The 47,977-nt window shown below is 68.7% G+C and carries 53 protein-coding genes and 1 pseudogene; 24 read left to right on the top strand and 30 right to left on the bottom strand.

Annotation, left to right across the window (positions count from 1 at the left end; genetic code table 11):
* The coding region (locus C492_RS19310) for a bacterio-opsin activator domain-containing protein (protein ID WP_008426732.1) at positions 1–364 on the bottom strand (364 nt) is incomplete at its 3' end.
* A 153-nt stretch (positions 365–517) separates the two neighbouring features.
* Between C492_RS19310 and C492_RS19305 the strand changes: the two genes are divergently transcribed.
* From C492_RS19305 to C492_RS19295, 3 genes are read left to right on the top strand one after another with little or no spacing between them, the layout of a single operon-like run.
* Positions 518–1,531, top strand: coding sequence for a thiamine pyrophosphate-dependent dehydrogenase E1 component subunit alpha (locus C492_RS19305; RefSeq protein ID WP_008426730.1), 1,014 nt, complete (start codon positions 518–520; stop codon positions 1,529–1,531).
* On the top strand, positions 1,531–2,562 hold the full coding sequence (locus C492_RS19300; RefSeq protein WP_008426728.1) for an alpha-ketoacid dehydrogenase subunit beta: 1,032 nt from the start codon (positions 1,531–1,533) through the stop codon (positions 2,560–2,562). Before C492_RS19305 ends, C492_RS19300 begins: the two co-directional genes overlap by 1 nt.
* Positions 2,559–2,822, top strand: a complete 264-nt coding sequence (locus tag C492_RS19295) for a lipoyl domain-containing protein (RefSeq protein WP_008426726.1) — start codon at positions 2,559–2,561, stop codon at positions 2,820–2,822. The genes C492_RS19300 and C492_RS19295 overlap by 4 nt, the downstream gene beginning before the upstream one ends.
* 21 nt (positions 2,823–2,843) lie before the next feature.
* Here C492_RS19295 and C492_RS19290 read toward each other — a convergent pair whose 3' ends face one another.
* Entirely contained in the window at positions 2,844–3,845 is a 1,002-nt protein-coding gene (locus C492_RS19290) for a zinc-binding dehydrogenase (protein ID WP_008426725.1), read from the bottom strand.
* Between the two features lie 120 nt (positions 3,846–3,965).
* On the opposite strand from C492_RS19290, the gene C492_RS19285 reads away from it, so the two are divergent.
* Positions 3,966–4,427, top strand: coding sequence for a hypothetical protein (locus tag C492_RS19285; RefSeq protein WP_008426723.1), 462 nt, complete (start codon positions 3,966–3,968; stop codon positions 4,425–4,427).
* A gap of 72 nt (positions 4,428–4,499) precedes the next feature.
* Here C492_RS19285 and C492_RS23985 read toward each other — a convergent pair whose 3' ends face one another.
* The 4 genes from C492_RS23985 to C492_RS19270 all read right to left on the bottom strand — a co-directional run bounded on the left by C492_RS23985 (position 4,500) and on the right by C492_RS19270 (position 7,818).
* Positions 4,500–4,763: a hypothetical protein gene (locus C492_RS23985; RefSeq protein WP_152424961.1), complete on the bottom strand. Its 264-nt coding sequence runs from the start codon at positions 4,761–4,763 to the stop codon at positions 4,500–4,502.
* 134 nt (positions 4,764–4,897) lie between these two features.
* Positions 4,898–6,121 (bottom strand): iron-containing alcohol dehydrogenase family protein, encoded by a 1,224-nt coding sequence (locus tag C492_RS19280; protein WP_008426721.1) that lies wholly within the window; start codon positions 6,119–6,121, stop codon positions 4,898–4,900.
* A 60-nt stretch (positions 6,122–6,181) separates the two neighbouring features.
* Positions 6,182–7,138, bottom strand: a complete 957-nt coding sequence (locus C492_RS19275) for a ring-cleaving dioxygenase (protein ID WP_008426719.1) — start codon at positions 7,136–7,138, stop codon at positions 6,182–6,184.
* Positions 7,139–7,254: 116 nt separating this feature from the next.
* The gene (locus C492_RS19270) at positions 7,255–7,818 is read right to left on the bottom strand and encodes an OsmC family protein (protein WP_008426717.1); all 564 of its coding nucleotides are present in this window, start codon (positions 7,816–7,818) and stop codon (positions 7,255–7,257) included.
* A 213-nt stretch (positions 7,819–8,031) separates the two neighbouring features.
* On the opposite strand from C492_RS19270, the gene C492_RS23980 reads away from it, so the two are divergent.
* Positions 8,032–8,247 carry a hypothetical protein gene (locus C492_RS23980; protein WP_152424960.1) on the top strand — a complete coding sequence of 72 codons (216 nt, stop codon included), beginning with the start codon at positions 8,032–8,034 and terminating at the stop codon, positions 8,245–8,247.
* Between the two features lies 1 nt (position 8,248).
* On the opposite strand, the gene C492_RS19265 is transcribed toward C492_RS23980, so the two are convergent.
* From C492_RS19265 to C492_RS19230, 8 genes are all read right to left on the bottom strand, one after another.
* A complete protein-coding gene (locus tag C492_RS19265) occupies positions 8,249–9,148 on the bottom strand; it encodes a DMT family transporter (protein ID WP_008426712.1) in 900 nt (299 codons plus the stop codon).
* Between the two features lie 63 nt (positions 9,149–9,211).
* The gene (locus tag C492_RS19260; protein WP_049893198.1) at positions 9,212–9,829 is read right to left on the bottom strand and encodes a nitrous oxide reductase accessory protein NosL; all 618 of its coding nucleotides are present in this window, start codon (positions 9,827–9,829) and stop codon (positions 9,212–9,214) included.
* 58 nt (positions 9,830–9,887) lie between these two features.
* Positions 9,888–10,367 carry an SRPBCC family protein gene (locus C492_RS19255; RefSeq protein ID WP_008426709.1) on the bottom strand — a complete coding sequence of 160 codons (480 nt, stop codon included), beginning with the start codon at positions 10,365–10,367 and terminating at the stop codon, positions 9,888–9,890.
* A gap of 51 nt (positions 10,368–10,418) precedes the next feature.
* A complete protein-coding gene (locus tag C492_RS19250) occupies positions 10,419–11,078 on the bottom strand; it encodes an HAD family hydrolase (RefSeq protein ID WP_008426707.1) in 660 nt (219 codons plus the stop codon).
* A gap of 110 nt (positions 11,079–11,188) precedes the next feature.
* Positions 11,189–11,617 (bottom strand): HTH-type transcriptional regulator LrpA1, encoded by a 429-nt coding sequence (gene lrpA1 / locus C492_RS19245; RefSeq protein WP_008426705.1) that lies wholly within the window; start codon positions 11,615–11,617, stop codon positions 11,189–11,191.
* A gap of 475 nt (positions 11,618–12,092) precedes the next feature.
* Positions 12,093–12,356, bottom strand: coding sequence for a hypothetical protein (locus tag C492_RS19240; RefSeq protein ID WP_008426703.1), 264 nt, complete (start codon positions 12,354–12,356; stop codon positions 12,093–12,095).
* A 78-nt stretch (positions 12,357–12,434) separates the two neighbouring features.
* The gene (locus tag C492_RS19235) at positions 12,435–13,370 is read right to left on the bottom strand and encodes a thiamine pyrophosphate-dependent enzyme (protein ID WP_008426701.1); all 936 of its coding nucleotides are present in this window, start codon (positions 13,368–13,370) and stop codon (positions 12,435–12,437) included.
* A gap of 3 nt (positions 13,371–13,373) precedes the next feature.
* Positions 13,374–15,278: a 2-oxoacid:acceptor oxidoreductase subunit alpha gene (locus C492_RS19230; RefSeq protein WP_008426699.1), complete on the bottom strand. Its 1,905-nt coding sequence runs from the start codon at positions 15,276–15,278 to the stop codon at positions 13,374–13,376.
* Between the two features lie 263 nt (positions 15,279–15,541).
* On the opposite strand from C492_RS19230, the gene C492_RS19225 reads away from it, so the two are divergent.
* Complete coding sequence (locus C492_RS19225; RefSeq protein ID WP_008426698.1) at positions 15,542–17,395, top strand: 2-oxo acid dehydrogenase subunit E2; 1,854 nt, start codon at positions 15,542–15,544, stop codon at positions 17,393–17,395.
* Between the two features lie 24 nt (positions 17,396–17,419).
* Here the strand turns inward: C492_RS19225 and C492_RS19220 are convergent.
* The 5 genes and pseudogenes from C492_RS19220 to aroC form a co-directional block, all read right to left on the bottom strand.
* Positions 17,420–17,929, bottom strand: a pseudogene (locus C492_RS19220) (VOC family protein).
* 60 nt (positions 17,930–17,989) lie between these two features.
* Positions 17,990–19,021, bottom strand: coding sequence for an NAD(+)/NADH kinase (locus C492_RS19215; RefSeq protein WP_008426694.1), 1,032 nt, complete (start codon positions 19,019–19,021; stop codon positions 17,990–17,992).
* Entirely contained in the window at positions 19,021–20,031 is a 1,011-nt protein-coding gene (locus tag C492_RS19210; RefSeq protein ID WP_008426692.1) for an alpha-ketoacid dehydrogenase subunit beta, read from the bottom strand. Before C492_RS19210 ends, C492_RS19215 begins: the two co-directional genes overlap by 1 nt.
* Complete coding sequence (locus C492_RS19205; protein ID WP_049893197.1) at positions 20,028–21,131, bottom strand: thiamine pyrophosphate-dependent dehydrogenase E1 component subunit alpha; 1,104 nt, start codon at positions 21,129–21,131, stop codon at positions 20,028–20,030. The genes C492_RS19210 and C492_RS19205 overlap by 4 nt, the downstream gene beginning before the upstream one ends.
* 190 nt (positions 21,132–21,321) lie before the next feature.
* Positions 21,322–22,473 carry a chorismate synthase gene (gene aroC, locus C492_RS19200; RefSeq protein WP_008426688.1) on the bottom strand — a complete coding sequence of 384 codons (1,152 nt, stop codon included), beginning with the start codon at positions 22,471–22,473 and terminating at the stop codon, positions 21,322–21,324.
* Positions 22,474–22,646: 173 nt separating this feature from the next.
* On the opposite strand from aroC, the gene C492_RS19195 reads away from it, so the two are divergent.
* Both C492_RS19195 and C492_RS19190 read left to right on the top strand, forming a co-directional pair.
* Positions 22,647–23,381 carry a hypothetical protein gene (locus C492_RS19195; protein ID WP_008426686.1) on the top strand — a complete coding sequence of 245 codons (735 nt, stop codon included), beginning with the start codon at positions 22,647–22,649 and terminating at the stop codon, positions 23,379–23,381.
* A 300-nt stretch (positions 23,382–23,681) separates the two neighbouring features.
* Complete coding sequence (locus C492_RS19190; RefSeq protein WP_008426684.1) at positions 23,682–24,230, top strand: FxLYD domain-containing protein; 549 nt, start codon at positions 23,682–23,684, stop codon at positions 24,228–24,230.
* A 56-nt stretch (positions 24,231–24,286) separates the two neighbouring features.
* Here the strand turns inward: C492_RS19190 and C492_RS19185 are convergent, their stop codons facing one another.
* Positions 24,287–25,561, bottom strand: a complete 1,275-nt coding sequence (locus C492_RS19185; protein WP_008426683.1) for an alkaline phosphatase family protein — start codon at positions 25,559–25,561, stop codon at positions 24,287–24,289.
* Positions 25,562–25,666: 105 nt separating this feature from the next.
* Here C492_RS19185 and C492_RS19180 point away from each other — a divergent pair, with 105 nt between their 5' ends.
* Complete coding sequence (locus C492_RS19180) at positions 25,667–26,398, top strand: GNAT family N-acetyltransferase (protein WP_008426681.1); 732 nt, start codon at positions 25,667–25,669, stop codon at positions 26,396–26,398.
* Positions 26,399–26,436: 38 nt separating this feature from the next.
* Here C492_RS19180 and aroA read toward each other — a convergent pair whose 3' ends face one another.
* Together aroA and C492_RS19170 are read right to left on the bottom strand one after the other, a co-directional pair.
* Positions 26,437–27,732, bottom strand: a complete 1,296-nt coding sequence (aroA, locus tag C492_RS19175; RefSeq protein ID WP_008426679.1) for a 3-phosphoshikimate 1-carboxyvinyltransferase — start codon at positions 27,730–27,732, stop codon at positions 26,437–26,439.
* 221 nt (positions 27,733–27,953) lie between these two features.
* A complete protein-coding gene (locus C492_RS19170; RefSeq protein WP_008426677.1) occupies positions 27,954–29,729 on the bottom strand; it encodes a carbamoyltransferase family protein in 1,776 nt (591 codons plus the stop codon).
* Positions 29,730–29,839: 110 nt separating this feature from the next.
* On the opposite strand from C492_RS19170, the gene C492_RS19165 reads away from it, so the two are divergent.
* The 3 genes from C492_RS19165 to C492_RS19155 are packed head-to-tail and all read left to right on the top strand — an operon-like array spanning position 29,840 to position 31,730.
* The gene (locus tag C492_RS19165; protein ID WP_008426675.1) at positions 29,840–30,199 is read left to right on the top strand and encodes a winged helix-turn-helix domain-containing protein; all 360 of its coding nucleotides are present in this window, start codon (positions 29,840–29,842) and stop codon (positions 30,197–30,199) included.
* On the top strand, positions 30,199–30,492 hold the full coding sequence (locus C492_RS19160; RefSeq protein WP_008426673.1) for a DUF7521 family protein: 294 nt from the start codon (positions 30,199–30,201) through the stop codon (positions 30,490–30,492). The genes C492_RS19165 and C492_RS19160 overlap by 1 nt, the downstream gene beginning before the upstream one ends.
* 53 nt (positions 30,493–30,545) lie before the next feature.
* Positions 30,546–31,730: a M24 family metallopeptidase gene (locus tag C492_RS19155; protein WP_008426671.1), complete on the top strand. Its 1,185-nt coding sequence runs from the start codon at positions 30,546–30,548 to the stop codon at positions 31,728–31,730.
* 187 nt (positions 31,731–31,917) lie between these two features.
* Here C492_RS19155 and C492_RS19150 read toward each other — a convergent pair whose 3' ends face one another.
* The 5 genes from C492_RS19150 to C492_RS19130 form a co-directional block, all read right to left on the bottom strand.
* Complete coding sequence (locus C492_RS19150) at positions 31,918–32,967, bottom strand: NAD(P)/FAD-dependent oxidoreductase (protein ID WP_008426670.1); 1,050 nt, start codon at positions 32,965–32,967, stop codon at positions 31,918–31,920.
* A gap of 70 nt (positions 32,968–33,037) precedes the next feature.
* Complete coding sequence (locus C492_RS19145; RefSeq protein ID WP_049893196.1) at positions 33,038–33,811, bottom strand: DUF5518 domain-containing protein; 774 nt, start codon at positions 33,809–33,811, stop codon at positions 33,038–33,040.
* Positions 33,812–33,893: 82 nt separating this feature from the next.
* Complete coding sequence (gene queC, locus C492_RS19140; protein ID WP_008426666.1) at positions 33,894–34,631, bottom strand: 7-cyano-7-deazaguanine synthase QueC; 738 nt, start codon at positions 34,629–34,631, stop codon at positions 33,894–33,896.
* Between the two features lie 21 nt (positions 34,632–34,652).
* Positions 34,653–35,432: a 7-carboxy-7-deazaguanine synthase QueE gene (locus C492_RS19135; protein ID WP_008426664.1), complete on the bottom strand. Its 780-nt coding sequence runs from the start codon at positions 35,430–35,432 to the stop codon at positions 34,653–34,655.
* Between the two features lies 1 nt (position 35,433).
* Positions 35,434–35,892: a 6-pyruvoyl trahydropterin synthase family protein gene (locus C492_RS19130; RefSeq protein WP_008426662.1), complete on the bottom strand. Its 459-nt coding sequence runs from the start codon at positions 35,890–35,892 to the stop codon at positions 35,434–35,436.
* A gap of 211 nt (positions 35,893–36,103) precedes the next feature.
* Here C492_RS19130 and C492_RS19125 point away from each other — a divergent pair, with 211 nt between their 5' ends.
* The 4 genes from C492_RS19125 to C492_RS19110 are packed head-to-tail and all read left to right on the top strand — an operon-like array spanning position 36,104 to position 39,340.
* A complete protein-coding gene (locus C492_RS19125) occupies positions 36,104–37,108 on the top strand; it encodes a substrate-binding domain-containing protein (RefSeq protein ID WP_008426660.1) in 1,005 nt (334 codons plus the stop codon).
* Positions 37,109–37,110: 2 nt separating this feature from the next.
* A complete protein-coding gene (locus C492_RS19120) occupies positions 37,111–37,824 on the top strand; it encodes an ABC transporter permease (protein WP_193364872.1) in 714 nt (237 codons plus the stop codon).
* A 2-nt stretch (positions 37,825–37,826) separates the two neighbouring features.
* Positions 37,827–38,591: an ABC transporter ATP-binding protein gene (locus C492_RS19115; RefSeq protein ID WP_049893195.1), complete on the top strand. Its 765-nt coding sequence runs from the start codon at positions 37,827–37,829 to the stop codon at positions 38,589–38,591.
* Between the two features lie 56 nt (positions 38,592–38,647).
* On the top strand, positions 38,648–39,340 hold the full coding sequence (locus C492_RS19110; protein WP_008426655.1) for a competence/damage-inducible protein A: 693 nt from the start codon (positions 38,648–38,650) through the stop codon (positions 39,338–39,340).
* Between the two features lie 19 nt (positions 39,341–39,359).
* Here C492_RS19110 and C492_RS25635 read toward each other — a convergent pair whose 3' ends face one another.
* On the bottom strand, positions 39,360–39,485 hold the full coding sequence (locus tag C492_RS25635) for a hypothetical protein (RefSeq protein WP_008426653.1): 126 nt from the start codon (positions 39,483–39,485) through the stop codon (positions 39,360–39,362).
* 96 nt (positions 39,486–39,581) lie between these two features.
* Between C492_RS25635 and C492_RS19105 the strand changes: the two genes are divergently transcribed.
* From C492_RS19105 to C492_RS19075, 7 genes are all read left to right on the top strand, one after another.
* The gene (locus C492_RS19105; RefSeq protein ID WP_008426652.1) at positions 39,582–40,688 is read left to right on the top strand and encodes an ATP-NAD kinase family protein; all 1,107 of its coding nucleotides are present in this window, start codon (positions 39,582–39,584) and stop codon (positions 40,686–40,688) included.
* A 102-nt stretch (positions 40,689–40,790) separates the two neighbouring features.
* Positions 40,791–41,822 carry a phosphate uptake regulator PhoU gene (locus C492_RS19100; RefSeq protein ID WP_008426649.1) on the top strand — a complete coding sequence of 344 codons (1,032 nt, stop codon included), beginning with the start codon at positions 40,791–40,793 and terminating at the stop codon, positions 41,820–41,822.
* A 70-nt stretch (positions 41,823–41,892) separates the two neighbouring features.
* Positions 41,893–42,840 carry a bile acid:sodium symporter gene (locus C492_RS19095; protein WP_239643460.1) on the top strand — a complete coding sequence of 316 codons (948 nt, stop codon included), beginning with the start codon at positions 41,893–41,895 and terminating at the stop codon, positions 42,838–42,840.
* 70 nt (positions 42,841–42,910) lie between these two features.
* Positions 42,911–43,096 carry a DUF7525 family protein gene (locus C492_RS19090; protein ID WP_008426645.1) on the top strand — a complete coding sequence of 62 codons (186 nt, stop codon included), beginning with the start codon at positions 42,911–42,913 and terminating at the stop codon, positions 43,094–43,096.
* A 92-nt stretch (positions 43,097–43,188) separates the two neighbouring features.
* Positions 43,189–43,413, top strand: coding sequence for a DUF7123 family protein (locus tag C492_RS19085; protein WP_008426643.1), 225 nt, complete (start codon positions 43,189–43,191; stop codon positions 43,411–43,413).
* A gap of 124 nt (positions 43,414–43,537) precedes the next feature.
* Positions 43,538–43,972, top strand: a complete 435-nt coding sequence (locus C492_RS19080) for a CoxG family protein (protein WP_008426640.1) — start codon at positions 43,538–43,540, stop codon at positions 43,970–43,972.
* Positions 43,969–44,787 carry a carbon-nitrogen family hydrolase gene (locus tag C492_RS19075; RefSeq protein ID WP_008426639.1) on the top strand — a complete coding sequence of 273 codons (819 nt, stop codon included), beginning with the start codon at positions 43,969–43,971 and terminating at the stop codon, positions 44,785–44,787. Before C492_RS19080 ends, C492_RS19075 begins: the two co-directional genes overlap by 4 nt.
* Before the next feature lie 225 nt (positions 44,788–45,012).
* On the opposite strand, the gene C492_RS19070 is transcribed toward C492_RS19075, so the two are convergent.
* Complete coding sequence (locus C492_RS19070; protein WP_008426637.1) at positions 45,013–45,714, bottom strand: class I SAM-dependent methyltransferase; 702 nt, start codon at positions 45,712–45,714, stop codon at positions 45,013–45,015.
* A 123-nt stretch (positions 45,715–45,837) separates the two neighbouring features.
* Between C492_RS19070 and C492_RS19065 the strand changes: the two genes are divergently transcribed.
* Positions 45,838–46,170 (top strand): 2Fe-2S iron-sulfur cluster-binding protein, encoded by a 333-nt coding sequence (locus C492_RS19065; protein ID WP_008426636.1) that lies wholly within the window; start codon positions 45,838–45,840, stop codon positions 46,168–46,170.
* A 66-nt stretch (positions 46,171–46,236) separates the two neighbouring features.
* Here the strand turns inward: C492_RS19065 and C492_RS19060 are convergent, their stop codons facing one another.
* Complete coding sequence (locus C492_RS19060; RefSeq protein ID WP_008426635.1) at positions 46,237–47,772, bottom strand: aldehyde dehydrogenase family protein; 1,536 nt, start codon at positions 47,770–47,772, stop codon at positions 46,237–46,239.
* Positions 47,773–47,977 lie beyond the last annotated feature (205 nt).

The raw sequence follows: 47,977 nt of genomic DNA, 5'->3' as shown, positions 1-47,977 counted from the left end.
GGTCGTTCCCGGGAAACCGAACCCTGAACTGCCACCCCTCGTCCGTCGTCATCGCCTCGAGGACGACGGCTTCCGTCTCGGCGAGTCCGCCCAGGAGGCCGTTCACGTCGCGAGTCCACACCGCGCGGTACAGCGCGGTGCCGTCGATCCGATCGATCTGGGTGATGCTCTCGATGCCCGGATCCGCCGCGACGTGGCGCTCGAACGCTTCGAACCCCGTCCCGGTCGCCCAGAAGTACGGGACGACCTGCCCACCGACGGGGACGATCGCCTCGAGTTCGATCGCCATGTGTTCGACCGTCTCGAGCGCCGAGCCGAACACGAACTCCTCCGTTTCGACACTGAACTCCACGATAACGCTCATAGATACTGTTCGCGCGGAGCGAGCTTTACTCTACGTTCGCTCTCGCTTCGATCGTCGACGGTTCGCCGCTCGTCGCGTCGGCAAGCATCTATATCACGGCCCGGACCGATACTGTCACTGCAATACATGGTACTAGTTAGCGAGCTGCGTGAAATGTACGAGGACATGGTGACGGCGCGGTACTACGAGGAACGACTCCAGGAGGAGTACCTCGAGGGGAAACAGCCGGCGTTCGACATCTCGGCCGGCCCGATCCCCGGCGAGTTACACCTCGCGGCGGGCCAGGAGGCCGCCGCGGCGGGCGTCTGTCGGCACCTGCGCGACGACGACACCGCGACGGCACCCCACCGACCCCACCACGTCGCGATCGCCAAGGGCGTCGATCTGAAGCGGATGACAGCCGAGATCTTCGGACGGGAGAACGGGCTGAGTAGCGGAAAGGGCGGACACATGCACCTGTTCGATCCCGACGCGGGCTTTGCCTGCAGCGGCATCATCGCCCAGGGCTGTCCGCCCGCGGTCGGCGCGGGACTCGCGGCCAAGAAGCGAAACGAAGACGGCGTGGCCGTCGCCTTTCTCGGCGAGGGGGCGATCAGTCAGGGGGCGTTCCTCGAGTCGCTGAACCTGGCCGCAGTACAGCGGTTACCCGTCGTCTTCGTCGTCGAGGACAACGACTGGGCGATCAGCATGCCCAAGGGGCGGGTCACCGACGTCGCCGACGGCTCCCAGCGCGCGGCCGGGTTCGATATGCCCGGCGTCCGGGTCGACTACGACGACGCGACGGCCGTCTACGACGCCGCGCGGGAGGCCGTCGGGCGGGCGCGGGCCGGCAACGGGCCGACGCTGCTCGAGGTGCAGGTCCACCGCCGGATGGGCCATTTCATGGGCGACCCCGAGAGCTACCGCCCCGAGGAGGACGTGGAGGCCGCCCAGGCGCGGGATTCGATCGAACGCCTCGCCGAGGACCTGCGCGGGGCGGGTCTCGAGGACGACGACCTCGAGGCGATCCGCGAGGACGCCCGCGAGCGCGTCGACGAGGCCATCGAGTGGGCCAAAGAGCAACCCGAACCCGAGCCCGACGCAGCGCACGAGGACGTCTTCGTCAACCCGCCGTCGGGCGTGACGACCGAGGAACCGACCCACGAACTCGCCGGGGGTGACGACTGATGGCGCAGGAAGAACGACGGCAGGTGATCGACCGGGAACTGACGATGAGCCGCGCGATGGTCGAGGCGATCGCCCACGAGATGCGCGCGGACGACGAAGTCTTCTACATGGGCGAGGACGTCGCCGACTACGGCGGCATCTTCGACAGCACCGAGGGACTGCTCGAGGAGTTCGGCCGCGACCGGGTGATGGACGTCCCGATCAGCGAGACGGCCTACCTCGGGGCGGCCGTCGGCGCCGCACAGGAGGGGATGCGTCCCGTCGCGGAGCTGATGTTCGTCGACTTCTTCGGCGTCGCGATGGACCAGATCTACAACCAGATGGCCAAAAACACGTACATGAGCGGCGGGGCGGTCAACGTCCCGATGGTGTTGACGGCCGCGGTCGGGGGCACGTACAACGACGCCGCCCAGCACTCCCAGACGCTGTACGGCACCTTCGCCCACCTTCCGGGGATGAAGGTCGTCGTCCCCTCGACGGCCTACGACGCGAAGGGACTGATGCACAACGCGATTCAGGATGACGACCCCGTCGTCTACCTGTTCCACAAACGCCTGATGGGGATCGGCTGGATGCCCGCCCCCGACGGCCCGAAGACGCCGGTTCCCGAGGAGGAGTATACGATTCCCTTCGGCAGCGCCGACGTCAAACGCGAGGGCGACGACGCCACCGTCGTCACGCTCGGCCTGCACGTCCACCGGGCGCTCGAGGCCGCCGACGCCCTCGCCGAGGACGGCATCGACGCCGAGGTGATCGACCTCCGAACCCTCGTGCCCCTCGACACCGAGACGATCCGCGAGTCGGTCGCGAAGACGGGCCGGCTGGTCGTCGTCGACGAGGACTACCGATCTTACGGGGTCACCGGCGAGGTGATCGCCAGCGTCGCCGAGGACGGACTCGCCGACCTCGAGGCGGTCGAACGGGTCGCCGTCCCGGACGTACCGCTTCCCTACGCTCGTCCGATGGAGAACGAGGTCGTTCCGGATAGCGACGATATCGAGAGCGCAGTTCGCTCCGCATACGACGCATGAGCGGGACCGACGACCGCGTCGCCGTCGCCGCGAGCGACGCCTGGCCCGAAGACGTCGAGGAGGAGGAAGGCGTCGTCGTCAACTGGTTCGCCCGGGAGGGCCGACGCGTCGAGGACGGCGAGGCGATCTGCGAGATCCAGGTCGAGAAGGTAAGCGTCGACGTGCCCGCCCCCGCCAGCGGGGAGCTGGTCGCGATCGAGCGCGACGAGGACGACGAGATCGCGCGGGAGGACGTCCTCGCCTATATCGATCCCGACTGACCTGGGTCGGGATCCGCTGTGTCACTCGTTGACCAGCAGCAGCTTCCCGACGAAGTCGCCGTCCTCGCCCAGGCGGTGGGCGTCGGCGACCTCGTCGAACCCGAACCGCTCGTCGATGTGCGGTTCGACCGCGCCGTCGTCGACCAGCGCCGCGATATCGGCGAGCTCCTCGCCGATTCGCTCCTGACGCTCGCCGAGTATCACCGGCAGGATGACCAGCACGACGCCGAGCTCGAGGGAGTTCATGTGCATCGGCGAGAGGTCGAGCTCCGCGGCCGCGCTCGACTCGGTCGTGACGACGGTTCCGAAGGGCCGCGCCGCCTCGAAGGCCGTCTCGAGGTGGGCGTCGCCGATCGGGTCGAAGACGGTGTCGAAGCCGGCGCCGCTGGCGTGTTCCTCGACGTAGCGCTCGACGTCGGTCTCGGTGTAGTCGACCGTCGTGTCGGCGCCCAGTTCGGCGGCGAGTTCGCGCTTCTCGTCGCTCGATCCCGTGGCAGTCACCTCGGCGCCGAACCACTTCGCGAGCTGGACCCCGATGTGGCCGACGCCGCCGCTGGCCCCGTAGACCAGCACTTCCTCGCCGATGTCGACGGTCGTCTTGTCGGCGAGCATCTCCCAGGCCGTCAGCGCGACGACGGGCAGGGCCGCGCTCTCCTCGAGCGGAATCGCCTCGGGCGCGCGGGCGAACGTCCCCGCGTTGCCGACGACGTACTCCGCGAGCGCGCCCTGGCGGCCCGCGCCGCCGGGCATCCCGTAGACCTCGTCGCCCGCCTCGAAGGCCTCGACGTCCTCGCCGACGGCGTCGACGACCCCCGATACGTCGCAGTGCAGGATGGCGGGCATCTCGGGACCGATATCGGCCAGGTCGCCCCGGCGGATCTTGTAGTCGACCGGGTTGAGGCTGGTCGCGGCGACCTCGACGCGGATCTCCTCGGGACCGGGCTCGGGGACCTCGACGGTCGTCTCCGCGAAGTTGTCGGGATCGCCGTACTCCTCGAGCGCGTAGGCGGTCATCTCGCTCATCGTGGTTCGACGAACGGGCCTCGGACCGGAGTATCCCGCGCTTGCGGAGGAACGTGCCGGAACGGGGCGTCGTGTCGGCCAGGAAAACATTCAACCCGATCCTCGTCGAACGGACGGATAATGGTACGAACTCCGCTCGACCCGTTCCGCGACGAGGACGGCGACTGGACCACCCCGTCGGGACGGGCGGGCGAGTTCCTCGCCCTGATCGTCGGACTCCCCCTGTTCGCCTGGTTCGCGTCGAGCGACCTGGGCGGGCTCGAGCCCGGCGACGGCTGGCTCGCGCTCGCCGTCGGCGTCTGGGCCGGGTTCGCCTACGCGGCGTTCTTTCGGGAACGGCTGCTCGCGGCCGTCCCCGACTGGCTGAGCAGTTGGACGCTCGGCTCGCTGCTCACGGGCGGGTTCGGGCTCTCCGTCCTCGAGGTCGTCCACCTCGCCGACCCGACCGTCCTGGTCGTCCTCGCGGCCGGAACGGCGGTGCTCGCCGTCTCTGCGATCAGGCTCGTCTCGCCGCTCCACGAGGGGATGGAACCGCAACGACGGGGCGTCGAACCGCCCGCGTCGGCGGACGTTGAGCGATAGCAGTACAGTTCACACTGTTGAACCAAACTCGCGTTACGCACAGGTCAACGATATACCGGTGTCCGATGTAGACTATACAATAAACATCACAGAACCTACGATAAAACTAAGCAGAGCAATACTGGCGAGGGCAGTAGTAGATTCCTTTCGTCCATTACTATCCACATCTTCTGTAAGAAGAATTTTAGCACCAACAAATATCGCAGCGACACTACCTATGAGACTTACTGCTGCCCAAATTGATTGTCCATTCTGTACAAGTTGACTAAGTGACTGTACAAGGAGCACAACTCCGATAACTAGGGGTGCAACCCCAACTCGCCTCTGTTTTGGCATATTCATGTCATTAAGACAGAGTCATATAACGTTTACTAGGGACTGCTCTGTTCGCCGACCTACGTAACAATCCGATATATTCTGATTCACCTACCAGACAGAATAAAGAAAGCGTATTCCCAGCTACTGCGGACTTACCACGCTTCCTCGAGCACGCCCTCGATCTCCTCGACGGTCGGGTCGAGTCCCGGCGGGGCGTTTGTCATGAATCCGTCGGCGAGGATCGTCTCCGCGACGTCGGCAAAGTCGTCGTCCCCGACGGGCTCGAGGTCCCGCAGGCGGGCGGGGAGCCCGAGTTCGTCGCGCAGCTCCGCGACCCGGTCGACGACCGCGGCGCCGTGGTCGGCGGCCTCGCCGACGCCCAGCGCGTCCGCGAGCAGCCCCGCCCGCGCGTCGACGCCCTCCCGCTCGAAGAGGTAGCGCAGAGCGTGGGGGACGACGACCGCGTGGGCGACCCCCTGCTGGAGGGCGTAGGCGTCCCGCAGGCCGTGGCCGAAGGCGTGGACGACCGACAGCGTCGTTCCGTCGGGGCGGGAGATACCGTACTGGACGAGGAGCAGCCCCTCGAGCAGGGTTTCGTAGACCGCAAGGTCGCGATCGCCCCGCCCGAACGCCTCGAGTCCGTCCTCGAGCTTCTCGAGGCCGTGTCGGGCCGTCGCGTCGGTAACGGGGGTCGCCTCGGCCGCGTAGATCGTCTCGAGGCCCTTGTCGAAGCCGTTCATCGCCGACCCCGCGAGGATCGTGTCGGGCGTCGTCGCGACCAGCTCGGGGTCGTAGAACGCCGCGGTCGGCATCAGCCCGGGGTCGGAGATTCCGCCCCCGAGTTCCTCGTCGACCAGCCCCGAGTCGGGCGCGGCGGTGATCCCGGCGCCCGTCGAGAGGTCGGCGCCGGCCAGCGTGGTCGGAACGGCGACGATCGGGACCGGGTCGTCGGGAACGTCGATCGTGCCCGTCTGAGCGAACTCCTCGGCGATCCGATCCCGCGAGCGGTCGGTCGCCGCGAGGACGCTTACCGCCTTCGCGACGTCGAGGCTGCTCCCGCCGCCGAGGCTGACGAGGACGTCCGCGTCTTCGGCCTCGAGCCGATCGAGCCCGTCGAACGCCGTTCCGAGGCGCTTGTCGGGCGTCGTCTCGTCGAAGACGCCCGCCAGTCGGTCGCCCAGTCCCTCGCGGACGGGGTCGATCACCTCGGGCGTGCTCCCGACCGTGGCGCCACAGACCACGAGCGCTCGCTTGAGGTCCAGCACCTCGAGTTCGTCCTCGAGGGCGTCGGCACAGCCCGCGCCGAACCGGATCGTCGCCGGGTGGTACTCGAACCGGAAGGCCGGATCCCGCGTCGTCGCGTCGGTTGCGGTCATGCCTCCCCGTAGGGCGGGATCGCAGTAAAAAGGACCAGCGGCGTCAGCCGGGACAGGAGGTCAGTCGCCCGCGTCGACGGTCGGGCCCTCGAACGACGGTAGCTGCGCCTCGATCCGTTCGCGTTCGTCCTCGAGGCGTTCGGGAAGGACGAGCTCGGACCCAAGCTCCGCGGGATCCTCGTCGACGGCGAACCCGGGACCGGTCGTCGCCATCTCGACGAGGACGCCGCCGGGTTCGCGGACGTAGATCGACTGGAAGTACTTGCGGTCGATCACCTCGGTCGGCGAGAGCCCGTGGTCGGCGAAGACCTCGCGCCACGCTTCCTGTTCCTCGACGCTCTCGACCGTGAACGCGACGTGGTGGACCGTTCCGACGCCCATCCGACCGCGTCCGAGGTCGGTCTCGACGAGGTCGACGGTCGAGCCCGGACCGCCCGCCGCGGCCCGGTAGCGCCGTCGGCCGTCGGCCTCGTCCTCGAGGTCGTACCCCAGGACGTCGGTCAGCACCGCTGCGGTCGCGTCGACGGAGTCGACCGCGAGGGTCACGCCGTGAAAGCCTCGCAGCTGGTGCTCGGTCGGAACCGGGCCCTCGGTCCACGGCGTCGCGTCGGTCGCTCCCTCGGTGGCCACCAGCTCGAGCTCGATCCCGTCCGGGTCCTCGAATCGGAGGACCGTCTCGCCGAACCGCTCCTCGCGGTCGACCGCAACGTTCCGCGACTCGAGGCGGTCGCGCCAGTAGTCGATCGACGCCGGCGGGACCCGGTAGGCGGTCGTCTTCGTCTGCCCCGCGCCGAACTGCCCGGGTCGGCCCTCGTCGGTCCACGGGAAGAAGGTGATGTTCGTCCCGGGTGTCCCCTCCCCGTCGCCGAAGTAGAGGTGGTAGGTACCGGGGTCGTCGTGGTTGACGGTCCGCTTGACGAGGCGCAGGCCCAGCGTGTCGACGTAGAAGTCGGCGTTTCGCTGCGGGTCGCCCGCGATCGCGGTCACGTGGTGGAGGCCGGGAGTCTCGGGTGCCATACTGATAGGAGTCGCTCGAGCTTTGAGTCGCTTCCCTCACCCCGGTGTTACGAGGTGACGCCGACGTTATCGGGGGTACGGTCGCCGAAAACGAGCCGTCCCGAAAGGACGGCGTCTCACTCGATCTCGAGTCGGGTCACGAGCGCCACCTCGTTCGTGATGGCGTCCATCAGCGGCGAGGTCGCCTCGACGCGCTCGCGCAGCTCCTCGAGTTGTTCCGCCGTGGCGTCCGCCTCGATGCGGGTCGTGCAGGCGATCGACTCGTAGCCGGGACGGACATCCTCGTCGAGCCCGAGGAAGCCCCGCAGGTCCACGTCGCCCTCCATCTCGAAGCGGAGGGCCTCCAGTTCGATTCCCATGGCCGCGGCGTTCGCCGCGTAGCCGACGGCCAGACACGAGCCGAGCGCGCCGAGCAGCGTCTCGACGGCGTTGGGTGCCGTTCGCTCGCCCAGGATCTCCTCTGGTTCGTCGCCCCGGAGCGTGAACGCCCGCGTGTGAACGGTTTCGCCCGCCTGATCGAACTCGTCGATGGTCGTCGTCGCCTGCAGCGCGTCCTCCCACTCGGTTTCCGCTCGAAACGTGAACGCCCCGACGGCGGCGTCCTCGTCGATCGCCTCGATCGCACCCTCGAGGGCGGAGACGTCGACGCCGTTAACTGTCGTTTCCTCTCTCGTGGCCATCGCTGACTCACCGACGTAGTCTTCGGCGGCCGCGACGATAAGCTAGCTAGGTACTCTCTAGCAAATAATCGGTTCGGCCGCGATCTCGTCGGCGTCCGGGCCGCCGGGGGAGACGGCCGTCCGATCGCGACCCCGGAAGACGCGATCGATCCCCGCGTCCCGACCCCGTCGAAATCCTTATATCCCGTATCGGTGTGTGGGTTATTATCATACATGCACGGATGCTCGGATCAAGCGCTGTTAGCCACGCTTGCCGAGCGGGGGCCGGCCGAGATGGCGACGCTGGCCGACGAGTTCGAGATCCACCCCGTGACGATCACCGAACGGTGTTACGAGCTCCAGTCGGCGGGTCACGTCCGGCAGATCTCGGGCGGCGTCTACGTGATCACCGACGACGGCAGGGCCTACCTCGAGACGCTCTCGGAGTGAGCTACGAGCCCCGTCCCCGCTCGCGCTCGATCGTCGTCGCGTAGATCCCGCCGAGGACGACGAGCCCGCCCGCGACCGTGATCGCGTCGGGCACCTCGGCGAGCAGGACCAGCGCGAGCAGCGTCGCGCCGACGGGTTCGCCCAGCCAGGTGACGCTGACGACGACCGACTCGAGGTGTTTCAGCGCCCAGTTGACGACCGTGTGGCCGAAGATTCCGGGTCCGATCGCCATTCCGAGAAAGAGCAGCCACTCCCGCGAGGGGTAGGCGAGGTACGCGTGGCCCTGCGCGCCGACGAGCGCGAGCAACGACAGCGTACAGGCCGCGTAGACGACGGTCACGTAGGGAAACAACGAGACGCGCTGGCGGATCGATCGCCCCGCGAGGACGTAGCCCGCGACCGTGATCGCTCCCAGAATCGCGAGTGCGTTGCCGTAGGCCGTCGCGCCCGCGATCGGCGCCTCGCCGGCGTCGCCCAGCGACATCGCGGTCGCCCCGATCAGAGCGACGACGATGCCGGCGACCGTCCCGCGGTCGACGCGCTCGCCGAGTGCCAGCGCCGCGCCGAGGGCGACGAAGATCGGCTGGGTCTGGACCAGCGTGACGCTGGCGGCGACGCTCGTGTGGTCCAGGCTCTCGAACCAGGCCGCGAAGTGGACCGCGAGCGAGATCCCGGCAACGACGGCGAGTCCCAGGTCGCGCCCCGAGAGGCGGGCGAACTCCTCGCGGTGTCGCGCCAGGGCGATCGGCGCGACGATCGCCGTCGTGAACAGCACTCGGTAGAACGCGGCGACCGAACTCGGCGCGCCGCTCCAGCGGACCAGAATCGCGCTCGTGCTGGCGGCGAAGATCGCAAACGCGAGCGCGCCGAGCGGCGTCGCCTCGAGGTCGGCGGCGTTCACGTCGGATCGCAAGACCCGACGCGACTAAACAGCTTCCGGTGACCGGACGGTCGCCCTGAACTCTCAGTCCCGGGGGAACCGTCCCGGTCGGTAGTGGGCGGCGACCTCGGCGTCGATCTCCTCGAAACCGATGATGTCGTCCTCGGTCAGCTCCTCGGCGTCCCACTCCTCGAGGTAGGCGAGGGCGTCGTCCTCGTCGGCGAACGGGCGGGGGTTCAGTCCCATCACGTCGTTGTCGTCGGCGCCGCTCTCGTCGGTGACGATCACGAAGTGGGCCTCGAGGGCGTCGATCAGCTCGCCGGTCTCGTAGTCGACCGTCCAGGCGCCGACGATCTCCGAGTCGACCGGGACGTCGGCGAGGTAGGCGGTCATACACCCCGACGAGCAAAAGATCGCCCGCTCCTCGGTCTCGTGGGCGAGCTGGCTGTACCAGTCGGAGTAGTCCGTCGGTCCCATGCCGCAGACGGCACAGTGCTGACCGTGGCTGAACTCGATCGGTTCGTCCCCCGGCTCCTCGAGGTGTGGGGCGTTCGGGTGTTCGTCGTCCTCGCTCCCGCTCTCGTCGCCGTCGTCCTCCCCGCCCGCGTCGCCGATGCAGCCGGCGAGACCGACGCAGGCTCCCGCGCCGATCGCGCCCAGCACGCGGCGTCTGGCAATCGGTCCCCGGTCGTGTGCGCTCATTCGTGTCGTCCCTACCGTCGCCGCGATCAAAACGGACGTGGTTCGTGCGTCGAACCGGTCACTCGAGCGCCGCCTTCGTCAGTCGGTGGCGGGCGCGGAACATCGTCTCGAAGCCGACCCGCGAGAACGGCGTCGCCGCCGCGCCCAGCGGGCCGAACGGCAGCTCGTACTCGACGCGGTCCCGCACGAGCGTCTCGTCGCCGTCGCCGTAGAAGGCGTGGGTGTGGACCCAGCGTTCGAAGGGGCCGTCGACCATCTCGTCGCGGAAGTAGGCCGTCCCGTCGGCCCGCTCGCGCTCGGTGATCGCCGACGTCCAGCGTTGGCGGGGACCGACGCCGAAGGGTCGGATCGACAGCGTCACCGTCGCGCCGGGCTCGAGGACGTCGGGATCGGGCTCGCCGTTCGGTCCCGTCGCGGACTCGACGCGCAGCCCCATCCAGTCCGGCGTCGCCGCCTCGAGTCCCGACACCCCCGAGTGGAACCGCCAGACCTCTTCGAGGGGCGCCTCGACGCGCATCTCGCGCTCGTAGGTGGGCATGGGGAGCGGTACGGACGGCGAGGGCAAAAGCGCGCGGCCGTCGGCTCCCGCCTACCGCTCCGCCGGAACCTCGCGCAGGTCGTCGAGCCCCTCGAGTTCGTAGGTCACAGCCTCGGGAAGCGGACCGTCTGCGTTGTGGGACCGTCTGAGGTAGGCGGCCTCGAGGCCCGCGCGCTCGGCGGCGACGGCGTCGGTCTCGCGGTCGCCGACGTACAGCCCCGTCTCGACTCCCAGCTCGGCCAGCGTCTCCTCGAGGAGGTGCGGATTCGGCTTGCGCCGGCGGAATCCCTCGGGGGTGGGCTCGCGTCCCCTGGCGGCCGCGAACGGCGCGGAGAGGTGGTCGGCCACGAACGTCGCGGTCTCGTGGCGGTTGTTGCTGACCAGCGCGAGCGTCGCTCGCTCGGCGAGCGACTCCAGCGCCGCGACGTCGCCGTAGAACGCCCGCTCGCCCGAGCGGATCCGCTCGGCCGCGAGCCGCGAGGCCGCCTCCTCTTTCTGGCGCCAGAACTCCCGCGGGTCCGTACCGAGAGCAGCGCAGGCCGATTCGACGCTCTCGTACCCGTGCGATCGAAGGCCGGCTCGCTGTCGGTCCGTCGGCTCGAGGCCCAGTTCGTCGACGGCGGCGTCGGCCGCGCGGTCGTAGACCGACTGCGGCGTGCCCGGTCCCTCGAGGACGACGCCGTCCATGTCGAGCAGTATCGTCTCGGTCACGGGAGCGCCTACGGACCGAGCGCCTATGGATCCGACGGGCCGAATGGGTCGGGAAAACGTAGCAGACAGACCGCGGCAAGCGACGGAACCGACGGCGTCCGCGAGGAGCGCTACTTCAGCCGTTCCTGAAGGAAGGACGGATGGGCGGCCGTGACGCCCTCGATCTCGAGCAATTCCTCGGAGATGATCTCGCCGAGCGCGTCGCCGTCCTCGGCGCGGACCTCGGCCATCAGCATGTGGTCGCCGCTGGAGCTGTACAGGGCCTCGACCTCCTCGAGGCGCTTGATCGCCTTCGTCGCCTCGACGTAGCGTTCGCTGGCGACGTCGAGCCCGACCATCGCGATGGTCTGGCTCGAGAGCTTCTTCGGGTCGACGTCGGCGGAGTAGCCGACGATGACGCCCTCGTCCTCGAGCTGGTTGATGTACTTGCGGACCGTCGGTTTCGAGACGTCCGCTCGATCGGCGATCTCGGCGTAGGAAGCCTGTGCGTCCTCCTCGAGAACCTCGAGGATGCGATCTTCCGTCGCTTGGGTGCTCATTACCGTATAGTTTTGCTCGGGTCGGAAAATAACTTTTGTATCCGAAAACGTCGGCTCCCGTGAGTGAAGGTTCGCCTCGAGACGATCGTCGGTTTTATTCGCCGCCTCCGCCGAGGGCCGTCGATGGTCGAGGCGAACGCGTTGCTCGGACTGTTCTGGATCGGCTGCGGGCTCGTCGTCCTCGTTCCGGCCGCCCTGATCGCGTTTCGCGGCCGGGCCGACCTCCACGTCCACTACGACGAGGCCGTCGATCCCGAGTACGTCTCGCGGCGGGCCGGGACGACCGCCCTGCTGATGGGGCTGGCGATGGTCGCCTACGGCAGCCACCAGCTACTGTACGGCTTCTCCCCGACGGCGTTCGGCGGCCTGCTGGTCGCTCNTGAACGCGCTCACGAAGCGGTTCGCGCAGGGGTGGGGGAGCGACGCCGAGGACGCCGCGACGGAATGACCGTCTCGAGGCAAGATCACGGCCCGCTCAGAGCAGGGAGAGGACCGTTCCGACCGCGGCCAGCGCCGCACCGAGCCCGACGAGACCCCCGGTACGCCGAGCGACATCCGGCGTCGGCTCCTCGATTCCGGTCGCGGAGACGATCACCACCACGGCGCCGCCGGAGACGAGTAGCGCCGACCCGATACCGACCCCGTCCCAGCCCTCGCGCGCGATCTCGACGCCTCCGGAGACGAGCGCACAGACGCCGAGGACGAGCATCGAGAGTCGGTACCGTCGAACCGGATCCATATCCGTTCCGTCAGCTCGCCGAGTAGTAATCCTGTCGGCTCGGACGCGACCGCCAAAAAGATCGCTCGGGGGTCGTCGCTACGTGTGTCGCTCGAGCAGGTCGTAGCTGCGCTCCCACTCGGCGTCCTCGTCGAAGTACCGCTCGGCGACGGGCTGGTCGGGCATCTCGCCGACGGCCTTCTTCTCCTGGGTGTAGGAGGGGCTCTCGTCGTCGACGTAGTACCGACCGGTGAGGACGGTGCCCTCGTTGAGGACGTCCTCGGTCTCGCGCATGATCTCGGCGGCCTCCGCGCGGTCGTTGACGTCGTGGTCGTAGTCGTCGGACTCCTGGATGTCGATGTAGGGGACGTACTGGCGGGCGTCCTTGTTCCAGGTCGGACACTGGGTCAGGAAGTCGACGTGGGCGAACCCGTCGTGCTCGATGGCCTCCTTGATGATCTCCTTGGCCTGGTTGGGGTTGACCGCGGCGGTGCGGGCGATGTACGTCGCGCCGGCGGTCAGCGACTGCGACAGCGGCCGGATCGGCGTCTTCGCGCTGCCGGAGGGCTGGGTCTTGGACTTGTGGCCCTTCGGACTCGTGGGCGAGGTCTGGCCCTTCGTCAGCCCGAAGATCTCGTTGTTGAACACGATGTAGGTCATGTCGTGGTTCTCCCGGGCCGTGTGGATGAAGTGGTTCCCGCCGATCCCGTAGCCGTCGCCGTCGCCGCCGGCGGCGATGACCTCGAGCTCGGGGTTGGCGAGCTTCGCCGCGCGGGCGACGGGCAGCGAGCGCCCGTGGATCGTATGGAAGCCGTACGTGTCCAGGTAGCTGTTCAGCTTGCCGGAACAGCCGATCCCGGTGACCGTCAGGACCTCCTCGGGAGTTTTCCCGACTTCGGGGAGGGCCTGTTTCAGCGACTTCAGCACGCCGAAGTCGCCACAGCCCGGACACCAGGTCGGCTGCGGTTCGACGCCGGGCGTGAACTCGTCCCGGTCGATCTCTCGTTCCTCACCGATCGCGTTGAATGCACTCATTGTTCAGTCACCTGCAGCGGGTTCGATCCGTACCTGTGCCTCTGGCTGGCGGTCCTCGTCAGCCAGGTTAACCTCGTAGCCCTCGACGATCTCGGCGGGCTCGAAGGGGTTGCCGTTGAACTTCAGCAGACTGGTCATCTTGTCGCCGAACCGGCCCAGCTCCTTCTGCATCAGGCCGCGGAACTGCGCGGTGGCGTTCATCTCGACGACCATCGCCTCGTCGACGCTCTCCAGGAACTCCGTGACCTCCCGCTCGGCGAAGGGAATCATGTCGGAGACGCTGAGGCCCTTGACGGAGTGGCCGTTCTCGTTCAGGCGGTCGACGGCTTCGGCGACGGCGCCCTGCGAGGAGCCCCACGTGATGATCCCGTACTCGGCCTCGTCGGGGCCGAAGTAGGTCTGGGTGGAGTCGCGCTCCTCGTCGAGCTCCTCGCGGATCTTCTCGAGTTTCTCGAGGCGCCGTTCCATCTGGGCGACGCGGTTGTCGGGGTCCTCGCTGATGTGGCCGACGGGCGAGTGCTCGTTACCGGTCGCGAGGTAGCGTCCGCCCTTCTGTCCGGGAATCGAGCGCGACGCGACGCCGTCCTCGGCGTCCTCGTAGTTGAACCGCTTGAACTTCCCGGAGTTGTCGTGGGCGGCCTCCTTCAGTTCGTCCTCGGTCAGCGTCGAGCCCAGATCCGGCGAGACCTCGCGGTCGAAGAAGTCGACGTCGACGTTGGTGTTCTCGCCGGAGAGCTTCTGGTCGTAGATGACGATCGCCGGGATCTGGTAGTCCCAGGCGATGTCGAAGGCCAGCCGCGTCTGTTCGTAGGCCTCCTCGATGGTCCCCGGCGCGAAGACGACGCGCTGGGAGTCGCCCTGGCTCGTGTAGAGGACGTGCTCGAGGTCGGCCTGTTCGGGCTTGGTCGGCATCCCCGTCGAGGGGCCGGCCCGCATCGACTCGACGAGCACGACCGGCGTCTCGGTCATCTCGGCCAGTCCGAGCGGTTCGCTCATCAGCGCGAAACCGCCCCCGGAGGAGCCGGACATCGCCTTGACGCCGGCGTGGCTCGCGCCCACCGCGAGCGCGGCCGCGGCGATCTCGTCCTCGACCTGCTCGGAGACGCCGCCCATCTGGGGGAAGTTCTGGCTGAGGATCGTGAACACGTCGGTCCACGGCGTCATCGGGTAGCCGGCGATAAAGCGACAGCCGGCGTCGATCGCGCCGTAGGCGATCGCGTTCGAGCCCGACAGCAGCGCCTGCTCGGCGTCGTGCTCGCCCTCGGGGGCGCGCAGGTCGTGCTCGACCTCGATCTCGTCGCCGACCATCTCGTAGGCCTCGTGGAGGATCTCGAGGTTCGCCTCGAGGATGTCCCCGCCCATCGCGTCGGACATCAGGTCCTCGATGTGCTCGAGTTCCATGTCGAGCAGCCCCGCCGTCACGCCGACGCCGGCGGTGTTGCGCATGACCTCGCGGCCGTGTTCCTTGGCGAGCCCGCGCAGGTCGACCGGGTAGACGTGCCAGCCGTTCTCCTCGGCGCGCTCCTCCAGGTCGAGCTCGGCGATGTCGTCCTCGCTGAGCAGCCCCTCGTCGTAGACGATGACCCCGCCCTCGCGGAGCTCGTCTAGGTTCTCCGAGAGGGGTTTGATCTCCTCGTTGCCGTAGTAGGCCTCCTCCTGAGGGTTCCGGGCGAACGAGTCCCCCAGCGCGAGGAGGAAGTTGTAGCCGTCGCCCCGGGACTGTACCTCGTCGGCTGCGGCCCGGATTTCGACGTAGGTGTGGCCGCCACGGATCCGCGAGGGATAGTGGCGGTGTGTGAATACGTCGAGCCCCGAGCGCATCAGCGCCTTCGCGAAGTTCTGGCTCGTCGAGTCGATCCCGTCTCCGGAACCGCCTGAGACTCGCCAGATGAGTTCGTCATCGCTCATTGAAATCAGTGGCCTGGCGGCCAGCCGTATCCGAATTTTTGTCTCACCGTGCCTAAAGCCTTTGCTATAGATTGCCATGCATCTATCGTGAAGAATGTACAACCATCCAATTCATCTGGTAACTTTGCGGCCGTTACCAGTAGCGGGTCCGACGAACGGCGACCGGTTCGCCAGCGGGCGGTAGGGCGACCGGGGTTCGATCGCCGAGGGGTTTCGCCGGGAACACCGATACGCTTTATTCGCTCGTCGTGCGAACTGGGTTCATGGGATACGTTATCAAGATGCCGAAGCTCGGACTCGAGATGGAACGCGGGGAGCTTCTGGGGTGGGAGAGAGCCGAGGGCGAGACCCTCGAGGAGGGCGAGGTCGTCGCCGAGGGCGAGACCCTCGAGGAGGGCGAGGTCGTCGCCGAGGTCGAGTCCGAGAAAAGCGTCGCCGAGGTCGACGCCCGCGAGGACGGCGTCCTCCGGCGGACCTACCTCGAGCCGGGCGAGACGGTCCCCCCCGGAACGGCGATCGGGATCGTCGCCCCCGCCGACGCGGACATCGGCGACCTCGAGGCCGAGGTCGAGGCCGAACTCGAGGACGCCGGCGCCGACGACGGGGCCGCCGACGCGACCGCGGGCGCGGGCTCGGGTGCCGAAGCCGCGACCGACGGCGCCGCCTCGGAGGCGACGCCGGGGTCGAAGTCGGCCGCCGACGCGGGCAAGGTCTCCCCTCGCGCACGCAAACGAGCCGAGGAGCTCGGGGTGGACCTCGAGGGAGTCGAGGGAACGGGCTACCAGGGTGCGATCACCGAGGACGACGTCGAACGCGTCGCCGACGTCGACGGGGATGAGTCGGGGGGCGACGTCCAGGCCTCCCCGCGGGCCCGCAAGCGCGCCGAGGAACTCGGCGTCGACCTCGCGACCGCCGAGGGGACTGGCTACCAGGGATCGGTCACGGAAGAGGACGTCGAACGCGCGGCCGAGTCCGCCGACGACGCCGGACGCAGCCTCCGCAAGGAACGACCCTTCGACGGGATGCGCCGGACGATCGCCTCGCGGCTCGGGGAGAGCTACCGCGAGGCCGTCCACGTCACGACCCACCGCGAGGCCGACGCCGAGGCGCTGTTCGCCGCCGCAGACGCCGCGGACGACGCGCTCGAGGCGGACGTCTCCGTTCAGGACGTCCTCCTGCTCGCGGTCTCGGCGGCCCTCGAGGACCACCCCGCGTTCAACGCGACCTTCGAGGACGACACCCACCGCCTCTGGAACGAGCACAACCTCGGGGTCGCCGTCGACGTCGAGCAGGGGCTCATCGCCCCCGTGCTCCGGGACGTCGACGAGAAATCGCTCGAGGCGGTCGCGCGCGAGCGCCGCGAGCTGGTCGGGGCCGCCCTCGAGGGCGAGTACACGATGGACGACCTGCGGGGCGGGACGTTCACGGTGACGAACCTCGGCGTGCTCGGCGTCGAGTCGTTCGACCCGATCATCAACCCGCCCCAGATCGCCATCCTCGGGGTCGACGCCGTCGCCGAACGACCGACGCGGGGCCCCGACGACGGCGTCGAGTGGCGCCGCCACCTCCCGTTCGACCTCTCTTTCGACCACCGGGTCGTCGACGGCGCCGACGCCGCCAGGTTCCTCGAGACGCTGGTCGAGCGCGTCGAGGAGCCGTGGGCACTGCTGCCCGAGGGTATCGACCGCGAGGACGCTGCGGGCGCCGAAACGGAGATGCCCGGCCGAACCGTCACCGCCTCGAACGCCGAGGGGATGAGCGGTCGGATCGAGGCGGGATCGTTCGAGTGGCGCTACGACGAGCCCGAAGCGGCCGGCGGGACGGAGACGGGACCGACGCCCGTCGACGTCTTCCTCGGCGGGCTGGCCGCCTGTCTCTCGCTCTCGGTCCGGTTCCAGGCCGAGAAACGCGACGCTGCGGTCGGCAAGATCGACGTCACGACCGATGCCGAGCCCGAACACGGTTCGGTCGAGCGGGTCGCCGCGACGGTTCGACTCGAGAGCGACGCCGACGACGAGACCCTCGAGCGGATCGTCGACCTCGGCGAGCGGGGTTGTCACGTCTCGCAGCTGCTTCGCGAGGACCTCTCGCTCGAGCTCTCCTGGGAGCGGATCTAAGGGGGTCGTCGCGGGACGACTCGATCAGTCCGGGTACGTCGCGTCGGGCTTCGGGATCGCGTCGACGTTCGCGGCGGTCTCGAAGATCGCCCCGTTGAGTTCGTCCGCGGTGTCGACGTACCAGAACTCGACGCCGTCGTAGTTCCCGCTCTGGAGCACCGGCATCCCCGCGTCCTCGAACGTCTCGACGACCGCGTGGGGATCGTCGAACGCGAAGCAGGCGACGTGGTGGAGCCCCTCGCCGTGGTCCTCGAGGTGCTCGGTGTAGATGCTAGGTCCCTCGAGCGGTTCGATCAGCTCGATCATGGTGTCGCCGAGCTGGGCCAGCGCGAGCACCATCGAGAACTCGCCGTCCTCGCCCCGGAAGGTGCGGTCGGTCAGCGCGGGCGGCTCGAACCGGTGGATCTCCCAGGGGCCGATCCCGAGCAGCCCGCCGAAGCGATCCATCCCGTCCTCGATGTCCTCGACGACGAACGCGACCTGCGAGAGTTCGGGGAGCTCGACGTCGGTCTATGGTATGTCTTCACTACCCATGTATGGGCGTCGACGGCCGACAAAATAGCGCTTTGGGCGCGCAAGCGACCGCCCGACGTTTCAGTCCTCCGACGCGGGCGGTCCGTCGGCCGCCTCGAGCGCGAACGCGCCGGCCCCGCTTCCGGCCGAGAGCGTCGCGTCGACGTCGACAAGCCGCGGTCCGTCGGCCCGGACCCGGAACTCGACGGTCGCGTCGGTAAGTTCGAGTTCGCGCTCGCCGTCGGCGCCGACGACGCCGTCCGGAACCGCGAACCGAACCGGGTCGTCCGGCCCGATCCGCTCGACCGACTCGATCCCGACGGTCGCCACCACGCCGGGTGCGAGCGCCGCCCGCGCGGTCCGCGGGGCGTCCTCGGGATCGGTCAGCCGCAGGAGGACGCCGCCCGGGTCGTCGGGCGACACGGACTCGAGCGCGCCGGCGACCGCGGGGAGTCCGATGTCGCCCGGGTGGGCCCGCGAGACCACGCCCCCGACGAGGTCGTCGGGCTCGAGCAGCGCCCGGGAACCGATGAACGACCTGGAGGAGACCTCGGCCGCCGCGAGCGCGACGAGTCGCTTCTCTCCGTTCGGGGTCTCGGCGCGGGCCTCGATCCGTCCGTGTCGCTCGACGACGTCGGCGGCCGGGACGGTGCCCGTCGCGACCAGCGCCGCGGCGACGCCCGCGACGGTGCCGTCGACGGCCGAGGGGACGACGTTGTTCGTCCCCGTCGAGACCGAGACGACCGGAACCGACCCGATCTCGACGGCGACGTCGCGGGTCGTCCCGTCCCCGCCGAGGACGACGACGGCGTCGACGCCGTCTTCGCGAAACTGCGCGGCCGCCCGGCGCGTGTCCGCCGCCGAGCGCTCGAGGGGGATCTCGAGGGCTTCGGCCTCGAGTTCGTCGGGCGCCTCCGCGAGGACGTGGTCGGCGATCCCGGATCGATCGGGCATGAGCCGGACCGACGGCGGGTCCGCGACCGCGGTCAACCCCTCGAGGACGCAGTCGGCGACCCGTCGCTTCGCGTAGTCGTCGACGACGCTGGCGCCGCCGGTGAGCCGCCGGATGTCGCGTCCGGCGGCGGGGTTGACGACCAGTCCGACGCGGGGCACTACGTCACCCGCTCGATCGCCTCGCGGACGTCGTCGCCGTCCGGCAGGACCTCCTGCTCGAGGGGCGTGCTAAACGGCATGTGGGTGTCGGGCGTTCCCACGCGCTGGATCGGCGCGTCGAGGCTGAAAAACGCCTCCTCCTGGACGCGGGCGATGATCTCGGCGTGGGTGCCGTACGACAGCGGGCTCTCGTCGGCGACGATGAGCCGTCCCGTCTTCCGGACGCTCTCGACGATCGTCTCCGTGTCGAGGGGGTACAGCGACCGCGGGTCGATAACCTCGGCCTCGACGCCGGTTTCCGCCAGGCTCTCGGCGGTCTGGAGCGACTCGCCGACGAGTCGCTGGGTGGCGACGACCGTAACGTCCTCGCCCTCGCGCTCGACGGCGGCCTCGCCGAGCGGGATCGTGAACTCCTCGTCGGTCGGCACCGCGCCCTCCTGCTCGTAGATCATCTTGTTCTCGAAGACGAAGACGGGATCGTTCGACCGGATCGCGGCCTTCGTCAGCCCCTTCGCGCTCGCGGCGGTGCCCGGGGCGACGGCCTTCAGCCCGGGGAAGTGGGCGATCCAAGTGTGGATCGTCCCCGAGTGCTGGCTCGCGGCGCCCATCCCCCCGCCCTCGGTGGTGCGCACCGTGACGGGCATCTCGGCCTTCCCGCCGAACATGTAGCGCATCTTCGCCATCTGGTTCATGATCTGTTCCATCGAGACGCCCGCGAAGTCGGAGAACATGAGCTCGACGACCGGGCGGGTGCCCGTCGCCGCCGCGCCCGTCGCCGCGCCCATGAAGCCGGCCTCGCTGATCGGCGTGTCCCGCACGCGCTCGGCGCCGAATTCGTCGTACAGCCCGCTCGTGACCTCGAGGACCCCGCCGAAGAGGCCGACGTCCTCGCCCATGAGGTAGACGTCCTCGTCGCGCTCGAGCTCCTCGCGCAGCGCCTGGCGGACGGCCTCGCGGACCGTCATCGTCTCGGTCTCGGTCTCGAGTTCGCGTTCGGCCTGGGCGGTCATCGTCGCTCACCTCCGGAACGGCCGCCGTCGGAGCGCGGCTCCGACGAGGATCGCGACTCTTCGATTCGCTCGCCGCCGTCAGTGGTGGTCCGGGCGGCGGTCGCGAACCGCTCGATCTCGGGGGGCGTCTCGGCGAACATGTCGTCGTAGGCCTCGTGGGGCGCCGGCGGATCGGCGTTCTGTGCGAACTCGACCGCCGCCTCGATCTCGGCCTCGACCTCGCGCTCGAGGTCGTCGAACTCCTCGGCGGTGAGCTCGCCGCGGTCGATCAGCCGCCGCTTGAAGGAGTCGATCGCGTCGCGGTCCTGCCAGCGCTCGATCTCGTCGTCGTCGCGGTAGGGCTCCTCGTCGCCCTCGTAGTGGCCCCGGTAGCGGTAGGTCTCGGCCTCGACCAGCGTCGGTCCGTCGCCGGCCCTGGCGCGGGCGCGGGCCTCGCCGACGGCCTCCGCGACCGCGGTGATATCCATCCCGTCGACGGTCAATCCCGGAATGTCGTGGGCCTGGGCGGTGTCGCTCAGGTTGTCGACGTTGTGTTGCTTCTCGACGGGCGTTCCCTCGCCGTAGTGGTTGTTCTCGACGACGAAGATCGCCGGCAGGTCCCACGTCGCCGCGAGGTTTATCGCCTCGTGGACCTGCCCCTGGGCGACAGCGCCGTCGCCGAGGAAGCCGACGGCAACCTGGTCGCGGTCCTGGTAGTCGATCGACAGCGCCGCGCCCGTCGCCATCGGCGGTCCCGCACCGACGATACCGTTGGCGCCGAGCATGCCCGCGTCGACGTCGGCGATGTGCATCGAGCCGCCCTTGCCGTTGCAGTAGCCCTCGGCCCTGCCGTACAGCTCGGCCATCATGTACTTCGGATCCAGCCCCTTCGCGATGCAGTGGCCGTGGCCGCGGTGGGTGCTCGCGATGTAGTCGTCGTCCTCGAGGGCGGCGCAGGTGCCGACCCCGACCGCCTCCTCGCCGATGTAGAGGTGGACGAACCCCGGAATCTCGCCGTCCGCGAAGCGGTCGCCCGCCTCCGTGTCGAACGCCCGGATGGTCAGCATTCGGCGCAACGCCTCTCGTCTCCCCTCTGCCGTTTCTATGTCAAGTCCTCCCATGACAGGCTATGGTTAGGCGACATCCACAATAAGTGCTAGCAGTCGCCACGAAGTGGTACCATGGAGAAGTTCGGATCGCCGACGCGGACGGGCAAACGGGGGCAGCGAAGCGCAGTTCCGATCCGGACGGGTTCGCCGCGCTCTCGAGGAGCAGGGGGGGTATCGCCGGGAGGAAAAGCGAGGCTGTCGGCTACTCGTTGTTCGGGTTGCTCGGGTGGTAGTCGGTGTCGTACTCGCCCGGCTGGTCGTCGACGCGGTCGGGGTTCAGGCGACCGGAGAGCAGCATGAAGTCGACGAGCGTCAGCGCGAGCATCGCCTCGACGACGGGCACGCCGCGGGGCGGCAGGACGGGATCGTGGCGGCCGATGACCTGCTCCTCCGTGAGTTCGCCCGTCTCCCAGTCGGCGGTCTGCTGGCTCTTGGGGATCGAGGTCGGGGCGTGCAGCGTCACCTCGCCGTAGATCGGCTCCCCCGAGCTGATCCCGCCCTGGATCCCGCCGTGGTCGTTCTCGACGGGTGTCGGATTACCCGCGTCGTCGAACTCCCAGTCGTCGTTGCGGTCCTTGCCGGTCCACTCGCGGGCCTCGCGGCCGAGCCCGAACTCGAAGGCCGTCGTCGCGGGCACGGCCATCATCGCCTGGCCGAGCCGCGCCGACAGCGAGTCGAAGCGGGGCGCGCCGAGTCCGACCGGAACCCCTCGGGCCTCGAAGTAGATCGACCCGCCGATGGAGTCACCCTCCTCCTGATACTCCTCGATGAGTTCCTGCATCTCCGCGGCGGTCTCGGGGTGGGCACAGCGAACGTCGTTGTCCTCGCTGTGCTCGAGCAGGTCCTCGAAGCTCACCTCGGGCGCCTCGACGTCGCCGATCTGGTTGACGTGGGCCTTGAGCTCGATCCCCTCGCGGGCGAGCAGCTTCTTCGCGATGGCGCCCGCGGCGACCCAGTTGACCGTCTCGCGGGCCGAGGAGCGGCCGCCGCCGCCCCAGTTGCGGGTGCCGAACTTCGCCGAGTAGGTGAAGTCGCCGTGGCTCGGCCGGGGCGCGGTGATGAACGGTTCGTACTTCCCCGAGCGGGCGTCCTTGTTCTGGATCACCATCCCGATCGGCGTCCCCGTCGTGTAGCCGTCCTGGATCCCCGACTTGATCGAGACGTCGTCGGGTTCGCCCCGAGAGGTCGTGATCATCGACTGGCCCGGTTTGCGCCGATCGAGGTCTGCCTGGATGTCCTCCTCGGAGAGCTCGAGGCCGGCGGGACAGCCCGAGACTGTACAGCCCATCGCCTCCCCGTGGCTCTCGCCGAACGTGGTCACCTGGAAGAGGCGACCGAAGCGGTTGCCGTTCATTGTCACTCCCTCGGTGGCGCGCGCACTTATGGGTGCAGGATTGGCTCGAGACCGGGCCGCGGACCCGGGACGATCCCTTCCGTTCGAGCCCCAGCGCAACGGGGTAGGGGGACGGTCGCGCGACCGTCTTCGCGGCAGTTATTTTCATATTGCTTGAATGTGTCTGCGGGAGTATGGGTGTGCGGTCGAACGAACCGGGCGGAAAACGGGGTCGATCGACGGCGTCCGACGAGTGCCTCGCGATCGAGAACCGGCTGGCGGCGCGCGCCGGACCCGAGTCGGTTCGCGAGACCGAGCACGTCTACTGGCACGTGGTGCTCGCCCTCGAGCGGTGGATGAACGGCAGCGAGGACGAGTCCGAGCCCGTCGTCGAGCGCAAGCTCCGGCGCTCGATCGGGCGCGACCTGCGGGCGGTCGGGCACCGATCGGCGGCCGCCTCGATCTCGCGGCCCAAGCGGTCCGACTACTGCGACATCGTCGTCGACGGTCGGATCGGCATCAAGATCGTCCACAACCTGACCGGGCGATCCAGGGAGTGGATGCACAAGCGCCTCCGCTCGCTGGTTCGGGAGTACGACTACCTGATCCTGTACGGACACCGGATCCCGTCCGAGACGGTCGACGTCTGGCGACAGCTGAAACGGTCGCTCGAGCGACGGGCGAGTGACGGGCGCCGCTTTCGCGCGATCGGGACGCTCCAGCGGCGCCACCGGCCGTCGACGGCCGAAGCCGACGCCGCCGAGGGGAGACGGCGACCGTTCGCGATCGGGGCGCTCGCGACCCTTGGAGTCGTCGCGAGCGTTGCACTCGCCGCGTCCGGGGGCGCGGGGACGCCGTCGTCTCCCTCGGCGCTCGTCCTCGCCTCGGTCGTCGCGGCGGTCTGTACGCTGCTGTTGAAGGCGTCCTGAGCCGCTTCGGGACCCGCGAGGCGGTCTCGTCGCCGCTGCGCGCGAACGGTCGGTACGGACGCCGTTCCGGCCGGGCCGAACCGCCCTTCGCAGAGAAGGGCCCGCCTACGGCCGGCGGAAGCCGGCGGGTCGACTCGAGGACGGCGGCGCGGTCAGTTCGGCCGACTCGTGCCGACCGGGACGGGTTCGGGTCCGGCGAGACGATAGGCGCGGCGTACGGCCGCGGTCTGTCCCGCGACGACCCCGTCGCCGCCGGATAGGCGGCGTATACTCAACTCGGCGAACGCGATACGCTCGCGCATGGACAGACGAACGGTGCTACTCGGAACGGGCGTCGCGGCCTCGGCGGTCCTCGCCGGCTGCGCGTCCGAGGGGGACGAGAACGACGAGAACGGATCCGACGACGAAGACGGCGCCGAGGCCGCGACCGACGACGGCGGAGACGGAACGGACGGCGGCAACGAAACCGACGCCGACGGGGGCGGCAACGAGAGCGACGGCGGAAGCGAGGACGGCGAAAGCGAGGACGCCGACATCGAGGAGCGCATCGAGGGCGAGCCGCCGATGGAGGGGCTCGCGATCACGGAGCACGAACTCGTCGAGGACGACTTCTCGGTTACGGTCACGGGGATCGTGGCCAACGAGACGGGCGAGGACCTCGGCCCCGTCGAGGTGGGCGCCGTCTTCTACGACGCGGACGGCGAGGCGATCGACGACGCGGTCGTGCGCACCGCCGAACTGGCCGACGGCGAGGAGTGGGCGTTCGAACTGATGAGCGTCGCGGACGGCGTCGCGGGGTACGCGGTCGGGATCGCGAGCGCGGAGCCGACGGATCGCTCCCCGGTCTGAGTCGCGGTCGGTCGGCGGGGGAGCGGGGCAGAGGGCGCCGGTAGCGACGGGAGACGCTACCGGCTCGCCCGCAGCGCGTCGAGCCGGGCCGCGGCCAGGGGAACCAGCATCTCCTCGTCCGTGAGCCCGCCGTGCATCCCGATCGAGTCCATCTCCGCCCACCACAGTCCGCGGTTGCGGTGGACCGCGATCAGGTCGCCGCAGCGCCGTTCGAACAGCGCCGACGGCTCGCCGGGGCCGAACAGGTCGCCCTCGAGAGCCTCCTCGCGGGTGAACGTCCGACCGTCGAGGGCCGCCTCGACGATCCCGCGGGCCTCCTCGAGGCGGTCGGGGCGGACGTGAAAGTGGACGTTTCGGGGGCTGCCCGTCGGCAGACGGGGCTCGCCCGCCTCGTCGCGGCGGAACGTCTCCCGCAGCGACGGCCACCGTTCCCAGTCGGTCATCGTAACGTTCTCCTCGGGCGCGGTGTCGACGATCCCGTGGTCGGCCGTCACCACGAGCAGCGTCCGCGCCGCGAGGTCGGGATCGAGGCGCTCGAGCAGTTCGTGTTGCAGGCGCTCGAGGACGGCCGCGAGGTTCTGTCGGTAGCGCTCGGTTCCGGTTCCCTCGGCGTGGGAGATCGCGTCGATCGTCGGCTCGTAGGCGTAGACGTAGGCCGGATCGGCCGACACCTCGAGGGCGCGGCGGATCGACAGCGCGAGGTCGGTCGCGGTGTCGTACCCGACCCGGGTGGCGCCCGCGGCCGTCGCGCGGGTGTAGCCCGACTCGACGAACTCGGCGGGCAGGATCGCGTACGGGTCGATCCCCGCTTGCTCGGCCCGCTCGTAGATCGACCGCCCGGTAAACAGCTCGGTCGCCGACGACGTCGGCGAGACGTCCGCGAGGGGATCGCCCTCGAGGGTGCGAAACGGGAGCGTCTCGACGATCCGTCCCGCCGACTCGAGGTACTGGAACCAGCCCAGCAGGCCGTGTTCGACGGGGGGCGCGGCGGTGGCGACGGTGGTCAGCGCCGCGGCCGTCTCGGAGGGGTAGACCGCCGTCAGCGGCGCCACCGTCCCGGCGTCCTCGATCCGGCGGAGGAACTCGTGGGCGCCGCGGTGGCGCTTCCAGTGCTCGTAGCCGAACCCGTCCAGCAGGAAGACGACGACGTTGTCGACGTCGGTCGCGACGCCCTCGAGGACGTCGGCGGGCAGCCGTCGCTCGAACGCGTCGTCGAGTACGGCGAGCGCCGTCTCCGGGACGTTCGCGAAGGAGTAGTCGTCGTACGCCGGGAAGACGATCCCGTCCTCGCCGGACCGCTCGCGGAGCCGGGACTCGAGGGACGCGCGCATACCCGTGTCGACGGGCCCATCGGAAAAAGTCCCTCCGGCGACCGATCCTTGTTAATTGGTACCTGATAGCAAGGACTATACCCGTCCCGTGCGATGACACCCCGTATGCGCGCACCCGAGCGGCCGACGTTCGAGAGCGAGGAGAGCAAGGCGGTCTACCAGCACGTCGAACGGCACGGGACGGCGGCTCGACACCGGCTTCGCGAGCTGACGTCGCTCTCGCCCGCGCGGTTTCGATCGGCGCTCGAGGAGTTAGAGACCAAGGGCTACCTCGAGGAGAGCGGCGGCACGGTCCGGCTCGCGCTCGACGTCGGCTCCGTCGAAGAGTACGAGACCGACGACGCGACTTACCTCATCCGACCCGGGCAGAATCGGGACTTCGACGGGCTCGTGGACGCGATCCGCGAGGTAACGTCGAAAGAGTCGTACGTCGTCGCCGAGAGCGTCGCCGAACAGCTGCTGTACGAGGACGCCGTCACCCGCCACAACACCGTGGAGTCGCGGGTGTTCTTCGTCGCGACGGTCGACGACGAGGTCGCGGGCTGGGTCCACCTCGACCTCCCGCAGGTCGAGAAGCTCCGCGAGACGGCCCAGCTCACCGTCGGCGTCCGCCCCGACCACCGCAGGCGCGGCGTCGGCGACGCCCTGCTCACCCGCGGGGTCGACTGGGCGGAGGCCAACGGCTACCGGAAGGTGTACAACAGCGTTCCGGCGACCAACGACGAGGCCCTGGCCTTTCTCGAGGGCCACGGCTGGAACACCGAGGGCATCCGCCGGAACCACTACACGATCGACGGCGAGTTCGTCGACGAGGTGTTGATGGCCTACACGTTCTGAGGAGGCGGCGATCGCAGTCGACGATCGGGACCGCGTCCCTACTCCTCGCGCTCGAGGGCGACGCCCAGTTCCTCGAGGGTCTCGAAGAACGTCGGGAACGAGACGTCGACGTGCTCGGCGCCCGCGATCGTCGTCTCGCCGTCGGCGACGAGTCCGGCGAGGGCCAGCGCCATCACGATCCGGTGGTCGCCCCGGCCGTCGACCGCGGCGCCCTCGAGGGTCGACTCGCCGCCACGAACCGTCAGCGAGTCCGGCGCTTCGATCGTCTCGACGCCCAACTTCTCGAGTTCCTCGGCCATCGCGCTCACGCGGTCGGTCTCCTTGTACCGGACGTGCTCGGCGTCGACGATTCGGGTCTCGCCGTCGGCGACCGCCCCCAGCGTCGCGAGCGTCGGCAGCAGGTCCGGCGTGTCCGCGACCGACACCTCGATCCCCTCGAGGTCGGCCGCGGCGACGTCGATCGTCCCTGCTTCGCGGTTCCAGTCGACGTCCGCGCCCATCTCCGCGACGATTTCGACGATCGCTTTGTCTCCCTGTGCGCTCGGTCGGGCGCCCGCGATCCGGACGCCGTCCTCGTCGCCGGCGACGGCGCCCGCCGCGAGCAGGTACGAGATCGAGGAGAAGTCCCCGGGAACGCGGTACTCTCCGCCCGCAGGGTCGTAGCGCTGGCCGCCCGCGACGGCGAACCCGCGCTCGGTCCGTTCGGCCTCGACGCCGAAATCGGCGAGCACCTCGAGCGTGATGTCGACGTACGGCGCCGACTTGAGCTCGGTCTCGAGGGTGATCTCGAGGCCGTCCTCGGTGACCGCGCCGGCCATCAGCAGCGCCGTAACGTACTGCGAGGAGACGTCGCCCGGGATCGAGACCTCGCCGCCCGAGATCGGTCCCGTGACGACCAGCGGCGCCTGGCCGTTCCCGCGAGTGCTGGTGGCCTCGCCCCCGAGGTCTGCGATCGCCTCGAGCAGCGGACCCTGGGGTCGACTCCGAAGCGACTCGTCCCCGGTAAGGACGCTCGTTCCGTCGGCCAGCGCGGCCGCGGCCGTCACCAGCCGCATCGTCGTCCCGCTGTTCTCGCAATCGATGACGTCGTCCGGAACGCCCGGCTGGCCGTCGAAGCCCGCGACCTCGAGGCTGTCGTCCTCGCTGCGATCGACGCTCCCGCCGAACAGCGAGACCGCACGGGCCGTGGCTTTCGTGTCGGCGCTCCAGAGGGCGTCCCGGACGGTTGTTTGGGTTGCGTAGCCGGCCGCGAGGATCGCGCGGTGGGTGTAGCTCTTCGAGGGCGGCGCTCGAGCCCGTCCCGCGACGCGGGAGGGAGTGATGGTGACGTCCATACTGGTCCTGGGAAGGGGCGCCCCATCACGGTACCGGTGCTGGTAGTATTGTGAGTGGAACGAGACGGGAGCTCCTCGAGCGAAGCGGGATCGGCGTCGCGCTCGGAGACCGATGTCGAAACAGCCCGCGGCCGGGAAAGTGACGGTATCAAACCGAGAGCTATGTGCGGGCAGTGCTAACACACTACACGAGTGGATCCGTCGTAGAAGCACCCGAAGCGCTACTCGCCGGTCGTGCCGGCCACGACGGCCTCACCACCACGAGCGTCCTCGAGCGTCTCGGCCTGCTTCTCGACGACGCAGTCCTCGAGGACGAGGACGTCCAGGCCCATCCCGTAGAAGTCCTTGACCGCCTCGGTCGGCGTGGTGACGATCGGTTCGGCGTGGTCGTTGAACGAGGTGTTCAGGACGACCGGAACCCCGGTGATGGACTCGAACTCCGAGATGAGTCGGTGGTACCGGGGGTGCTGGTCCTCGCGGACGGTCTGGGGCCGGGTCGAGTCGTCGGCGGGGTGAAGCACCGCCTCGAGGTCGTCGACCTTCTCCGGGCGGACGTCGAAGGTGTCGATCATAAACGGCGCGGACCCGCCGTCGATCAGGTACTCCTCGGCGGCGTCCTCGAGCATCGACGGGGCGAAGGGGCGCCACTCCTCGCGGTGTTTGACGTACCTGTTGACCCGGTCCCGCGACTCGGCGGTGCGGGGATCGGCGAGGATGCTCCGGGCGCCCAGCGCCCGCGGGCCCATCTCCATGCGTCCCTGGAACCAGCCGACGAGGGCGCCCTCGGCCAGCCGTTCGGCGACGTAGCCCTCGAGGTCGTCGGGTTTGGCGTACCGGATCTTGTTGGTCTCGAGCAGCGACTCGATCTCGCTGGTCTCGTACTCCGGGCCGAGGTAGACCGTCGTCTGGGGCTCGACGCCGTCGGGGCGGCGGTCGAGCCAACCGGCGCCGAGCGCGAGCCCGGCGTCGTGGGCCACCGGCTGGATGAACGTGTCGTCGACGGCCTCCAGTTCCCGGACGCTCTTGTTGAGCTTGCAGTTCAGGGCGACGCCGCCGGCGAGTGCGACGTCGTTCGAGCGGGAGGCGCCGAGGTAGGCTTCGACGATCTCACAGACCGTCTCCTCGAGGAGCGCCTGGGCGGTGCGGGCGAGGTCTTTCTCCCACTGGTCGAACTGGCCGGGCTCGTCGTTTCGCGGGCGGCCGAACGCGTCCTCGAGTTTCTCGACGCCGTAGCCGGTGCCCCAGCGTTTCGTCAACGGCGTGACGTCGTAGTCGACGCCGGTGTCGATCAGGCCGCGCAGGGTGCGTTCGATCTCGGGGCGGCGCTCGCCGTAGGGCGCCAGTCCCATCACTTTCCCCTCGCCGTTGAACATCCGATACCCCAGATACTCGGTGACGATCGCGAAAAAGAGCCCGAGACTGTTGGGGTGCTCGTAGGTTCGGACCCGCGCCAGTCCGTCGGGAGTGCCCCGCCAGACGACCGTCGAATCGTACTCGCCTTTCGCGTCGACCGTCAGGACCAGCGCGTCGTCGAACCCGGAGGGGTGGAACGCGCTCGCGGCGTGACAGCGGTGGTGGGCGCGACACTCGACGGGCGGCACCGGCGTTCCGATCGACGCGAGGCGGTCCTCGACCTGCCGAGTCGGAAGGAAGCGACTCCGGATCTCGTCGACGACGGTCTTCTCGAGGGCCGACGCCTTCCTGGCGAGCCCGGGAGCGCGGATCGCGTCGGTGACGTAGTGGTCGCTGATCCGAGACCGGAGCTGCGGATCGTAGGGTAACAGGATCCGATCGAGGTCCGCGAGTTCGAGGTCGCGGTGCTCGAGGCAGGCCCGGATCGCGCGCTCGGGGAACGTGTCGACGGCGTGTTTGTCCCGCGTCAGTCGCTCCTCTTCGATGCCGAACACGGGCCGGCCGTTCTCGAAGAGGACGGCGCTCGGGTCGTGCTGGCCGTACAGTCCGATCGCAGGCTTGCAGGCGAGAATATACGAACTCATTGGCGGGGACTCGTTCGGTCACGAGGGGGAGACGACTCAAAATTCCCCCTGGGAATTATCTCGATCAGAAAAGCGTCGGATATATATCACTCCCGACACTACAGGGGTGCGTGCAATCCAACGCCGGCGACGATTCCGGTTCGGTACTGGATCTGCTCGCGGACCCGTACGCGCGCCGAATCCTGACCGCCGCGAACGACGAGCCGATGACGGCCAAGGCGCTCAGCGACGCCTGCGAGGCCTCGCTGCCGACGATCTATCGGCGCGTCGATACGCTCGACGATCACGGGCTGCTCGAGGAGACGACGGTCGTCGATCCGGACGGCTCGCACCGAAGCGTCTACCGGACGGCGGTCGAGTCCGTACACGCGACCCTCGAGGGCGACGAGCTCCGGGTCGTCGTCGACACCCGCGACGACCTCGCGAGCAACTTCACCGAGCTCTGGGAGGAACTCCGGGGTGGTGACTGATGGAGACGACGGTCCCCGGAGCCGAGATGATGGCCGCCTACGGGGCGAAACTCGTCGTGGTCGCGTTGAGCCTGACGATCGCTTACCTGGCCTTTCACGGCTACCGCCAGAGCGGCAGCGAGCCGATGCTGTACGTCTCCGGCGGGTTCGTCTTCATCGGGACCGGGGCCGTCTGCGAGCGGATGCTGTACGAACTCGCCGGGATCTCGGTCTCGTCGGCCGGGCTCGTCCAGGCGACTCTCGTCTCCGCCGGTATGCTGTTGATACTGTTCTCGCTGCGGTCCGGTCCGTAGTCCCCGGCTCGCAACCCGCGCAATTATGTGCGGGGGTTCCCCAACCACCCGACATGGAAACCGATCTCGACCCGCTGCGATCCGTCCTCGAGGAGAGGTCCCACGACGGCTACCTCATCGACGACGACGACTCCGACTCCGACCAGCGGTACGTCTCCGGCTTTACCGCGCCGGACGCCTACCAGACGCTCGTGACCGCCGACGGCGAGGTCCACCTGCTCGTCTCGGGACTGGAGTACGGCCGGGCGCGAAAGGAGGCCGACGCCGACTCCGTGTGTCGACGGGCCGACTACGACTACCAGGAGCTGGTGGCCGAACACGGCGCCGACGAGGGGCGGGTGCGGACGATCGCCGCCTTCCTCGCCGATCACGGGGTCGACTCGATCGCCGTCCCGCGGAGCTTCCCGACGGGGACCGCCGACGGGCTCAGAGAGCGCGGCCTCGAGGTCGCGGTCGAGCGCGAGGGCGTCGTCGAGGAGATCCGATCCCGGAAAACGCCCTGGGAGACGAACCAGATCGGCGCGACCCAGTCGGCCAACGAGGCCGCGATGGCCGCCGCCGAGGGGCTCGTCGCCGCCGCGGAGATCGAGGACGGCGTGCTCGTCCGCGACGGCGAGGAGCTGACCAGCGAGCGCCTCAAAGAGGAGATCGAGATCACGCTGCTTCGCCACGGCTGCGCGCTCGACGAGACGATCGTCGCCTGCGGCGCCGACGGCGCCGACCCCCACAACCGCGGCAGCGGTACCCTGGAGGCGGGCGAACCGATCGTGATCGACATCTTCCCGCGGGACAAGGGAACCGGATACTTCGGCGACATGACCCGCACCTTCGTCCGCGGCGAACCGAGCGAGGAGCTCGAGCGCCGCTACGAGGTCACCCGCGAGGCGTTCGAGACCGCCCTCGAGACGATCGAGGCCGGTGTCGCGGGCGCGGACGTCCACGACGCGGTCTGTGACGTGATCGAAGACGCCGGCTACGAGACGCTGCGAAGCGACCCGAGCACCGACACCGGCTTCATCCACAGCACCGGCCACGGCGTCGGCCTCGACATCCACGAGCGGCCGAGCCTCTCGCCGACGGGCGGGGAACTCGAGCCGGGCCACGTCGTCACCGTCGAGCCGGGACTCTACGATCCCGAGGTGGGCGGCGTCCGCATCGAGGACCTGGTCGTCGTCACCGAGGACGGCTACGAGAACCTGACCGAGTACCCGGTCGCGCTCGAGCCGCGGGCGACCTAAGCGCCTCCCTCTTTTATTCCATCTATCCCACAAAGTATTTATTATGCTGAGGGATACGAAAAGATAGCCGGGACCGATCCCCCCAACTGCGTCCGAATCGCTGGTACGCCGTCCCGGCTGATCCACCCCTCTTCCCCCTTTTGTGCCAGAAGCGATCCCGTCGACCGCCAGCCGCCGTCCCGACCGCTCAGCGACGGCGGTCGGCGCCGATCCGTTCGCCGACCTCGAGCCCGCTTCGCAGCGCCGCGTGGATCCGCCCCTCGCCGGCGACCCAGTCCCCGACGCAGTACAGCCCCGCGGACTCTGCCCGCCGGAGGGGCTCGCTCGGCGCGCCGTCCTCGAGGATCGCGTAGCGCCAGCCCTGGTGGTCGGTCCAGTCGGGGTCGGTGAGGCGGTCGTCCTCGAGCAGCCCGGCGGTCACGGCGGCCAGTTCGGCGAGGTTGCGCTCCGGATCGCGACCCTCGTTGGCGACCGACCACTCGCGGTTCGCCTGGACGACCAGCAGCGACTCCCCGTCGGGGACGTGGCCCGGTTTACACTCCTCGCGGCTGACCCAGCCCACCTCGTGGTCCTTGTCGGCGTTGACCAGCGCGTAGTAGGGGACCTCGAGTTCGAACGGGTAGTGGAAGACCCCGGTCCAGACCCGACGGTAGGAGACGTCTCCGAGCGCCGCCACCAGCGAGTCGCGCGGATCGGCGTCCCAGGAGCTCGTCTCGAGCACCGCGGCCGCCTGGGGCGCCGGCGGGTTCAGGACGACGGCGTCGTAGGGGCCCCACGGGTTGCCCGCGGCGTCCTCGAGGGTCCACGTTCCCGCCGCGTCGTCTCGCACCAGTCGCTCGACGCGGGTCTCCCGGTGGATCGTCGCGTCGGTGCGGGCGAACAGCCGCTTGGCGAGCTGGGTCAGTCCCCGCTCGTAGCTCCACTTGTGATCGTCGGCGTCGCGACCCGGTTCGATCCCGCCGTCGCGGTCGAACGTCCAGACGGGCGCGTCGACGTCGACGAGCCCGTCGGTCGGGAGTCGCTCCGTCACCAGTTCGACGACCCGCTCGTCGTCGGCTTTGAGGTAGTTCGCGCCGTAGTCGTAGACGACGCCGTCCCGGCGTCGCGTCGCGGCCCGCCCGCAGAGCCCGCCCGACTTCTCGAGCACCGTCACCGACGTCTCGGCGGTCGCGTCCTCGAGGGCGAACGCCGCGGCGGCCGCGCCGGCGCCGGCGCCGACGATTCCGATCCGTTCCATACGCGGCGTTCGGGGCCGGCCCTGAAGTAGACTCGCGCAGCCGGCGCGGCTTGCCGGCTCGACGTTCGAGCTATGGGTTCCCGTCGCTCGCTGATCGGCGAGCGTCGATCCGACGGTCGCGACGCTGCGCGAACCGCCCGCCGACGTACCCACCCACCGCGCCGAGAGCGCCGGCGAGGGTCGCGACGAGCAGTCCCGACAGCAACAGCATCGTCCCGACGACGACCGCCTCCCCGACCTGACCGATCGTCACCAGCCCCGCGACCAGTCCACCCAGGACGAACGCGAGGATCGCAAGCGCCGGCAACGCGGGCACCAGCCCCGCGAGCGCGCCGACGCTGACGGTTCGATCGGACTCGCCGCGCTCGAGGTAGCCCGCCAGCGCGCCGCCCAGCGCCGGCGAGAACGGAAGGAACGACAGCGCGACGGTGACGACGGCGCCGACGAGGACGTACGCGCCGTACGAGTCGGCGGATTCGCCCGCCTCGCGCCGGCGGCGGGCGCGCCGTCGCGCGACGAGGTAGCCGACGGCGACCAGCACCGTTCCGACGCCGACGACCACCAGTCCCGTCCCGGTCCACGAGACGACGGCGTCGGCCACCTCGAGCGCCTCGGCGTCGGTCAGCTCGGTCGTGCCGACCGTCACCGTCACCGTTTCGTCCTCGATTCCCGCCGCGAGCGCGTCCCGGTCGACGAGGACGGCGAGCGCGCTTCCGGCGGCCACCGAGAGCAGGCCGACCAGCGCGACGACGGCCGCGAGGAGCCAGTCGACGAACGCCGGCACCGTTCCGTCGCCGGCCGAGCGCCGCTCCCGATCCACCCCTTCGGTCGGTGTCGATCCCATACCGGTAGCTCGTATGCGGTGCGGTACCTTATAACTGGGTTCGACGAGGGAAGCGGTGCGAACGCGCTTTCGGCGACGGCCGCTACGCCGACCCGTCCTCGAGGTAGGAGGGGCGCTCGTCGTACGCGATCGGATCCCGAACGCCCAGTCGCTGGAACGCCTGCAGGCGGTAGGCGCAGGCGTCGCAGGTGCCGCAGGCGGGCTCGTTCTCGCGGTAGCAGCTCCAGGTGTGCTCGTACGGAACGTCGAGTTCGAGCCCCCGCTCGGCGATGTCGGTCTTCGATTCCTCGACGAACGGCGCCTCGATCGCGATCTCGGCGTCGGGTTTCGTCCCGACGTCGACGACCCGTTCGAAGGCCTCGAAGAACTCGGGTCGGCAGTCGGGATAGCCCGAGAAGTCCTCGCTGTGGGCGCCGATGAAGACCGCCTCGCAGCCGTTGGCCTCGGCGTAGGAGACCGCCATCGCCAGCAGGTTCGCGTTCCGGAACGGGACGTAGGAGGTCGGGATCTCCTCGCTGTCCATGTCGGCGTCGGCGACCTCGAGTTCGTCGTCGGTGAGACTCGAGGCGCCGATCGCCGAGAGGTGGCCCGTCTCGATCCGCAGGAAGTCGGCCGCGTCGAACGCGTCGGCGAGCCGGCGGGCGCACTCGAGTTCGCGCTCGGCGGTGCGCTGGCCGTAGGAGGTGTGCAAGGCGTAGATCTCGTAGCCCCGCTCGCGGGCGACGGCGGCCGCGGTGGCGCTGTCCATCCCGCCGGAGAGGAGGACGACGGCGCGTTTTTCGGTCGGTTCGTCGGTCGTCGGCGTGGTGTCGTCGGTCATCGTGTGGGTCGGTGTCGTCGGCTACGTTTCGGGGGCGTCGTTCCAGAGGTCGACGTGCAGGCGGGGCGTGTACCGGAAGCCGTGGTCCATCGCCAGCTCGGCGACGCGGCCGCGGGTCTCCGCGAGTCGCTCGCGGGTGGCGCCCTCGGGCATCAGGAGGACGTCCTCGTCGCGGATCGGGACGCTCGCGGCGTCCCGCAGGTCGGCGAGCAGCTCGCGGATCTCGGGCATGTCGCCCTCGTCCGTGACGACGAACTTCAGCTGGAAGTCGTACTCCTCGACGAGCGCGGAGAGCGCCTCGAGGTCGATGCGGTCGTTCTCGTGGCGCTCGGCCCACTCACCCTCTCCGTTCGGGTCGCGCTCTGACGTCGGCGTCGAGCTCTCGAGTTTCGGGCTGATCGAGGCGAGGTCGATCGGCGCCTCGCGGTGGATCGTCCCGTTGGTCTCGACGGTGGTGTGGTAGCCCCGAGCCTCGAGGGCCTCGAGCAGGTCGACGCTTCCCTCGTGGAGCAGGGGTTCCCCGCCCGTGAGGACGACGTGGTCGGCCTCGGCGTGGGAGTCGACCTCCGCGAGGATCTCCTCGAGGCTCATCCGGGCGTGGGTCGGCTCCCAGGAGGTGTGATAGGAGTCACAGAACCAGCACCGCAGGTTGCACCCGCTGGTGCGGACGAACACGGACGGAACTCCGGCGAGCGTTCCCTCGCCCTGCAGCGAGTAGAACAGCTCGTTGATCGGGAGCCCCTCGCCGCCCGTGTCGCGGTCGGCGGCGCACTCGCGGTCCGGGGAGTCGGAGACGGGCATCTCAGAACTCCCCGCCGCCACAGAGCTCGCTGGTCTCCTCGACCCGGACGGCGACGTCGGTCACGGTCTCGGGGAGGGCCGCCTCGAGTTTCGCCTCGAGGACGACGCTCATCACCTCGGCGGTGGGCGGGTGTTCGAGGACGACGACGCCGTCGTCGTCGCCCGCCTCCTCGAAGGCCTCGATCAGGGGATCGCCGCGCTCGAGCAGGAACATATGATCCCACTCGTCGATCACTGTAGTAATATCGCCCTTGTCGGCGACCCAGCCCTCGTCGGTGATCTCGCCCTCGACGGCGACGGCGATCTCGTAGTTGTGGCCGTGCGGGCGGGCACACTTGCCGTCGTGGTGGAGCAGACGGTGGCCGGTGCTGATCCGAATCGGTCGATCCCGACCGACGTGGAGGACGCGAGGGGTGCCGACCACGTCGGCTCCCTCGGTGTCGGCGAGCTTCTCGGTCATACTGGGATATTCGTAGCCGAATACTTAGGGCGGTCGATCCGCCCTCGAGGCGGGGGCCAGCGAGACTGCGGCGGATTCCCGGTTCACCGTCTCTGTTTACCGTGCGATTTCCTCGAGGCAGCTATAGAACGAATCCGAGGACACAACCCACAGCGCGTAGCGACAACCCGCTGGCGGAAGCTATATCTGCCGCTAGTTCGACGGTGTATCTATGCCGATACAACGGCGGCAATTCGTTACGGGGATCGGTGCGGGAGCTATCGCGAGCATCGCCGGCTGTTCGCAACTGACCGGAAGCGACACCGATCAGCAAGACGCAGCCGTAGCCGGTGAAACGCTAACGCTCACGACGACGACGAGCACCTACGACACGGGGCTGCTCGACGAAATCCACCCAGCGTTCGAGGACATGTACGGCGTCTCCGTCGACGCGGTGGCACAGGGAACGGGTGCGGCCCTCGAGTCGGCGCGCAACGGGGATTCCGACGTCGTGATGGTCCACGCCCGCGGCCTCGAAGACGAGTTCATGCGCAACGGCTACGGGGTCAATCGTCGAGACCTCATGTTCAACGACTTCGTCCTCGTCGGTCCGGAGAGCGACCCGGCGGGGATCGAGGGTATGGATTCGGCGACCGAGGCGCTCGGCGCCATCGCCGAATCGGAGGCGCCGTTCGTCTCGCGCGGAGACGACTCCGGAACCCACACCAAGGAGCGCAACCTCTGGGAGGAGGCGGGAGTCGAGCCGGGCGGCGACTGGTATCAGGAAACGGGGAGTGGGATGGGCGAAGCGCTGAACAATGCCAACCAGCAGGACGCCTACACGCTCTCGGACCGCGGGACGTTCATCTCTCAGCGCTCGGAGCTCGATCTCGTCATCCTGGTGCAAGGTCCCATCGAGGACGGTCCGGAGATCCTCGCGAACCCCTACGGTGTCATGGCGGCCAATCCCGGCGTGCACGACGGCGCCAACTACGACCTCGCGATGGCCTACATCGGGTGGATCACCAGCCCCGAAACACAGAACGCCATCTCGGAGTACCAGGTCAACGACGAACAGTTGTTCTTCCCTGAAGCGGTCTCCGAGGACCCCAACTTCCAGCAGTACGTTCCGGAAGGGTGGAGTAGCGACGCATCGGGTAGCGAGAACTCCTCGGATAGCGGGAATTCCTCCGAGAGCGGGAACGCCTCCGAGAGTAACGATTCGTCCACCGAGTGACCGTGCCCCTAGAGTCAGTTGTACAACTACTTCCGGCCGTCGTCGACCTGCCGTTCAGGGAAGGCTACGTCTGGAGCATCATCTCCGTCTCGCTGTACGTGAGCCTCATCGCCGTGACGCTGAGCACGCTGTTTAGCATCCCGGTCGCCATCGTGATGGGTTTCGCCGAGTTCCCCGGCAAGCAGTTCGTGAAATCGGTTATCAATACGGGAATGGGATTTCCCAGCGTCGTCGTCGGCCTGCTGGTGCTGTTCGCCGTCTCCAACCAGGGGCCGCTCGGATCGCTGGACCTTATTTTCACCAAGGAAGCGATGATCATGTCGCAGTTCGTACTCGCGACGCCGCCGATTACGGCGATCAGTCTCGCGGCCATCACCGGCGTGAGCGAGAACGTCCGCGACGCCGCGCGCGTCCTCGGCGGCACGCGCCTCGATATGGCGCTCGTCGTCATCAAGGAGGCGCGGTACGGGATCGTCACGGCGATTCTGGCCGGGTTCGGCCGGGCCGTCAGCGAGGTCGGATCCGTCCTCATCGTCGGCGGCAACATTACGAGTGCAGACGGGATCTCGAAGACGCGAACGCTAACGACCGCCATCCAACTCGAGGCCCGTCAGGGGCAGTACGAGACCGCGATGGTACTCGGCGTGATCCTGGTGGTACTCGTGTTGCTGGTCAATGCGATCGTCGTCCGACTCGGCGATCAGGGGGTGCAATGATAGTGCTTCGAGCAACCGACGTGGCGCACGCGTATCAATCCGACCGAGTGTTCCGAGACCTCTCCATCGACGTCGAAACCGGCGAGATCGTCGCCGTCATCGGGCCGTCCGGCGTCGGGAAGACGACGCTGCTTCGCATGCTTTCGCTCGCCCTCGAGCCGGACGGCGGGGCCGTCGAGTTCGACGGAACGGACGTCTGGTCCGTCGACGACTCCGAGCGTCTCTCGTTGCGGCGGCATATCGGGATGGTCTTCCAGGAGGCGAGTCTCTTCGACGCCTCGGTCGCTCGCAACGTTGAATACGGGCTCCGAGTCCGCAGATCGTGGTCCGATCGTCTTCGCAGCGAGCTTCACTCGATCGTTAGTTCGAACGGAACTGCCGACGCCGTTCGTGAATCCCTCGAGATCGTCGGATTGACGGAGAAAACGGACCAGCACGCGGACTCGCTCTCTGGCGGAGAGGCACAGCGAGTTTCGTTCGCCCGTGCACTAGCCTACAACCCGGATATTTTGCTGCTCGACGAACCGACGTCGGATCTCGATCCGCGAAACACCGCAGTCATCGAGGACGCGATGTCCGAGGCTCGAGACCGAGGGATCGGCGTCGTCGTGGCGACACACGATATGCATCAAGCGGAGCGTGTTGCGGACCGGGTCGCAGTACTGCTCGACGACAGCATCGTCGAGATCGGTCCAACGGAAGCGATTTTCGAGAGTCCGTCGGACGACCGCACTCGGAAATTCATCGCGGGGGAATTGATATATTGACCGAGTACGTCCCCGGTTTCCGGAGACATTTCAACCGCGGGTTCGAAGACGCGGGCATGAACGCCGCGATCGTGACGGTCGGGGACGAACTGCTCGCCGGACGGACGACGAACACCAACGCCACCTGGCTCTGCGAGCGCCTCGCCGAGCGCGGGGTTACCCTCGAGCGGGTCACGACCGTCCCCGATCGGATCGCGGACATCGCGTCGGTCGTCGGCGACTACAGCGCGGCCTACGACGCCGTCGTCGTCACGGGCGGACTCGGCCCGACTCACGACGACGTGACGATGGCGGGCATCGCCGCGGCGTTCGACCGCGACCTCGAGCCCGACGAGACCGCCCTCGAGTGGCTCGAGGACCGGGGCTACTCGCGGGCGGACCTGACGTCGGGAACCGCCGACCTTCCCGCGGGCGCGCGGCCGCTGCACAACGGCGAGGGCGTCGCTCCCGGCGCGGTCTGCGAGAACGTCTACGTCCTCCCGGGCGTGCCCGCCGAGATGCGGGCGATGTTCGAGTCCGTCGCCGACGAGTTCTCGGGGGCGCGAACCTACCGGGAGACCGTCGTCGCCGACGAACCCGAGAGCGCCCTGCTCGATCGCTTCGAGTCGCTGCGCGAGGAGTTCGACGTCGCGGTCGGCAGCTACCCCGGGGAGTCGGTCAGGATCGAACTCTCCGGGACCGACGAGGACGCGGTCGCGGCGGCCGCGGCGTGGCTCCGCGAGCGGGTCGAGACGGTCGAGGAGCGGTAGCAGGTTTCGGCGGGCCGTTCTACCGGTAGAGGTGGGTCATCCAGGCGATCGTCACCGCGAGGCTCACCAGCAGGACTCCCCAGCCGACGAGGTCCATCGGCAGCGCCGTTTCCGTTTCGAGCACGACGGCAGTCAGTTCGTTCATGCGTCGCGGTCGGATCCGATCCCTCTTAGTCTTTCAGAAAACGTGTCGCTCGGTGGAAAGCCACACGGCTTTTGTCGCCGCCCCCGAACAACGGCCATGGATACGATCGGCGTCGTCGTCAACCCGATCGCCGGCATGGGCGGGCGGGTCGGACTGAAGGGAACCGACGGCAAAATCGCGGAGGCCCGTCAGCGCGGAGCGACCACGCGGGCGCCCGAGCGGGCCCGGCGGGCCCTCGAGGCACTGGCCCGCGAGGCCGACGATCTGACGGTGTACGCGGCCGCGGGTCCGATGGGCGAGGACGCGGCTCGAGACGCCGGGTTCGATCCCGAGGTGGTGTACGATCCGTGGGCGGGATCGGCCGAGGAACCCCCGGAGGATCCCGGCCAGGCAGAGACGACCGCCGAGGACACGCGGGCGACGGTGCGGGCCGTCCTCGAGCGCGGGGTCGACCTCGTCCTGTTCGTCGGCGGCGACGGGACGGCCGTCGACGTCGCCGGCGTGCTCGAGGAGGGGGGCGACGAGACGCCGATGCTCGGCGTGCCCGCGGGGGTCAAGATCTACTCCTCGGTGTTCGCCGTCACCCCCAGAGACGCCGGACGGATCGCGGCCGGGTTCGACGCGGTCGAGCGCCGGGAGGTCAACGACATCGACGAGGCGGCCTACCGCGAGGGGGAGGTCCGCTCGGAGCTGCGGGCGGTCGTCCCGGTGCCCGTCGCGCCGGACGTCCAGTCGGGCAAGCAGGTCTCGAGCGGCAGCGTCGACTCGCTGGCAGCGGGATTCGCCCGCGAGATCGAGGAGGGTCGAACCTACGTCTTCGGCCCGGGCGGCACCGTCGGCGCGATCGAGGCCGAACTCGGGATCGAGGCCTCCCCGCTGGGGGTCGACGTCTGGCGCGACGGCGAGGTCCTCGCGACCGACGCCGCCGAAGCGGAGATCCTCGAGGTCCTCGCGGAACCGGCGACGATCGTCGTCTCGCCGATCGGGGGCCAGGGCTTCGTTTTCGGTCGGGGCAACCACCAGCTCTCGCCCGCGGTCATCCGGCGGGCCGACGAGATCGCGGTCGTCGCCGCCGGCGAGAAGCTCGACGCGATCGACGCGCTCCGAGTCGACACCGACGACGACGACGTCGACGAGGAGTTGCGGGGCTGGATGAAGGTCCGGACGGGGCGGTTCACGACGCGGCTCGTGAAAGTTGTTTAAGGATGTGCGCGCTTCTCGTGAATCGCAGAACTATATTACCACGAGTGACGATATACTGTGTGTATAGTCAGGATTAAGGTGGGCTAAAGCCTACCTCGCCCCATGGAAACGCGGAAAGTCCAGCGGCTCGGTCCCTCGACGCTCGCGATGACCCTCCCCGCGGAGTGGGCGGGCGAACACGACGTCGAGAAGGGCGACGAGGTGACGATTCGAACCAGCGGCAAGGGGACGCTGACGGTGATGCCCGAATCGGCGAACACCGAAGAGACGGAGGCGACCATCCACGTCGACGAACTCGACGCGCCGGCCGTCGAGCGCGCGATCGTCGCCCAGTACGTCCTCGGCCGGCGAGTGATCCGGATCCAGCGCGAGAACGGCGCGCTCGACTCCGAGCACATCAACGCCGTCTACCAGGCCGAGACCCAGCTGATGGGACTGGGCGTGATCGAGGAGACCCCCGAGAACATCTCGATTCGCTGTTCGGTCGACCCCGAGGACTTCACGCTCGACAACTTGCTCGAGCGCCTCGAGCGAACCGGCAGCACGATGCGCGGCGAGGCGATCAAGGCCCTGGCCCACGGCAACCCCGACCTCGCCCAGCGGGCGCTGAACCGCGAGCGCCAGGCCAACAAGATCTTCGTGCTCCTGTTGCGCCTGATCTTTACGGCCTACCAGAACCCCAACCTCGCGCGGGCGGTCGGACTCGAGAGCGGCTTCCCGCTGATCGGCTACCGCTCGATCGCGAAGAACCTCGAGCTCACGGCCGACAACGCCGAGGACATCGCCGACATCGTCATGGAGACCGAGGGTCACACCCTCGACATCGACAGTGCGATCATGCGGGACATCCGCGAACTGAACGACCTGGTCGACGAGATCACCGCGCTCGCCGTCGAAGCGGCCGTCGAGCGCGATTACGACAAGTCCAACGAGGTGCGGTCGCTGTTCCACGAGATCGCCGACCGCGAGGACGAGATCCTCGACGAACTGCCCGAGATGGCCAACGAGGACCTGCTTCGGGTGCGGGAGGTGCTGGTCAGCCTCCAGCAGACCGCCCAGTACGCGATGCGAAACGCCGAGATCGCGGCGAACCTCGCGCTCAACGAGGAGTCCGAGCACACGACGATCAGCTGATCGCGGCCGCCGCGACCGCGCGTTTTTCACCAATTTTAATTCGGTATATTCAGAGTGGAAAGATTCATGCGTGGCGACTTCGTTACTCGCCGCCATCGTCCGACACATCGCCCGTCTCCGGACTGTAGTTCGATCCCAGCGCACGCTTCTGGTCGTGATCGGAGCGACGCTCGCCGGAGTGACGGTCCCGGCGCTTTCGGCCCCGCTCCAACCGCTGCTCCCGGCGCTCGTCGCCGGGCTGATATTCACGGGGTTCTACGGGTTCAGCGTCGACGAGGCCACCGACCAGCGCGTTTCGACTCCGGTCGTCGTCTCGCTGGCCTGCCTCTACCTGTTCGTCCCGGTCGCGCTGTACCCGCTTGCCTCGGTCGCGCTCTCCGGCGAGATATTACTCGGCGTGCTCGTCGTCCTCTCCGCGCCGCTGGCCGCCGGCAGCTCGATCATCTGGACGCGCCTGAGCGGCGGCAACACGGTGCTGACGACCGTCGTCGTCCTCGCATCGATGGGACTCGCGCCGCTCGCGATGCCCTCGCTGATCGCGCTGCTCGCGGACTCGGCCGTCGAGGTCTCGGCGAGCGAGCTGGTCGTCGAGCTGGCCGCGATCGTTCTCGCCGGCGGCGCGCTCGCGTACGCGGTTCCGGGGGGGACCGTCTCCGAGGACACGCTGGACGACTTCTCGGTCGCGACGATCGGCGTCCTGATCTACGCGGGCGTCGGGGGATCGACCCTCGCGGTCGAGGCGACCCAGCTCGCGGCGGTCGGCGCGGTCGCGATCGGTTCGATCGCCCTCAGCGCCGCGGTCGCGTACGGACTCTACGCCCGCGGAATGCGAAGCGACGACTGCATCACCGTACTGTTCTCGAGCTCGATGAAGAACATGAGCGTCTCGGTGATGGTCGGCGCGGTCGTCGGCGGCGGAACCGTCGTCGCCAGCATCACCGCGTTCTACGTCGTCCAGCAGGTCGTCAGCAGCTCGCTCGTTCGCCACCTCGAGGGCTCCGTCCCCGGTCGGTCCTGAGCGACGCCGACGCCGCCGGCGGATTGCGCGAATGGATGCAATTAAGGGGCCTTGCTCGGAACCCTCGAGTATGGCTACGCAATCGGAGTCGACGGACAAGGGGCTGGGGCTGGCGATCGCGCTCGGCGCCGTCGCGACCATCGGCGCGTTCGCGATGGGACTCGGCGCCCCCGACATCACGGCGGCGTGGGGATTCGCCGCGGCGATGCTGTTCAGCTCGCTGGCGGTCGTCGCCATCCACCTCTACTGGGACTGACGTCGATCGGATCGGCCGGTCCCGGCGGCCCCTCGAGAGCGCCGCCCGCATCAAACGTTAATACCACCGACGACCTACGTCGAGTACGGACGATGACGAACTACTCCGACGAAGAGCGGCGTATCCTGTCGTACCTCCGCGAGAGTGCCGCCCGCGGCGAGGAGTACTTCCGCGCGAAAAACATCGCGGACGCGATCGGACTCTCGTCGAAACAGGTCGGCGCTCGCCTCCCCCACCTCGCGGAAAAGTCCGACGACGTCGACATCGAGAAGTGGGGCCGGGCCCGCTCGACGACCTGGCGCGTCACCGTCAGCTGAGACGGCCCGCCGTGAGGAGTTCGCGGATCGCCGCGCGCCGTTTTGCGGTCGCTCCGGAAACGGCGTACAGGAGGTCGTACGAGGGTTCGTGGTCTTTTTACCCGAGAACGCCCCAGGTAGTGGCATGACTGTACGCGTCGACCGGTCGTTCGAGCTGTCGGCCCCGCCAGAGCGCGTCTGGGAGTTTATCGCGGATCCGGAGAACCGCGCCCGAGCGATCAGCGTCGTCGAGGAGTACTCCGTGGGCGGCCCCGACGGGCGGCGGGCGACCTGGCAGGTGGCGCTTCCGATCCCGCTCGTTAGCCGGACCGTCGCCGTCGAGACCGAGGACGTCACCCGTCGTCCCCCCGAGTACGTCAAGTTCACCGGGCGCTCGAAGGGACTCGATGTCACCGGCGAGCACCGGATCGTCGAGACCGAGACCGGGAGCCGCCTCGAGAACGAGTTCGTCGTCGACGGGAAGCTGCCGGGCGTCGAGACGTTCTTCGAGCGCAACCTGGACGAAGAGCTCGAGAACCTCCGCCGGGCGCTCGAGCGCGACCTGGAGGGATCGCCGTGAGCGCCGACGGACTCGAGCTCGCGCTCGCCCAGCTCGAGATCGAAGCCGGCGACGTCGAGGGCAACGTCGAGCGCGCGCTCGCGGCGGTCGAGCGGGCCGCCGACCGGGGCGCCGACCTGGTCGCCCTGCCGGAGCTGTTCAACGTCGGCTACTTCGCGTTCGAGCTCTACGAGCGCTACGCGGAGCCGTTCGGAGGGGAGACGTTTACCCGACTCGGCGAGGCCGCCGCGGAGCACGGGATCGCCGTCCTCGCGGGCACCATCGTCGAGGATCTCGCCGCGACCGAGACCGTCGAGACGCCCGCCGACGAGGGGCTGGCCAACACCGCCGCGCTGTTCGACGCCGACGGGGAGGTACAGCTGGTCTACCGCAAACACCACCTCTTCGGCTACGAGTCCGCCGAGGCCGAGCTGCTGGTCCCGGGCGAGCGCATCGAGACCGCCGCGGTCGGCGACGTGACGGTCGGCGTGACGACCTGTTACGACCTCCGATTCCCGGAGCTGTACCGCGAGCTGGTCGACGCGGGCGCCGAGTTGCTGGTGGTTCCCAGCGCCTGGCCCTACCCCCGGATCGAACACTGGGAGACCCTCTCGCGGGCGCGGGCGATCGAGGACCAGTGTTACGTCGCGACGGTCAACGGAGCCGGCGAGTTCGAGGACGCGACCCTGCTGGGTCGCTCGACGGTCTACGACCCCTGGGGCGTGACGCTTTCCTCGAGCGGCGACGATCCCGCCCTCGTGACGGCAGAGATCGAGCCCGAGACGGTCGCCGACGTCCGCGAGGAGTTTCCCGCCCTTCGGGACCGCCGACTGTAGTCGAGCTCGACCGCTGTTTTTTTATCCACCGACGACGTTGTCTCCGATGCCGGTTACAGGCGCTTTTCACGTCAGACCGGCACTGCGCGTCGCTCCGGCCGCGCTCGCTCGATTCCCGGGATCGAGCGACCCCACTCCCGTCGGCTCGCCTTCGTCCGCGCCACTCCTTTCGCCCGCGTCTTTCGCCTCCCGCCCTCGAGCGTCGTCTTCGACTCGAGGGACGAGTCACCGCTTCTCGAGGGCGGCCCGCCACTGGACGTCGCCGTACCGGGCCGCGGCGACCGTCCACGGCGTGCCGACGGTCGCCTCCCGGAGCCGATCGACGCTGAACAATCGAAACAGCAGCGTCCGACCGACATCGCCCTCGTACTCGCAGTGATACACTCTGTAGGCCAGTCCGGGCGCGGCGTCCTCGCGGTAGCCGAAGGCGTCCGCGGTCGCCGCCAGCTCGGGCGCGTAGTTGTCCAGCACGGCGGTGGCGTCGGGTGTCGTCACGACCGCCAGGTCGGCGAGGAACTCCCGGACGGAGCTCATCGAACCGGCCAGTCCGACCTGCGTGCCGATCGCGTGGACCGACCGGAACCGGTCGCGGTCGAAGCTCTCCCGGAGCGAGAACATGTCGGCGAGCCTGGCGTCCTCGACGCCCCGATCACGCATCACGTCGACGAGGCGCTCGCTCACCTCGATGGCGACGGTTTCGAACCGCTCCTGGTAGTACAGCGTGTCCCGCCCCGCACCGGCCCCCATATCGAGCAGCGGGCCCTCCAGCCACGCGTCGCGCCAGGCGTCCTCGTCGTGGTCGCCGAAGTACCACTTCTCGACGGCGTGCTCGCGGGTCCGTTCGCCGTCGCGATCGAGCAGCGGTGTCGTCCGCTCGCCGCGGTAGTGGTCGCGCACGGCGCGACCGAACGGATCGTGGTCCGTCATACTGTGTGACACAGTTTTGGACGCCGTAAGCGTGAGTGAGGGTTGGTACCGAGGAGTAAGTAGACGGTGTCTCGTGGTAGCAGGCCACAAATGTCTTTGGTCCTGCGTCCCGTACCCGGTCCCATGCCGACGGTTACCTTCGAAGGGGAGGAGATCGACTGCGAGGACGGATCGATCCTCCGGGACGTCCTGCTCGAGGCGGGGCTGTCGCCGCACAACGGGCGGGCGGCCCTGTTGAACTGCCGGGGCCACGGGACCTGTGGCACCTGTGCGGTGGAGATCGACGGCCCCGCGAGCGAGCCGACGTCCCGCGAGAGACGCCGGCTCTCGGCGCCGCCGCACGATCCCGACGCGGGATTGCGGCTGTCCTGTCAGACGGAGGTGCGGGGCGACCTGACGGTCGAGAAACACGGCGGGTTCTGGGGACAGCGCCGAGTGGAGTCGTCGCGCGACTAAGGTCGCGGATTATCCCGTCGTCCGACGGGTCGCCGCGTCGAAAACGCAGCCCGACTCGAGGACCGCTCAGTCGTCGCGGGTGAGGATGTCCGCGGAAAGGCCCTGGGCCATCTCGATGTCCTCGGCGTTGTTGATCGTCCAGGCGGTGCGCTCGGTGACGGCCTCGATGGCCTCGCGGGCGCTGGGGTAGCCGTTGCCCGACTTCTTGACGCCGCCGAACGGCAGCTGGACCTCGGCGCCGATACACGGCAGGTTCGCGTACGCCAGCCCGATCTCGGCGCGGTCCCGGAAGTAGTTGATCTGGCGGTAGTCCTCCGAGACGATCGCCCCCGCCAGCCCGTAGGGGGTGTCGTTGTGGATCTCGACGGCCTCGGCGATGTCGCCCGAGTACTCGAGCAGGGCGACGTGCGGGCCGAAACACTCCTCTTTCAGACAGCGCAGGTCGGTGTCGTACTCGATCTCGTAGACGAACGGCCCGACCCAGTGGCCCTCGGCGTGACCCTCCGGGATCTTGCTCTCCTCGAGTTCGAAGCGGTCGACGAGGACGTCGGCGCCCTCCTTGCGGGCGAGTTCGTTGTGCTTCTCGATCTTCTCGAGGTGCTCGGCCTCGATCGCCGGCCCCATGAACGTCGATTCCTCGAGCGGGTCGCCGACGGCGATATCCTCGGCGATCTCGACGAACCGCTCCTTGAACTCGTCGTAGACGTCCTCGTGGACGATCAATCGCTCGGAGGAGACGCAGCGCTGGCCGGTGGTCTTGAACGAGGACATGATCGCCGAGTGGACGGCGACGTCCAGATCCGCCTCCTCGGTGACGACGATGCCGTTCTTGCCGCCCATCTCGCAGGCCGCGAGCTTGCCGGGCTCGCCCCCGACCTTGCTGGCGATCTCCTGGCCCACCTCCGCGGAGCCGGTAAAGAGGACGGTGTCGACGCGCTCGTCGTCGGTAATCGCGGCGCCGGCGTCGCCGAAGCCCTGGACCATGTTGAAGACGCCGTCGGGGATGCCCGCGTCGTCGAACATCTCCGCAATGATCTGGCCGCACCACGGCGTCTGCTCCGCGGGCTTCCAGACGACCGTGTTCCCCTCGACCAGCGCGATCGCCATGTGCCAGAACGGGATCGCGACCGGGAAGTTCCAGGGGGTGATACAGCCGACCACGCCCCTGGGTTTCCGGCGCATGTAGGCGTCCTTGCCCGCGACCTCGCTGGGGACGACGTCGCCGTGGGGGTGGCGGGCGTTGCCCGCCGCCCACTCGACCATGTGCCAGGCCTCCGTGACGTCGGCTTTCCCCTCGCTGATCTCTTTGCCACACTCCCGGCTGACGATCTCGCCCAGCTCCTCGTGGCGCTCGCGTAGCTCGTGGTAGATGTCCCAGAGGTACTCCGCGCGGTCGATGTAGGACAGGGAGCGCCACTCCTCGAAGGCCTCGTCGGCCTCCTCGAGGGCGGCGTCGACGTCCTCGGCGGTCCCGCGCCGGAACTCCGCGAGGGTCTCCCCGGTCGCCGGATTCTCGCTCGCGAACGTCTTCGAGCCGTTCCCGTCGGTCCACTCGCCGCCGATGTAGTGGTCGTGTACCTGCTCGGTAGCCTGTCGACTCATGCGTGAACAGACGACGAACGACGTGAAAACGTTGATGGAGGTCGGGGCGTCGCCCGGATCAGCGGTCCGCTTTCTCCCCGCGGTCCTTCGTTACCGTCCGATCGCCCTCCGGGGGCGCCTCCTCAGTGTCGGGATGGCGCTCGTCGCCGGTCTCGTCCATCTCGTCGGTGTCGGGCTCGAGGGCCTGTCTCTTATACACATCTCT

The organism is Natronococcus jeotgali DSM 18795 (assembly GCF_000337695.1).
Lineage (GTDB): Archaea > Halobacteriota > Halobacteria > Halobacteriales > Natrialbaceae > Natronococcus > Natronococcus jeotgali.
Note: the sequence above shows the minus strand (reverse complement) of the source record. Positions and strands in the feature narration are given on the sequence as shown.

What these genes read in the sequence shown, in the direction of transcription:
- C492_RS19145 (WP_049893196.1), bottom strand. Translation starts at nt 33,811, where the DNA reads ATGGGATCGACACCGACCGAAGGGGTGGATCGGGAGCGGCGCTCGGCC.
- C492_RS19160 (WP_008426673.1), top strand. Translation starts at nt 30,199, where the DNA reads ATGGAGACGACGGTCCCCGGAGCCGAGATGATGGCCGCCTACGGGGCG.
- C492_RS19130 (WP_008426662.1), bottom strand. Translation starts at nt 35,892, where the DNA reads ATGACCGAGAAGCTCGCCGACACCGAGGGAGCCGACGTGGTCGGCACC.
- C492_RS19180 (WP_008426681.1), top strand. Translation starts at nt 25,667, where the DNA reads ATGCGCGCACCCGAGCGGCCGACGTTCGAGAGCGAGGAGAGCAAGGCG.
- C492_RS19185 (WP_008426683.1), bottom strand. Translation starts at nt 25,561, where the DNA reads ATGCGCGCGTCCCTCGAGTCCCGGCTCCGCGAGCGGTCCGGCGAGGAC.
- C492_RS19060 (WP_008426635.1), bottom strand. Translation starts at nt 47,772, where the DNA reads ATGAGTCGACAGGCTACCGAGCAGGTACACGACCACTACATCGGCGGC.
- C492_RS19100 (WP_008426649.1), top strand. Translation starts at nt 40,791, where the DNA reads ATGGAAACGCGGAAAGTCCAGCGGCTCGGTCCCTCGACGCTCGCGATG.
- C492_RS19190 (WP_008426684.1), top strand. Translation starts at nt 23,682, where the DNA reads ATGGACAGACGAACGGTGCTACTCGGAACGGGCGTCGCGGCCTCGGCG.
- C492_RS19080 (WP_008426640.1), top strand. Translation starts at nt 43,538, where the DNA reads ATGACTGTACGCGTCGACCGGTCGTTCGAGCTGTCGGCCCCGCCAGAG.
- C492_RS19240 (WP_008426703.1), bottom strand. Translation starts at nt 12,356, where the DNA reads ATGGATCCGGTTCGACGGTACCGACTCTCGATGCTCGTCCTCGGCGTC.
- C492_RS19135 (WP_008426664.1), bottom strand. Translation starts at nt 35,432, where the DNA reads ATGCCCGTCTCCGACTCCCCGGACCGCGAGTGCGCCGCCGACCGCGAC.
- C492_RS19280 (WP_008426721.1), bottom strand. Translation starts at nt 6,121, where the DNA reads ATGACCGCAACCGACGCGACGACGCGGGATCCGGCCTTCCGGTTCGAG.
- C492_RS19125 (WP_008426660.1), top strand. Translation starts at nt 36,104, where the DNA reads ATGCCGATACAACGGCGGCAATTCGTTACGGGGATCGGTGCGGGAGCT.
- C492_RS19205 (WP_049893197.1), bottom strand. Translation starts at nt 21,131, where the DNA reads ATGGGAGGACTTGACATAGAAACGGCAGAGGGGAGACGAGAGGCGTTG.
- lrpA1 (WP_008426705.1), bottom strand. Translation starts at nt 11,617, where the DNA reads ATGAGCACCCAAGCGACGGAAGATCGCATCCTCGAGGTTCTCGAGGAG.
- C492_RS19210 (WP_008426692.1), bottom strand. Translation starts at nt 20,031, where the DNA reads ATGACCGCCCAGGCCGAACGCGAACTCGAGACCGAGACCGAGACGATG.
- C492_RS19170 (WP_008426677.1), bottom strand. Translation starts at nt 29,729, where the DNA reads ATGAGTTCGTATATTCTCGCCTGCAAGCCTGCGATCGGACTGTACGGC.
- C492_RS19300 (WP_008426728.1), top strand. Translation starts at nt 1,531, where the DNA reads ATGGCGCAGGAAGAACGACGGCAGGTGATCGACCGGGAACTGACGATG.
- aroC (WP_008426688.1), bottom strand. Translation starts at nt 22,473, where the DNA reads ATGAACGGCAACCGCTTCGGTCGCCTCTTCCAGGTGACCACGTTCGGC.
- C492_RS19195 (WP_008426686.1), top strand. Translation starts at nt 22,647, where the DNA reads ATGGGTGTGCGGTCGAACGAACCGGGCGGAAAACGGGGTCGATCGACG.
- C492_RS19305 (WP_008426730.1), top strand. Translation starts at nt 518, where the DNA reads ATGTACGAGGACATGGTGACGGCGCGGTACTACGAGGAACGACTCCAG.
- C492_RS19260 (WP_049893198.1), bottom strand. Translation starts at nt 9,829, where the DNA reads ATGAGCGCACACGACCGGGGACCGATTGCCAGACGCCGCGTGCTGGGC.
- C492_RS19285 (WP_008426723.1), top strand. Translation starts at nt 3,966, where the DNA reads ATGGTACGAACTCCGCTCGACCCGTTCCGCGACGAGGACGGCGACTGG.
- C492_RS19275 (WP_008426719.1), bottom strand. Translation starts at nt 7,138, where the DNA reads ATGGCACCCGAGACTCCCGGCCTCCACCACGTGACCGCGATCGCGGGC.
- queC (WP_008426666.1), bottom strand. Translation starts at nt 34,631, where the DNA reads ATGACCGACGACACCACGCCGACGACCGACGAACCGACCGAAAAACGC.
- C492_RS19105 (WP_008426652.1), top strand. Translation starts at nt 39,582, where the DNA reads ATGGATACGATCGGCGTCGTCGTCAACCCGATCGCCGGCATGGGCGGG.
- C492_RS19090 (WP_008426645.1), top strand. Translation starts at nt 42,911, where the DNA reads ATGGCTACGCAATCGGAGTCGACGGACAAGGGGCTGGGGCTGGCGATC.
- C492_RS19085 (WP_008426643.1), top strand. Translation starts at nt 43,189, where the DNA reads ATGACGAACTACTCCGACGAAGAGCGGCGTATCCTGTCGTACCTCCGC.
- aroA (WP_008426679.1), bottom strand. Translation starts at nt 27,732, where the DNA reads ATGGACGTCACCATCACTCCCTCCCGCGTCGCGGGACGGGCTCGAGCG.
- C492_RS19225 (WP_008426698.1), top strand. Translation starts at nt 15,542, where the DNA reads ATGGGATACGTTATCAAGATGCCGAAGCTCGGACTCGAGATGGAACGC.
- C492_RS19230 (WP_008426699.1), bottom strand. Translation starts at nt 15,278, where the DNA reads ATGAGCGATGACGAACTCATCTGGCGAGTCTCAGGCGGTTCCGGAGAC.
- C492_RS19235 (WP_008426701.1), bottom strand. Translation starts at nt 13,370, where the DNA reads ATGAGTGCATTCAACGCGATCGGTGAGGAACGAGAGATCGACCGGGAC.
- C492_RS19255 (WP_008426709.1), bottom strand. Translation starts at nt 10,367, where the DNA reads ATGCCCACCTACGAGCGCGAGATGCGCGTCGAGGCGCCCCTCGAAGAG.
- C492_RS19070 (WP_008426637.1), bottom strand. Translation starts at nt 45,714, where the DNA reads ATGACGGACCACGATCCGTTCGGTCGCGCCGTGCGCGACCACTACCGC.
- C492_RS19065 (WP_008426636.1), top strand. Translation starts at nt 45,838, where the DNA reads ATGCCGACGGTTACCTTCGAAGGGGAGGAGATCGACTGCGAGGACGGA.
- C492_RS19290 (WP_008426725.1), bottom strand. Translation starts at nt 3,845, where the DNA reads ATGAGCGAGATGACCGCCTACGCGCTCGAGGAGTACGGCGATCCCGAC.
- C492_RS19270 (WP_008426717.1), bottom strand. Translation starts at nt 7,818, where the DNA reads ATGGCCACGAGAGAGGAAACGACAGTTAACGGCGTCGACGTCTCCGCC.
- C492_RS19295 (WP_008426726.1), top strand. Translation starts at nt 2,559, where the DNA reads ATGAGCGGGACCGACGACCGCGTCGCCGTCGCCGCGAGCGACGCCTGG.
- C492_RS23980 (WP_152424960.1), top strand. Translation starts at nt 8,032, where the DNA reads ATGCACGGATGCTCGGATCAAGCGCTGTTAGCCACGCTTGCCGAGCGG.
- C492_RS23985 (WP_152424961.1), bottom strand. Translation starts at nt 4,763, where the DNA reads ATGCCAAAACAGAGGCGAGTTGGGGTTGCACCCCTAGTTATCGGAGTT.
- C492_RS25635 (WP_008426653.1), bottom strand. Translation starts at nt 39,485, where the DNA reads ATGAACGAACTGACTGCCGTCGTGCTCGAAACGGAAACGGCGCTGCCG.
- C492_RS19150 (WP_008426670.1), bottom strand. Translation starts at nt 32,967, where the DNA reads ATGGAACGGATCGGAATCGTCGGCGCCGGCGCCGGCGCGGCCGCCGCG.
- C492_RS19110 (WP_008426655.1), top strand. Translation starts at nt 38,648, where the DNA reads ATGAACGCCGCGATCGTGACGGTCGGGGACGAACTGCTCGCCGGACGG.
- C492_RS19155 (WP_008426671.1), top strand. Translation starts at nt 30,546, where the DNA reads ATGGAAACCGATCTCGACCCGCTGCGATCCGTCCTCGAGGAGAGGTCC.